The sequence below is a fragment of the Microbulbifer litoralis genome (genome assembly GCF_023634065.1).
In the GTDB taxonomy this organism is placed as follows: Bacteria; Pseudomonadota; Gammaproteobacteria; order Pseudomonadales; family Cellvibrionaceae; genus Microbulbifer; species Microbulbifer litoralis.
In genome coordinates, this window is sequence record NZ_JALKCV010000002.1 from 287019 (window position 1) to 344442 (window position 57424).

Here is a 57424-nt window from a genome sequence, read left to right on the forward strand (position 1 = left end):
GAATATGTCGGCGACGGCTACATCAACGAGGCGCAGACCATGGGTTGGCTGCAGCGCCTGTTCCTGAATATTTCGCCCTTCTGACGCGGTGAGCGCCCAAGCATGCAATTATTTTTCTCCACACGCATCCTGTTGATCGTCGCGCTGCTGCTGAGCGCGGCCGCGCGCGCCGAACCCCTGCGCGAGCTGGCGGACTTCGCCGGCGTGCGCGACAACCAGCTGGTGGGCTACGGCCTGGTGGTGGGGCTGGACGGCAGTGGTGACCAGACCATGCAGACCCCGTTTACCACCCAGAGCCTGAGCAACATGTTTTCGCAGCTCGGCATCACCATTCCCGAAGGCACCAACATGCAACTGCGCAACATTGCCGGGGTGATGGTTACCGCCGACCTGCCGCCGTTTTCGCGGCCGGGCCAGCGCATCGACGTGGTGGTTTCCTCGATCGGCAATGCCCGCAGCCTGCGCGGCGGCACCCTGTTGATGACGCCGTTGAAGGGCGCCAACGGACGCACCTACGCACTCGCCCAGGGCAACCTGCTGGTGGGCGGCGCCGGGGCCGAGGCCGGTGGTTCCAGTGTGCAGATCAACCAGCAGGCCGGCGGCCGTATCAGTGGTGGCGCGGTGGTGGAGCAGGGCGTGCCCGTGGACCTGGGAATGGGCGGCGGCACTCTGGAGCTGCAACTGCGCGAGGCGGATTTCGGTACTGCGCAGCGCGCCGTGCAGGCCATCAACGCCGAGTTTGGCCACGCGGTGGCCGCGGCGCTGGATGCGCGCTCGATCCAGTTGCAGGGACCGGCGAATGCCAACGCGCGGGTCAATTTCATGGCGCGTGTCGAACGGGTCGAGGTGACGCCGATGGAGGCGCCGGCGAAAGTGGTGATCAACGCGCGCACCGGCTCGGTGGTGCTCAACCGCCGCGTCACGCTGAAACCCGCCGCCGTGGCCCACGGCAGCCTGTCGGTGGTCATCGACACGCAATTCGGCGTCAGCCAGCCGGGTGCTTTCAGCGACGGTCGCACGGCGGTGGTGCCCGACAGCGATATCAGTATCCAGGCCCAGCAGGGTTCACTGCAGTTTGTCGAGGGCGCGGACCTGATGGAGGTTGTGGACGCACTCAATGCACTGGGGGCGACGCCACAGGACCTGATGTCGATTCTCGAAGCGTTGAAGGCCTCCGGCTCACTGCGCGCCGAACTGGAGATTCTGTAATGAGCACGAGCGCCCTCGACGGCCAGTTCGCCCTGGACCTGCGCGGCCTGGAAAAACTCAGGCAGGACGCCGCCGGCGATCCGCAAAAGCACCTGCGCGACGCGGCGGAGCAGTTCGAGGCACTGTTCCTGCAGAAAATGCTGCAGAGCATGCGCGATGCCACCCCGCACTCGGGACTGGTGGACAACTCCAGTATCCGCTTCTACGAATCCATGTTCGACCAGCAACTGTCCCAGCATATGGCGGGCGAGGGGCTGGGACTGGCGGAACAACTGGTGGCGCAGCTCTCCGACGGGACCGCAACGGACGCAAACTGATTCGACCCGTAGCCCGGATGCAGCGCAGCGGAATCCGGGAAATCCCGAAAGAATTCACCACGGGAACTCAAGCCCCGGCCCCCGCCGGCCGATAGAGACAACATCGGTATTACGGAAAAGGCGACCATGAGTATTTTTTCAATCGGCCTCAGCGGCCTGAACGCCGCGCAGAACGCGCTCAATACCACCAGCAACAATATCAGCAACGTCTACACCGACGGCTACAACCGCGAGCTGACACTGCTGGGCGAGCGCAATGCCAGCGGCGGTGTGCAGGTCGAGGATATCCAGCGCCAGTACGACTACTATGTGGCAGACCAATTGAACGCCGCCAACAGCAAGACCGCTGCGCTGGATGCCTACCAGACACAGGTTGCCCAGATCGACGACCTGCTGGCGAACAGCGAATCCGGCCTGGCGCCGCTGATGCAGGATTTCTTTTCCGCGCTCGAGGACCTGACCGGCGCCCCGGCGGATTCCGCCGCGCGCCAGGGCGTGATCGGGGCGGCGGACACCCTCAGTGCGCAGTTCCGCGCCTTCGACGGTTACCTGCAGGATATGCGCGACGGCGTCAACGGCCAGATCGGCGACGAGATTGCACAGATCAACAACAGTGCCGACCAGATAGCCAACCTCAACCGCGAGATCGCACTGGCCAAGGCCAAAACCGGCGAGGCGCCCAACAGCCTGCTGAACCAGCGCGACCAACTGGTGGCGGAACTGAGCGAGCGCATCGACGTGGAGCTGACGATCCAGGAAAGCGGTACCTACAACCTGTCTATCGGCAACGGCCAGCCGATTGTCGCCGGCACCCGCAGTTTCGGCCTGGAGGCGATCGCGTCCTCCGCCGATCCGTCGCGCACGGTAGTGGGCTACCGGGATTCCGCCGGCAACCTGGTGGAGCTCGAGGAGGAAAACCTGGGCGGCGGCTCGCTCGGCGGCCTGCTCACATTCCGCCGCGAAACCCTGGACAAAACCCAGAACCAGATCGGCCAGTTGGCGGTGTCTTTCGCCGCTGCCATCAACGAACAGCACAGTGCCGGCTTCGACCTGGATGGCAACGCCGGCGGCGACCTGTTATCCGTGGGCGAACCGCGCGCTTTCAGCAACGACGGCAACAGCGGCGGAGCCAGTATCAGCGCCGAGTTCGGCGATATCGACCAGCTCACCGCCGCCGATTACCAGCTGCGCGCAACCGATGCCGCCGCGGGCGAGTTTGAAATTACCCGGCTGGACAGCGGCGAGTCGGTGACCGCGACGCTGGATGCCAACGGCCAGCTCAGCTTCGGCGGTGTGGTGGTGACCATCGCCGACGCCGGCACCCTGGCGGATGGCGATACTTTCCAGGTGCAACCGGCGCGCGGCGCCGCCGGTGCCATGGAGAACCTGATCCGGGATACCGGCGCCATCGCCGCCGGTGCCGGCGGTGGCAGCGGCGACAATGAAAACGCCCTGGCATTGCAGGAATTGCAGGACAAGTTGCTGGTCGGGGGCAGTGCCACTTTCAGCGGCGCCTACGCCGCCATGGTCAGCGATGTGGGCAGCCGCGCGAATATCGTGCAGGTCAACCTGGAGGCACAGCAGGGGCTCAGCGAACAGTTGAGTGCGGTACAGCAGTCCGAGTCGGGGGTGAACCTGGATGAAGAGGCGGCCAACCTGATCCGCTACCAGCAGTACTACCAGGCCAATGCAAAAGTGATAGAGACCGCCGCCACCATCATGGACTCGATTCTCGGCCTGCGCTAACCGGACAGGAGAAACAGCATGCGTATCAGTACCGTCACCATTTTTGAACAGAGCATGAGCTCCATGAACCGCCAGCAGGGGGATTTTCTCAAGGTCGGCCAGCAGATTGCCAGCGGGCGCCGGGTGGTCAATCCGTCGGACGATCCCCAGGCCGCATCGCGCGCGGTGCAGGTATCCCAGTCGCTGGCGGTAACTGAACAGTACGCCGATGCCCGGGTCAGCGCGCGCAATGCCCTGTCCCAGGAAGAGAGTGTTCTGAACAGCGTGGGCGATGCCATCGCCAGTGCCAAGACCCTGATCGTCCAGGCCGCCAGCGATACCCTGAGCGATGCCGACCGCGCGTCGGTGGCCAGTGAGTTGCGCGGAATTTACGAGACCGCGATCGGCCAGGCCAACGCTACTGATGGTAACGGCCGCTATCTGTTCGGCGGCTATCGCGATGGCAGCGAGCCGTTCGTGCGCAATGCCGACGACACGGTGGGCTATGTCGGCGACGACAACAGCCGCGCGGTGCGCATCGATTCCTCCCGGCTGATGCCGGTGGCGGACAACGGCAGCGATGTCTTCCTGAGTGTCGATGCCAGCGCCGGTTATGTCGCCGAGGCGGATAGCGACAATGCCGGCAGCGTGACCTTTACCGGCCCGCGAGTAGTGGACGAGAGCGATGCCGGGTACGGCAACGCCTACAGTATCGAGTTTTCCGTTGCCGGTGGTGCAACCACCTATTCGGTCAACGGCGGCCCGGCCCAGGCCTACGAAGCGGGCCAGTCGATCAGTTTCGGCGGCCTGTCGATCACCCTCGATGGCACGCCCGCAGACGGCGACCGCATCGACATGGACAGGGCGGAAAACATGAACACCAACCTGTTCGAAACCTTCGAGAAAGCCCTGGCGGTGCTCGAGGCGCCGGCGGCAACCGATGCGGAAAAAGCGGCGCGCAGCAATACCCTGAACGGTGTCATGCGCGAGTTCGACAACAGTCTCGATAATATCCTCACCACCCGCGCATCTGTGGGCGCACGCCTGAATGAACTGGACGTGGTGGACTCGGTGGCCGACAACCGCACGCTCAACTACGAGCAGACCCTGTCGGACCTGGTGGACCTGGACTACGTGGAAGCCATCGCCGAATACAGCCTGCGCCAGGTGGGCCTGCAGGCGGCGCAGAAGGCGTTTGTGGATATCAAGGGGATGAGCCTGTTCGACCGGATGTAGTACAGTGAACCCCGGGGAAACCCGGATTCCGGCGCTCCGCGCCTGCATCCGGGCTACACACCGAATCGTGGCCCGTATAACGTAGGGAAACCTCTGGCGAACCCCGGATTTCCTACAGCGGCGCCAACGTCTCCACCAACTGCTGCAGAAAAACCAACCCCCGCCCGAACAACCCCTGCAAAAAGCGCCCGAAGTCCGTCATCAGCACCATCAACAGAAACAGTCCCAGCGTCAACGAGGTCGGGAAACCCACGGAGAAAACCGTCAACTGCGGCGCCGAGCGGTTGAGGATGCCCAGGGACAGGTTGATGATCAGCAGCGCTGCCACCAGCGGCAGCGCCAGCAACAGGCCGGAGGAAAAAATGGTGCCGCCATAGCGGACCAGCAGCTCGAAACCGCTGCGCTCGAGGCCGGTGTAGCCGATCGGCAGCAGGTGGAAGCTGCCCGCCAGGGTATCGATCACCACCAGGTGGCCGTTGACGGCCAGGAACATCAGCAGCGTGATCATGTAGAAGAGCCGCGACAGCACCATGGTGTTGGAGCCGTCCGGGGTAACGAAGGTGGCGAAGGCCAGGCCCATCTGCAGGCCGATCATTTCCCCCGCCGCCTGCACCGCGGTAAACATGACCCGCAGCGCCAGGCCCATGGCCGCGCCCACCAGCGTCTGCTCCACCATGATACCCAGCCCGGCCCAGGACCAGACGGGCGCGTCGGGCAACGCAAGTGTCGGGCCCACCAGTATACTCAGCAGCGCCGCCAGGCCGATCTTGACCCGCCTCGGCACAGCGCTGTGGCCGAGCAGCGGCGCGGCCATGAAAAACGCCGAAAAACGCGTGAACGGCCACAGGAAGGCCACCAGCCAGGCCTGCAGTTGCGCAAAGGTAATATCGATCACCGCCGCGGCCGCCGGTCAGGAAATCAGGTAGGGAATATTCTGGAACAAGGCGCGGGTGTAGTCGGTAATCAGGCTCAGCAGCCAGGGACCGGCAATCACCAGCACCGCGAATACACCCAGGATCTTCGGGATGAACGACAGCGTCATCTCGTTGATCTGGGTGGCGGCCTGGAACAGGCTGACCAGCAGGCCGATCGCCAGTGCCGTCAGCAGCATCGGGGCGCCCAGGTAGAGCGTCACCATCATCGCCCGGTAGGCGATATTCATTACGGTTTCCGGTGTCATACGAAAAAGCTCTCCGCCAGGGAACCGATGATCAGTTGCCAGCCGTCCACCAGCACAAACAGCATCAGTTTGAACGGTAGCGAGATGGTCGCCGGCGGTACCATCATCATACCCAGCGCCATCAGCACACTGGCCACCACCAGGTCGATGATCAGGAAGGGAATAAAGATCGTGAAGCCGATCTGGAAAGCGGTCTTCAGTTCGCTGGTGACAAAGGCCGGCAGCAGAACCCGCAGCGGCAGCTGCTCCGGCCCCTGTATCGGCCCGGTTTCCGCCAGCCGCGCAAAGAGCGCGATATCCGGTTCGCGGGTCTGCGCCAGCATGAATTCGCGCAGCGGTTCGCTGCCGCGGCGGGTGAATTCCTCGAAGCCGATTTCTTCATTGGCCAGCGGCTGCCAGGCATCGGTGTAGATTTTTTCCAGCACCGGCGACATCACAAAAAAAGTCAGGAACAGCGTCAGGCCCAGCAGCACCTGGTTGGGTGGTGCCGCCTGGGTGCCCATGGCGGTGCGCAGCAGGCTGAGGACGATGATGATGCGGGTAAAGCAGGTCATCATCAGCAGCACCGCGGGCAGGAAAGCCAGGCTGGTGAGCAGCAGCAATGTCTGCAGCTTGATCGACCACTGCTGGCCGCCGTCCGCGGTGGGTTGTGTCACGATCCCGGGCAGTGTCGCCTGGGCCCAGCTGGTTTCCGGCAGCCAGAAAAACAGCAACAGCAGCGCCGGGGTGAAAATACTGCGAATCACGAATGGCTTCCCGGCAGTCTGAAGTTCTGTTGCAGGGCGCGGGCAAAGCGCTCGGCGAAACCGCTGTTTTCGCCGGGCTGCACTTCCGTCTCCGCAGTGGGCGGTGGCGCGGGGCGCTCGTGCAGCTTGTCGATACGGCCGGCGCCGACGCCCAGTACCAGCCAGGTATCCTCCAGTTCCACCACCACGACCCGCTCCTTGGTGCCCACGGCCTTGCTGGCGATTACCTTGAGTGCCGGGTTGCCAGTGCCCGGCGCGCGCTCGAGGCCGAACTTTTTCAACAGCCAGGCGCACAGCAGGATGAAGGCCACCAGGGCGAACAGCACAGTAGCGGTTTTTCCCATGGCGGCCATTCCGGTTGCTCCTGCGCCGATTTCCGCTGCGCTCATGGCCGTTTGCGTCGCGCTCATCGGTTCAGCTTGTGTACGCGTTCGTAGGGGGTGACGATTTCGGTGATACGGATTCCGTATTTATCCTCGACCACGACCACTTCGCCCTGCGCAATCAGGTAGCCGTTGATCAGGATATCCATGGGTTCGCCGGCGAGGCCGTCGAGCTCGATCACCGAACCCTGGGCCAGTTCCAGCAGCTGTTTGATGGTGATACGGGTGCGCCCCAGTTCCACGCTCAGCTTGACCGGGATGTCCATGACCATTTCCAGGTCGCGCGGTACCGATGCCGCGGCGCCCTGGTCCAGGGGTTTGAACACCTCTTCGCCGGCGTTGCGGGTAGCGGTGCTGTCCCCGTCGTCCTGTTCGGCCAGCGCCTCGGCCCACAGGTTGGCGCCCTCGCCGGTTTCGTTTTCGTCGCTGGCCTGCTCGGCCATGGCCGCCGCCCAGCTGTCTTCGCCGGACTGCTGTTCTTTGTTGTCGGCATCACTCATTGGTCGGGTTCCTCACTTTGGGGGATGGCCCCCTGGACAAATTGACCCGCGCCGGTCGCGGCGCGCGACGCGGTGTGCTCGATCACCCTGGACACGCGCAGGGCGCGCTGGCCGTTGCGGCTGCCGTAATCGCATTCCAGTACCGGCACGCCGTCGACCCGCGCGGTGACGCTGTCGGGCAGGTCGATTGGCAACACATCGCCGCGCTGCAGGTCCATGACCCTGCCGATGCGGCTGGGCAGTGCGGCGAATTCCGCCACCAGTTCCACTTCCGACTGGCGGATCTCACCGGCCATGCGCCGGTTCCAGGTCTGGTCGCCGGAGTCGCGGCCGTCGGCCACCGGGTTGGTAAGCAGGTCGCGCAGCGGTTCGATCATCGAGTAGGGCATGCAGATCTGGAACTGGTCCGACAGGTTGCCCACTTCCAGCTGGAAGGTGGTATTGACGATGATTTCGTTGGGCGAGTTGGTAATGTTCGCGAAGCGCGCCTGCAGCTCCGAGCGCAGGTAACTGATATCAAGCGCATAGACGGATTTCCACGAATCCCGGTAGGCGTCGATCGCCAGGTGCAGGATGCGCTGGATAATGCGCTGTTCCGTGTTGGTGAACTCGCGCCCCTCGGATTTGGTTACGAATCGGCCGTCGCCGCCGAACAGGCTGTCCACCACCATGAAAACCATGCTCGGTGGAAACACCATCAGGCCGGTGCCGCGCAGCGGTTTCATCGAAATCAGGTTCAGGTTGGTGGGCACCGGCAGGTTGCGGGCGAAATCCCTGAAACTCTGGTAGCGCACCGAATCCACGGTAATATCCGGGCTGCGGCGGATCAGGTTGAAAAGCCCCACCCGGAAGTGCCGCGCAAAGCGCTCGTTGATGATGTCCAGGCTGTGCAGCCGCTCGCGGATTACCCGCTGCTGCGAGGCCGGGTCGTAGGGGCGCACTTTCGGTTTCGTACCGGCGCTGTTGCCACTGTCCTCGGTGTCGCCGGGGCCGTGTAGCAGCGCGTCGATTTCTTCCTGGGAGAGCAGGTCGTCCTGGGCCATGGGTGAATACTTTCCTTACTGCACGATAAACTCGGTGAAGAGCACATCGTCGATATGCAGCTCCGGCTGGCCGGTGGCCATGGGTTCCGACAGGGTGGCAACGATGGCATCGGCCAGCTGCTCCTTGCCCTCCGGTGTGGCCAGTACTTCCGGGTTCTGGGACGAGTTCAGGATCAGCAGCCGGCTGCGTACCTGTGGCATGTTTTCCTGCAGGAAATCGCGCGTATCGTCATCGCCCACCTGCAGTGACAGGCCCATGTACAACAGGCGGCTGGCATAGAGGTCGCCCCGCAGGTTGACGGTGAAAGGGTCGATATTGACGTAGATGGGCGTGGCACTTTTCTGCACCACTTCCGGTTCTTCGGTCGCCGTCTTCTCGCCGTCGTCTTTCGTCAGCAGGTAGATGTTCATCGCCACCAGCACGAGAAGCATCAGCACAACCGGGATTCCCAGCCACAACCAGCCGCGTGATTTGTTCGGAGTCTCTGCCATTGACCTGCGCCTTTACCGGGGGATTTCTTTCGAGGGTCGAGTATGCCGGCGACCGGTCCGCGGGCATGCGAAGAAAAAGATGGCCTAGAGGCGTTATCTCTGCGCTTTGTCGTTTTCGAACGGATTGTGCTCGTGCGGTAGGCGGGGTTCCCGGATTCCGCTGCGCTCCATCCGGGCTACCGGTTGCGGTTGCCGTAGCCTGGATGAAGGCGCGGAGCGCCGGAATCCGGGAGGGTGGTTTCCGGGGTTGAAGCGCGATCTATGCGTACAGGTCCACACGGCCGGAACCGATTGTCGTGTTGGTTTGTACGGTCGCGCTGGAGGTTTCGGTGTCACGGGTAGCAAGAGAGCCGCCGCCGGAGCCGTTTCCGCCGCCGGCGGAATCATCCCGCGCGGATTCCTGGCGCTGCTCGCCGACACTGGTATCGCCGAGGGAAATCCCCTGTTCCGCCAGTGCCTCGCGCAGCTGCGGTACCGCCTGTTCCACCGCGCTGCGCACACTGGCGTGGGCGGACAGGAAGTGCGCGCGCGCGCCCTGGTCGTCCAGTTGCAGGTTGACCGACAGCGGCCCCAGTTCGCGCGGGTTCAGGTGCAGTTCCACACTGCCGTCGCCGCGCTGCACCATCCCCTGTAACTGCTGGCCCAGTTCCTGTTGCCAGGCGGTGCTGGCGAGGGGGGACGGCAGGCTCGCCTGGGCGGGCGCGGCAGTGGTGGGCGCAGCCGCGGGTGCGGACGCGACAGGCGCGGCGGCGGTCGCCGGAGTCGGGGCGGATATCTCCGCGGGGCCGGCGGACAGGTTGCGGCCGGTGCTGCCGGCGGCCTCGAAAGCATTGCCGTCGTCGACCGTTGCCGCAACGGCGCTGCGGAAATTCCCGTTTGCCGGGCGCTTTGCGTCGTCGGCGATATCGGCCGCCGCTGTGGTGGCATTCGCGATGGCAGTGTCCGCTTCCGTCCGGCCCGGCGCTGCCGCCGCGGACGGCAGTGGTTGCGCGGCTGTGCTGGCCGACGCCGGCGTTTCGGTAACTGCCGGGCTGGCGGAGCGCGGGGTATCCGCGACGGCAGCGAGCAGCGGGACTGGCGCAGCGGCGTTCCCGGTTTCGGCGGCGGTATCGGTGTCGTTTTCCCCGGCCACCACTTCCGACATTTCCCCTGCTGCCATTTCCCCGGGTAAGGGATCCGCCGCCGGCGCAGTCGCCTGCAGTGGCGAAGCGGGCGATCCGCTTTCCGCAATCGACGGTGGCACCACGCCGGCCCCGAACAACGCCTCCGTCTCTGCGATCCCGGTACGGATCGATTGCGCGGCCGATGGATCCGAGGCATTGCCGGCGGCGGCGATGGCGGCCGACAGGGTGCGCTTGAAGGCCGGGCCGTCGCCGGCGCTGCGGTTGTCCGCCGGGGCGGCGTCGACTTTGGCGGTGCGGGCGAGCAGTGCTGTGATATCCATAAATTTGCTTCCTATAGTGTTCCTATAGTTCTTCTCTTTATAGCGGGTTCCGGTCTTCCGCCGGCGGGCGCCGCGCGACCAGGTTCTGGGTTGTCTCGTCGTTCAGGCGCCGCTCGCGTTGTGCCAGTCGCTGCTGTTCGCTGTGGGCGCGGCGCTGGGCCAGGGTGTCGTAGGAGGACAGCTGCCGCTGGCGCTGCTGCCAGTGCTGGCGGCTGGCATCGAGCCGTTCACCCTGTTGCGCCAGGGCTGCGCGGGCGCGGGCGATGGCGCTGTCCAGCGAATGGATAAAGCGGTTGTAATCGTTCAGTGTGTCGGCGCCGACACCGCGCTGCATCGCCTCCTGCAGTTTCTGCCGGTACTCGCCGCGGTATTGCTGCAGGGTTTCCAGCTGCGCGGCGGTCTGCGCGCGACTCTGCTGTTCCTCGGCCAGTGCGCGCCCGGCACTGTCGCGGGCCTTGCGGCTCTGGTCGATCAGGGTGTCGAGTGGGCTGGAGCGGTTCACGCCTGTCCTCCGTTGGGCACAGGGTTGCCGAGCAGTTGCGCCAGCGCGGTCTGCGCGTCGTCGATGGCGGCGCGCTCGCCGATGCCCTGCTGCAGGAAGTTTTCCATTCGCGGGTAGAGCTGTACGGCGCGGTCCAGTTGCGGGTCCTGGCCCGGGCTGTAGGCGCCCACGCTGATCAGGTCGCGGTTGCGCTGGTAGCGCGAGAACAGTTGTTTGAAGCCGCGCGCGCGATGCTGTTGTTGCTCGTCGGTGATGGCGGTCATGGCGCGGCTGATGGAGGCCTCGATATCGATGGCCGGGTAGTGGCCGGCTTCCGCCAGTGCGCGCGACAGCACCACATGGCCGTCGAGGATCGCGCGGGCGGAATCGGCGATCGGGTCCTGCTGGTCGTCGCCCTCGGTCAATACCGTGTAAAAGGCGGTGATCGAACCGCCGTTCTCGCCGTTGCCGGCGCGCTCCACCAGCACCGGCAACTTTGCAAATACCGACGGCGGATAGCCCTTGGTGGCCGGCGGCTCGCCGATGGCCAGCGCGATTTCCCGCTGCGCCATGGCGTAGCGGGTCAGGGAATCCATGATCAGCAGTACGCTCTTGCCGGCGTCGCGGAAGTGCTCGGCGATGCGGGTGGCGTAGGCGGCGCCCTGCAGCCGCTGCAGCGGCGAGGTATCCGCCGGTGCGGCCACCACGGCGGCGCGGCGGCGGCCCTCGTCGCCGAGAATATTGTCGATGAAATCCTTCACCTCGCGGCCGCGCTCGCCGATCAATCCGACCACGATCACGTCGGCACTGGTGTAGCGCGCCATCATGCCCAGCAGCACCGACTTGCCCACGCCGGAACCGGCGAACAGGCCCATGCGCTGGCCGCGGCCGACACTGAGCAGGCTGTTGATCGCGCGGATGCCGACGTCGATCTGCCGCTGGATCGGTGTACGCTGCAGCGGGTTCAGCGGCGGCGCGGCGAGGGTGCCGCAGTCGCCACCGTCCAGCGGCGGCCCGCCATCCAGCGGCCGGCCGCTGCCGTCCACGACGCGGCCGAGCAGCGAATCGCCGAGCGGAAAGCGGCGCGCGCCGGAGCCGGCCAGCGGGAAAACCCGCGCGCCCGGGCGCAGGCCGGCGATTTCCGCCAGGGGCATCAGGAAGAGTTTATCGCCGGAGAAGCCCACCACTTCGGCCTCGGCAAATTGCGCCGGCGCGGCACTGTCCGCGGCTGTCAGTTCGATGCGGCAGCCGGCGCCCAGCGGTATTTGCAGCCCCACGGCTTCCAGCACCAGGCCGGTGGCGCGCACCACGCGGCCGCTGGTGCGGTAACCCGGGCCAGCGGCAATTTTGCGCGCGGCGCCGTCGAGGGCGTCGCGCCAGCGGTTGTTGTGGATTTCCGCCGCGGCGCTCACGGCGTTGCCCCGGCGGTTTTCGCCAGTTGTTCCAGCAGTTGTTGCCAGCGGGTCGCGCGGCTGGCATCCAGTTCGCCGGCGCTGCTGGTCACACGGCAGCCGCCGCGTTCCAGTTGCGGGTCCGGGCGCAGTTCCCAGCCGGCTGCGGCCAGTTCGCCAGCCAGTTCCGCCTCTACCAGCGACCGGTCGTCCGGGTGTAGCCACAGGTGCGTGCGGCCGCTGTGCAGCGGCTCTTCGCGCAGCAGCGCGCGCACCAGTTCGCGCACCTGTTCCGGTTGCTGTTGCAGGGCTTCGCCGGCCAGCTGGCGGCCGGTGGCCAGCGCCAGCTCCACCAGATTGTCGGCGACGGTTTCGTCCACCGTCGCCAGGGCGCTGCTGAAGTTGCCGGCCAGCTCCGCCAGCGGCGCCAGCAGTTCGCGGCGCTGGCGTTCGCTTTCCGCCTCGCCGTTGCGCAGTCCTTCCTCGCGGCCACTGGCCAGCCCCTCTTCGCGGCCGGCCTCGAAGCCCGCCTGCCAGCCCTCGCGGCGGGCCTGTTCGCGCGCGGCATCAAAGGCCGCCTGCAGTTGCGCGGCGCGCTCGGTTTCGGCGCGCCGGCCGGCATCGCCGTTGAGTTCGTCCATGCGCCAGCGGCGCCAGGCGGCGTCAGACATAGGTGTCGTCCCCGCCGCTCAATACGATTTCGCCGCTGTCCGCCAGGCGGCGCACCACCTGCAGAATGGCTTTCTGTTCGCTCTCCACTTGCGAGACGCGCACCGGGCCGCTGGCTTCCATCTCCTCGCGCAGCAGGTCGCCGGCGCGGGTGGACATATTGCGCAGGAATTTTTCCAGCAGCAGGGCGTCGCAGCCCTTCAGTGCCACCACCAGGGATTTGCTGCTGATTTCCTTCAGCACCAGCTGGATGGCGTGGTCGTCCAGGTCGAGCAGGTTCTCGAACAGGAACATCTCGTCGATGATCTTCTGCGCCAGGTCTTCGTTGTGGTCGCGCACGCGGCCGATGACTTTTTCCTCGGCACTGGAATTCATCAGGTTGAGGATTTCCGCCGCAGTGCGCGCGCCGCCCATCTTGCTGCGCTTGAGGTTCTGGCCGTCGAGCATATTGCCCAGCACCTCGGTCAATTCCTGCAGCGCCGCCGGCTGCACACCGTTGAAGGTGGCGATGCGCAGCACCACGTCGTCGCGCAGTTTGTCATCGAAGTGTTCCAGCACCGCGGCGGCCTGGCGCCGCTCCAGGTGCACCAGGATGGTGGCGATGATCTGCGGGTGTTCGTCGCGGATCATTTCCGATACCACGTTCGGGTCCATCAGGTTGAGGGCGTCGATGCCGGAATCGGCGCTGCGGGTGTCGAGGATGTCCTCCAGCAGGCTGGCGGCGCGCTCGTTGCCCAGCGCCTTGGTCAGCACCGCGCGGATATGGTCGCTGGAGTAGAGGTTGAGCGCGGTAAACTCGTCGGACTCGCGGTGGAAATCGTCCAGGACCTTGCGCATGTCCTCGTGGGAGACGCCCTTGAGTGTGGCCATCTCCTGGCTGATATCCTGCACTTCGCGCGCGGACAGGTGCTTGAAGATCTCGGCCGCGCTGTCCTCGTCCAGTGCCAGCAGCAGTATGGCGCTGCGGCGGATATTGCTCAGGTCATTCTTGTCAGTCATGGCGGTTCATCCAGCTGCGCACGATCATCGCCACCAGGGACGGGTCCTCGCGCGCCATTTCCTGCAGGTCTTTGAGGTTCTGTTCATAGGGGGAGGAGCGCCGGCGGCGGCGCGGTTGTGGGGCCTCCTCCGCTTCCTCTTCGTAGGGCTCGCCGGTTTCGCTTTCCGCTGTTGCCGGCGCTGCCTGCGCTGTCGGCGCCGGCTGCGGTTGCGGCGCCGCGACCACCGGCCGGCGGGTGTAGCGGTCCACCATCGGCCGCACCACCCACAGGAACAGCAGCAGCGCGCCGATGCCGACCAGCAGGTAGCGCACCAGCGTCAGCAGGAAGTGCTGCCAGAAGGGCGATTCCCACCAGCGGGTTTCGATTTCCTGCACCGGCTCCTCGACTTCGCTGAAGGGGCTGTTGACCACTTCCAGGCCGTCACCGCGCGCCTGTGAATAACCCATGGCGCGGCGCGCCAGCTGCTCGATGCGTTCCAGTTCCTCGGTGGTGAGCGCGACCTGCTCGATCTCACCGTCGTCGGTCTCGGTTTCCCGGTAGTTCACCACCACCGCCACCGACAGCCGTTCGATACGGCCGCGGCGGTGCTGGATATGCACTATGTCGCGGTCCACTTCGTAGTTGATCAGTTCATCGGTCTGCGAGCGCCCGGTTTCCACCGGCAGTTCATCCGGGCCGGGGCCGCCTTTTTCGTCCGGGACTGTCTGGATTGGCGACGGTGCGGTACCGGGTGGGGTATTGCTGATGGCGCCGGGAATACCGGCGGCCATGTTGCCGCTGCCGTCGTAGGTGTTGTTGCGGCGCTCGCTGCGGATCGCCGCCGGGCGGTCGTCGCTGTTGGGGGTGTAGCGCTCGCTGGTTTCCTCGCGCTGGTCGAAATTCACCTGTGCCGCCACTTCGGCGCGTACATTGTCTCGGCCCAGGATCGGCACCAGGATATTTTCGATGCGTCGCTGGTAGCGGCGCTCCACTTCGTGCACATAGTCCAGCTGGGTGCCGTCCAGGTTGCCCTCGCTGCCGGGCCGCGACAGGAGGCGGCCGGCCTGGTCCACCACGGTGACATTTTCCAGCGCCAGTTCCGGCACGCTGCTGGAGACCAGGTGCGCGATGGCGTCCACCTGGCCCTCGCCCAGGGCGCGGCCCGCTTGCAGGGTCACCACGACCGAGGCCTTGGCCGGTTCGCGGTCGCGGATAAATACCGAGGGTTTTGCCATCGCCAGGTGTACGCGCGCCTGCGCCACCGGGCCCAGGGATTCGATCGATTTTGCCAGCTCGCCCTGCAGGCCGCGCTGGAAGTTCACCTGCTCGGCAAACTGGCTGATGCCGAACTCCTGCTGGTCCATGATCTCGAAACCGCTGTTGCCGGCTTCCGGCAGACCCTGCTCGGCCAGTTGCAGGCGCAGCTTGTGCACCTGGTCGCCGGGCACCAGCAGCGCGCCGCCGCCCTGGCTGAACTCGTAGGGAATGGCGAGACTGTCGAGTTCCGCAATAATGCGGCCGCCGTCGGCCTCGCTGAGGTTGCTGTAGAGCACGCGGTAGTCGGGCTTGCCGGCCCACATCAGCAGCACCGCCACAATGGCAATGGCGGCGGCACCGGCCACCAGCAGCGGCACCAGCGGATTGGCCAGCAGGCGCGCCGGAAGCTGGCCGAGTGGGGCCGATGCGGCGCTCTGGGTCGATCGGGAGGCGCTGCTCATACCGCGGTTCCCCCCGGGCGGTTTTGCGGATTGAATCGTGTACAAAAAGGCATTACTGCTCTGCTTGTGCTGTGCCGCCCGCAGGCGGGTCTGGAGTCAGCATGGGATTATGGGCGGGCCCGGAACAGATAAAGGAAAGAAAAGCCCGCATTTTTTTCGCTATTTGCGCGCATGGCTGCGGTGCCGGGGCTGGTACTGTTGCGTCGTAATCGGAAAAAGGCAGTAACCATGAGTACAACCCAGATCGAAGGCGTCCTGGCACAGATGCAAGCGGTTGCCGGTGCGGCCGGGGGCAGTGAGGGCGCGGCGCCGATCGCAGACGCCGGTGACGAAAGCGCTTTTGCCGGGGTGCTGAAAAACAGCCTGGAGCGCATCAACGCGCTGCAGAACCTGAGCGGTGAACAGAAGCGCGCTTTCCAGGCCGGTGAAGCGGGCGTGGAGCTGCACGAGGTCATGATCGCCGGACAGAAGGCGAGCATCGCATTTGAAATGGGCGTGCAGGTGCGCAACCGGCTGGTGAATGCCTATAAAGATGTGATGAATATGCAGGTGTAAGGGCCTGTCCCGGCCCTGTTGCAATACCCGGCCCACCTCCCCGTCGTCATACCGGACTCGATCCGGTATCCAGTGCGGAGGGCCGAAAGCCCGGTAGTCATGCGCAACTCACGAGTGCCTGGATTCCGGCCTTCGCCGGAATGACGATTAGGCTTCCAGCTGCAACAACCTGCCTTTGACTTCCTCCAGGCGCTGGGCCGCGTTCAGCGCCTCCTCCGGCGGGATTTGCCGGATCAGTTCACCGTTTTCGCGATCCACCAGGCGGATGATGGTGCGGCCGGAATCCTCGCTGATTTCAAACTGCACACCGTAGTTGCGCAGCACTTCGTTGACCTGCTGCACCGGGCGCACCAGCTCCTCGTCGGCAATGGCGCGGCTGGTGGAGGCGGTGTTGTCGTTTTCGCCACTGGCCGCCAGTTGTTGCAGCACTTTCTCCACCCGCTGGCGCGCGGAGAGGTAGGAGAATTGCGAGGGCAGGGAGGAGACGCTGTTGTTGTCCACAGGCGTGGTCATGGGGGATCCTTTTCGCTGCATGCCATGGTGGCTTTTATCGGCGGAGGCGGTCGAATCTTTAGTCGGGAGCCCATTCGGATCCCCGGATTCCGCTGCGCTCCATCCGGGCTGCGGGCCCGGGGCAAATTCCGCACAGTGCATAGCGGAATCCGGGGGCAGAAGCCCCCACTTCCTGATCACGCCGCCGCTTCCCTGCCGAACCGCGCCAGTACCTCGCGGTGGACAAACCCCGAATCCAGGGCCTGTTCGACAAACAGCGGATCGAGGAAGCCGATGCGGTCGAGTAGCTCCGCTTCTTCGCCGGAAAATGCCAGGCGTTCGCTGCCGTCGCGCCTGCGTCGGTTGGGGTTGTGGTGGGCGGCGATGATTTCGCGGTGTTGTCGTTGCGCCGCCTGCGGGTCCGAGATGCCGAGCCCGAAGCGCCGGCCGGTGGCCAGGGTAAAGTCGAAATCGTGAAAATCGTTCGCGGTGGCCCAGATGAAATTGTCGCGGCCCTCGCTGCGGTAGATGGCGGCGGCCTGCAACTGACGGGCGTAGGCATCCAGCACGCCCCAGTAGCACAGCTGGTAGTCGCTGAGGCTGTCCGGCGCGTGGACCGGCAGGCTGCCGGGCACGCGCGGATCGGCGGAGAAGTGGCGGCCCCGGTCGGTGCGCATGGGGGTGCTGCCGCGCTCGAACAGGCTGGTGGCCGTCTGGCGGAAATCCCGGTTGAGGAAAACCAGTCCGGGTGCCACACCCAGGCGCAGCAGCGGGATCAGGAACCCTTTGCCGAAGACGTTGCTGGTTTCCACATAGTTTTTTTCCGCTGCGGCGGTGATAAACGCGAGCTTTTCCCGCAGGAAGGCGACGGCGTGGCGCGGGTCCGCCTTCACCTGTGGCAGCACATCGGCGTAGTTGGGATCCGGTTCGTGCAGGGACAGGGTATCGTCGAAAATCCCGAACACCCGGGTGAGGAAGGTCGTGCCGGTGCGGCCGTGGGTAACGGTGAAAACCGGGTTCTTGTCGCCGATCATGTCTGAGCATCCCCGATGGTTTTTACCGGCACCGCGGGGCAGCCGGCGACGATGGTGTTGGCGGGCACGTCGCCGCGCACCTGGCTGCCGGCCGCCACCACGGCATTTTCGCCGATGATCGCGGGGCCCAGTACCGTGACGCCGGACCCCATCCAGACGCCGCGCTGGACATGAATATCGCGACCGCTGTCCGGCACCGCCCTGAGTCTTTCCATACCCTGTTTGCGGTAGTCGTGGGTACCGGTCAGCAGCATGCAGCGGTGGCCGAAGAAGCAATCCTCGTCGATGGTGACATGGCCGGAGCGGGTGTTGATCAGCAGGTCGTTGACGGACATGGTGGCCCGGTCGAGGTGGACGCGGCGCCTGTCGCCCCAGATGCGCAGCTGCCGCAGTTCATGCTCGGCGATGGATGGCATCAGCAGCCTGGCCAGCACGTCCAGGTCGCGGTGGCTGGCGGTGCGCAGCAGTTGCAGGAAGCGGCTCTCGCCGTCCGCGTCTGTCGCCGGCGGATATTCGCTTTCCACTGCGTTTTCTGCGGTGTTTTTTCCGGGGGTCGTATCCAGTATCGGTATCATCACTTTCCCTTTCTTTTATTGTGGCGCGGCGGTGATGCCCAGCAGGCGGTCGATTTCATCGCTGACGGTGTTGTCGGCGGCTGCGGCGCGCGGCGCCCGGGTTCCGGTTGGCCACAGGGGAGGGCCGCCGCGTTCCGCCTCGCGCAGGTAGTCGGTGGCGCGCTGCAGTGAATCCCGGCCCAGCAGGTCGCAGGCCAGGTCGCGGAAACCGAATACGCTGTGCAGCAGGAAGGCCAGTTTTTCCCGCCGGTCGGCGCCGAGACTGTCGAGGCGTTGTTCATCGGGAATAAACACCAGGTCGATGGCCCGCAGTTGCGAGGCCTGCGTTTGCCCGCCGGTATTTTCCGGCAGGCGGGTGCAGTATTCCGCGCGGTCGATCCGGTAGAGCTGGAAACCCAGCGCCCGGGCGCGGCCGCTGATATCGCCGATATCGGGCTGCTCGCGATAGAGGGGCGCAATCGCCAGCCGCACCTGTAGCAACAATGTGGTGGCCAGCGTTTGTTGGCCGGCGTCGAGAATGGCGGGGAGATCGCCGCGTTGATCCAGCAGCAGCCAGTCCAGCCCGGGCAGCCCTTCGATACTGTCGAGCGCCACCGTCGGCAGCGGCAATTTGGCCAGCACTTGTGCGTCCGCTGCCACCGGTTGCAGCAGGGCGCTGGCCTCCGGGTCCAGGCAGGCGTGCAGTGTCGCCGGGCGACCGTCGCCGAGGCCGGTACCGGGGAAGTACTGGCATTCATCGCGCGCCTGCTGACCGGCGTCCTGGTGCCGGCTGGCCGGGTCGAACACCAGCAGTTCGAATGTGCCCAGTTGTCCCAGGGGCTCGTGCAGTTTCTCCTCGAGCAGGCGAGCGCCATTATCGAGCGTGACGACTTTGCCGCTGAAGCGGAACTGAAAACCGCTCTCCTCCGACCGGCAGGCCTGCGCCAGGGCCGGGCCCGCAAATGGCTGCGAATCGATGGTTGCCGGGCTGCCCTCGAAGCGGGCCGCCCCGTTTTTTTCAAACGTGAGCGCGGCGGGGGGCAGGCCTTCGCAGTGGCGTTGCCAGACGGCGCGCAGTGCCGTGGCCAGGTGGCGGCCAAAACGCGGCGCGTCGCACACCGGCGACTGCTTCAGGATTTCGCGCAGGTGGCGGCGGATGGTGGCCAGGCTGTTCAGGTCGGCCGCCAGTTCACTCGCGCGGGATCGGTAGGCATCCCAGTTGTTCACCACCAGTTCCGGCAGGCCGGCGTTGACCAGGTGGGTGGCGGCGTGACGGCCGGCAAAAGTGGGGCCGGGCAGGGTGATGACCGGCACACCCATCAGTAGCGCCTCGCAGGTGGTGAGCCCGCCGGAGTAGGGCCAGGGATCCAGTGCGATATCGATGCGGTTGTAGGTGGCCAGGAATGCGCTGTGGCTGTCCGGTCCTTCCAGTAGCACGCGGCTGCGTTCGATGCCTTCCTGCTCGAAGCGGTACCAGAGGCTCTCGCAGTAATCCGCGTCGTTGTACTGGCCGCCTTTCAGCAGCAGGCGGCTGTTCGACTGCTCCAGTAACAGCCGCGCCCACTGGCGTATGACCTGAGGGTTTACTTTCACCGGATTGTTCAGGCAGCCGAAAGTGATGATGCCGCCGTTGGCCAGTGCCGGCAGTTCGCCCACCGGTGGCGCCTGCTCCGGTGGCAGGTAACAGATGTAGTCGTCCGGCAGCCGGATCAGTTTTTCGTAGTAGTCGCCGTCGCAGCCCGGCGGTGTCTCCACACTGTCGCTGATCAGGTAGTCGATGGCGTCCAGGCCATTGGTGTTCACCAGGCCGCCCACCCATTTGACGATCAGCGGTGCCGGTTCGCGGGACAACAGCCGCAGCCGGTTGCCCTCGGTGTGGCCGCTCATATCGATCAGGATGTCCACGCCGTCTTCGCGGATCAGCGCCTCCAGTGCCGAATCGGAGTCGCCGGCCACCCGGTGCCAGCGGTGACACAGGCGGCGGATACGGTCGCTGAGGGGATCCTCGCGATCGCTGTTGCTGTAAGCCACCAGTTGAAACTGCCCGGCGGGCAGCTGCTCCAGTGCGGCGGTAATCATCTGTCCCACCGGGTGGGCGCGCAGCCCCGGCGACACCAGGCCGAGTGTGATTCGGCCGTGCGGATCCCGGTGGGTTTCGGGCCGGGGAGGGCGCTCGCGCGGCGAGAAGGCGGCGCGCCAGCGCGCGATCAGTCGACGGATATCGGCGGCGCCGAGCGCCGGGTCGTAGTGGGCGTTGAAAACCCGGTTGGAGAGGGCCTCGAGGTAGTCCGGCTTCAGTTCCAGCGCTTTTTCCAGGTAGCCCGCGCCATCGGCAAAGTGGCCCATTTCAAAATGCCTGACCGCGGCCAGGTTGTGGAAGCTGGCATTGCCGGGCTCCAGTTCGAGGAGCCGGCGCGAATCCCTCAACACGGTTTCCATACGCCGCGCGGCGGAATGGATATGGATCGAATGCATCAGCACGATCGAATTGTCCGGTGCCAGTTCGCGCGCGCGGGTAATACTTTCCAGTGCCTGTTGCAGCCGGTTGCCGCTCTGGAAGGCGCGCGCCAGTTGCGTATGGGCCAGCGCGTGTTCGGGAGCCAGGCGCAGGCAGCGGGCCAGGCTGTCGGCGGCCGCCTGCCACTGCCTGTCTCCCAGTTGTGCCAGCCCTTTCAGGTACAGCGCCTCGCTGTCGGATTCGTCCTGTTGCAGCGCCCGTTCCGCAGCGCGCAGTGCGGCTTCGGAATTTCCGTCGTCCAGCGCCACCATCGCCTGCGCCCGCCAGGCGGCGGCGTGTCTGGGGAAGGCCCGGGCCAGTTCGCCGGCAATTTTTCCGGCGGCCTTGCCGTCGCGCTTTTTCCGCGCCGCGGTGAAGCGGTTCCAGAGCTTTGTGAAGTCTTTGGCGCTGTTGTTGGCGGACATTGGCGTTCCCTGAAAACAGTATTCTGATTGCCAGTCTAAAGAGCGCCGCGGGAATCAAAGGGGGGATTAAGTGGGGCAAAGGGGGTTTATTCCGCTGCTGGCGGAAGGGGGAAACGCCGTTTCCGTGTTGGCATCCGTAATTGCGGTGCCGGGCGCACCCTGTCCCGGATTCCGCTGTGCTCCATCCGGGCTACGTAAAAGCGGGCATTAAAAAGGGCCCCCGCAGGGGCCCGGAAAATGGGACACAGAGATTGTCCCTCAGCGCGGGGGTGCTGATTAGCCCAGCAGGGACAGGACGCCCTGCGGAACCTGGTTGGCCTGGGCCAGAACCGAGGTGCCCGCCTGCTGCAGGATCTGCGCGCGGGTCATGTTGGAAACCTCTACCGCGTAGTCGGCGTCCTCGATGCGGGAGCGGGCGGCGGACAGGTTGGTCTCGGTGGTGCTCAGGTTGTTGATGGCGGATTCGAAGCGGTTCTGGATGGCACCAAGGTCGGAGCGCAGGGAGTCCACGTCGCTCAGGGCGGAGTCCAGGCCGGCCAGCGGGCTGGTGGACTTGGCACCCAGGGCCGCGTCGGCATCCACGGTCACGGTGATGGCCGCGTCGTCGGCAGTGCCGTCGCCGTCGCTGTCGCTGACCGCTTCCAGGTTGGTTACCGCGTAAACGTTGCCGGAGGCAGTCTCGGTGACGAACTGGTTGCCGTCGGCGTCGGTCTGCAGGGTGCCGGTGATGGCATTGCCGTCGGCGTCTTCGATGGTCATGGCGGTAGCCACGGTGCCGCTGGCGGTGCCGCCGGTGTCGTAGGTGATGGTGTCGCCGCTGTCGGACGCGGTCACGGTGAAGCCGCCGGTGGCGTCTACATCGGTCACGCTGCCGGCGTAGCCGTTGACGTTGAAGGTATCCAGCTGCAGGGATTCCGCATTGATTTCCTTCAGGTTCATGGTGATCTGCTCACCGTCGTTGGCGCCAACCTGGATGGTGAAGCCCTGGTCTTCGGCCAGTACTTTCACGCCGTTGAAGTTGGTTTCCTCGGAGATGCGGTCGATCTCGGACAGGCGCTGGTTGATTTCGTCCTGGATGGAGTTCAGGTCGCTCTGAGAGTTGGTGTCGTTCTGGGCCTGAACGGTCAGCTCGCGGATGCGCTGCAGGTTGTCGTTCACCTGGTTCAGGGCGCCTTCGGCGGTCTGGGCGACAGAGATGCCGTCGTTGGCATTGCGCTGCGCCTGGGAGAGGCCGGTGATCTGGGAGCTCATGCGGTTGGCGATGGCCTGGCCGGCGGCGTCGTCGGCAGCGCTGTTGATGCGCAGACCGGAGGACAGGCGCTCCATGGAAGTCTGCAAGGCATTCTGGGAGTTGCTCAGGTTCTGCTGGCCGATCATGGCCGTGATGTTGGTATTGATTACTGACATATCGATGTCCCTCGGTTTTCACCGTGAAAATTGCTATTCATCCGGCAGAACGTATCGCCGGTCGGATATGACAACGGCGCAGGCCGTTACCCAGTCTTTCGGCGGTTTCGGCCACCGCTTTAGGCCCCCGGTAAAATTCTTTGCGGAAATATCGCCGGCAGTCAGATGTCGGGACCGGGCTAAAGACCCCTGCGAGCGGGCCGATGTATTTCCACGTTCGTAGGGTGGGCAAAGCGAAGTGTGCCCATCAAGGCGTCGGAAGATGGGCATGTCGCTGCGCTCCTTTGTCCATCCTGCAGGGGCGCTGGCTTAACTTGGCGCTGTTCAACTCTGAAGCTTGAGCTGTAAAGAACTCAAGTTTCGGAGTTGGAGACGGCACAAGCCGGAACGAGGTACGCCCTTCTGGGACTGTCTGCGAGAGGGACCTCGCGGACAAGCCTACAGGGATGTATTCACGGCGTGTCCCAGAAGGGCGTACCTCGTTCCGGCTCCCTGAGCTGAACACCGAAACTTGAGCTGTAAAGAATGATGTGAGGAGAGCGTGGCCTCGGATAAAGAAGTATTTACCCGGATCGACGATGACGATGAGATTGCGGCACTGGTACAGGCGCTGGCGGAGCCGGGCGCGGCGTCGCTGTCGCTGGAAAACGCGAGCGGGAGCGTGCGCGGACGCGCGCTGCCGGTGACGGTGCGGGTCGAGGAGCTCGGCCGCACGCTGTCACTGGCGGTGAGCGCACCGGCAGATGAGGAGCGGGCGTTGCGACGCGGCGCCGGTTTTCGGTTGCTGGCGCGGGTGCGTCGCGGCGAGCTGCGCACGCCGGTGCTGTCTGCCGGGCGGTTTTCCTACCGGGACGGGCGCCTGCTGTGCCGCTGTGCCTACCCGGCGGAGATGGAGCTGCGCCAGCGCCGCGACACTTTTCGTGCAGCACTGGCGTCGGGCATGGCGGTGACGGCGCGGCTTTATCGCACCGGCAGCATCGGCAGCAGGCGGAGCGCGCACGCGTCCGGCGCATTGTGCGACCTGTCGCTGGAGGGTTGCCAATTGACCCTGCCGATGAAAGCGGCCGTCGATGGCGATCTCTACGAGGTCGAGCTGTGTTTTCCCGACGGTACTGTCTTTGCCGTGCGCGGCCGGCCCCGCCACCGGCGGCCGGATCCTCTGCACGGTCGTCTGCAGGTGGGCTTTGCTTTCGTCGGCCTGGATCGCACACAGTTGCGGCGGCTGGGTTTTTACGTGCGCGAAATCGAGCGCGAGGCGGCGCGCACCGCCGACGGCGAGCGCGCCAATTTACAGCCCTCTCCGTTGTTCCGCAGTCGCTAAAGTCCGGCGCCACCGGGCCGATAGTCAGAAAAAGCGGGTATAGCCGGGCTTTATCGGTGCCTTCCCCCTGTGGCGACCGTTCAAAATGGTCGGCAATCATTCATCCCTATTTTGAGGACATTACATGGCCAGTATTTCATCCCTGGGTATCGGATCCGGCCTGGACCTGAACAGTCTCCTCGACCAGCTGGAATCGTCGGAGCGCCAGCAACTGACGCCCATCGTTGCACAGCAGAACAGTTACGAAGCCAGGATCTCCGCCTTCGGCACCCTGGAAAGCGCACTGTCCAAATTCCGCGATGCCGCGGCCGAGCTCGCCGATGCCGATACCTTCAGGGCGGTAAAAACCGAACTCTCCGGGGAATCCCTGTCGGTCAGTGCCGACGAGGAGGCCGTGGTGGGCAGCTACGATATCGAGGTGACGCAGAAGGCGCGCAGCTACAGCGTCGCCACTGGCGGCGTGGCGGACAAGACCGAAAACCTCGGCGGCGGCAGCGTATCCTTCACGCTCGGCAACGGCGATAACTTCAGTGTGGATATCGGCGGCGACGACAGCTCGCTGGAGGATATCCGCGATGCCATCAACGACGCCGACGCCGGCGTCACCGCCTCGATCATCGACGACGGCAGCGACCAGCCCTACCGGCTGGTGCTGTCATCCACCGATACCGGCACCGATGCCGCCATCGAGTCGGTGGACTTCGGCGCGCTGTCCGGCAGCGTCAGTCTCGATACCGGGACCGAAGTCGCCGCCCGCAACGCCGAGTTGACCGTCAACGGTATCGCCATCGAGAGCCAGGGCAACCGCGTGGAGGACGCCATCCAGGGTGTGACCCTGAATGTTTCCGAGACCGGCAGTGCCAACCTGGATATCACCCGCGACAGCGGCTCGGTGGAGGGCGATATCGAGAACTTTGTCTCCGCCTACAACGACCTGCAGGAGACGATGTCCAGCCTGACTGACTACAACAGCGAATCCGGCAGCGCCGGCACCCTGCTCGGCAACGCCACCGTGCGCGGCGTGCAGACCCAGCTGCGCAACCTGATGGGCGACGCGGTGGACGGAGGCGAGTTCAGCACCCTGACGGACCTGGGCATCACCCTGCAACTGGACGGCACCCTGGAGCTGGACGAAGAGACCCTGGCCGAGGCGGTGGACAACCAGCTCGGCGATCTGGCCGATTTCTTTGCCGGCGCCTCCGACGAGGCGAGCGGTTTTGCCGGCCGCATGGACACCGCCCTGGGCGCGGTGCTGGAGGAGGGCGGTACCCTGGAAAGTGCCACCGACGGCCTCGAGACCCGCATCGAGGGATTGGAGCAGACCTACGATCGCACCGAATCCCGCATAGAGGACACCATCGAGCGCTACCGCTCGCAGTTTGCCGAACTGGATAGCCTGATCGCGCAGATGAATTCCACCAGCAGCTATCTCACCGAACAGTTCGATGCGCTCAGTGCGCAACTGGGACAATAACGCAAGGAGAATGCAGCGATGAAAACAATGAGAGCCGCGGGCGGCGCCGCCGCCTATTCCCGGGTGGGGGTGGAGAGCGATGTCCTGTCCGCCAGCCCGCACCGGCTGATTACGCTGCTGTTTGACGGCGCCGACAGCGCCATCCGCCGGGCCGCGGTATACCTGCAGGACGGCAATGTGGCCGAGCGCGGCAAATCCATTTCCAAGGCACTGGATATCGTCAACAACGGCCTGCTGGCATCGCTCGATCGCGAGCGCGGCGGCGAACTGGCCGGCAATATGGCCGCGCTGTACGATTACATCGCGCGGCTGCTGCTGCGCGCCAACCTGCGCGGCGACGCCGCGGCACTGGACGAGGCCGGCCGCCTGCTGCGGGAGCTGGCCTCCGCCTGGCGCGAAATCGACCCACAGGGGGCGCCATGACAAAGCCCGTTATCGAGGGCGCGCCGATGTCCGCGGACCGGCTGCTGGCCGCCTACGCCAACCTGCTGGCACGCTCCAGCCGCATGCTCGCCTGCATGCACGAACGGGACTGGTTCTCGCTGGTGGAGGAGCAGTCCAGTTACGTAATCGAGGTGGAATCCCTGTCCAAGGCCGAGGGCAATCTGGAACTCAGTACCGAACAGCGCGAGCGCAAGGCGGAACTGCTGGAGCGGATTCTCGAACAGGATATGGAGATCCGCCGCGGCCTGCTGGAACGCCGCGAGGAACTGCAGAAACTGATCGGCGTGTCCCAGCGCAAGCGCGACCTGGCCCGCTCCTACGGCGTGCGGCCGCTGTTCGACAAAGGGCCGCCGTGAGCGGTATCACCCCGATTCTCGATACCCTGCTGCACCAGGTGCTGGGCAAGCGGGTGGATGTGCCACTGGTGCGGGACTTTCCCGAACCGGTGCGGCCCACCTCGCCCGGAGAGGCGGTGCAGCCGGCGCGCAGCGACTCGCGCCTGGATCCCCGCGCGCCACTGCCACAGGCCGCGGCAGCGCAGGGCGGCGGGGCCCGCGCAGGTACCCCCCCGGCTGCCGCTCCGCCGGTGCCGGCCGAAAACACCTCCACCCTGACCCATTTCAGCGGCGCCGCCCGCACCATCGCCGATCTTTTGCAGCGCTATCCCGCGCCACCGTCCGCCGTCCGCCCACCGGCACCGCTGCTGCCGGTGCCGGCGCGGGATGGCGCGCAACTGGCGCAGCGGTTGCAGGGCAGTATTGAAAACAGCGGCCTCTTCTACGAATCCCACCTGCGCAACCGCCTGTCTGGCGGTGGCAACCTGCAGTCGCTGGCGCGCGAACCGCAGATGCGGCTGACGCAGGCGCCGCCGGCCGCGGAAGTGCCAGTGAATATGCCGGAGAAAGTGTCGGCGGAAGAACCGGCCGGGTCCTCCCAGCCGCGGCGCCTGCCGCTGGACAGCGGCGCGGCCGACGCGTTGCAGGGCCTGCTGCGACACCAGCTGGAACTGCTGGCCACCCCGGTGCTGCGCTGGGAGGGAGAAATCTGGTCCGGGATTTTTGCGGCGCTGGTGCTGCAACCGCCGGAGCAACGGCCCGCACGCGACAGGGATGCGCCCGATGGCGACGGCGAGCGGGCGGATGCGGAGGAACGCTGGCAGACGCAACTGCAGTTGCAGCTTCCCGGGCTGGGCGACATTCACGCGCAGTTGGGCCTGTACGGCGAGCGGTTGGCGCTGACGCTGTCTGCACCGGAGGCGGCTGCGGTGCGGCTGGAGGCCGCCGCCGGCACGCTGCGTGAACGGTTGCGCGATCGCGGCCTGGGTGAGTTGTCACTGACTGTGGAGCCGCTGGCATGACGGAAGACCGGGATAACCGCGAACGCCGCCGCGCCGTGGCACTGGCCTACCGGGACGGCGACACGGCGCCGCAGGTGGTGGCGCGCGGCTACGGAGAGGTGGCGGAGCGCATCGTCGCCGAGGCGAGGCGCGAGGGGGTGTTCGTACACGACGCGCCGGAACTGGTGGCACTGCTGATGCAACTGGACCTGGACGAGCGGATTCCGCCACGTCTCTACCAGGTGATTGCGGAACTGCTGGTCTGGGTGCGCGAAGTCGCGGAAAACACGCACACGGAGGCCCCGCATCCACCGGCGCGGCCCGAATAAGCCGGGGGGATGGGAAGGCAGGGATTATTCGCCAAACCGGTTTTTCATGACCGGGCTTTGCAGCAAAGTTTTGTCATTTGGCTTTTTCTGTGATCTACGTCACAAAAATTGACATATGGTATTTTGTAAGACAAAAATGACAGAAAAGTTCTCATTGTTGTGGTACTTTTTGCCAAAAAAGAGAACTGAATCACTGTTTAAGTGAGATCAGAGTCTCATTTAGGTGACTTTTTTCCGGTGAAAGAGGCGTGCAGGATATTTCTGTTCTCATGGATCTATCCGCAAAAAACAAGTTGATGGTCTTGGGGCCGGCGGTTTCGCAAGAACCGATCGGGACAACCACAACAACGATAATGCCTGTTCGGGCCAACCCGTGGGGGGTGGTTGACGAGAGCGGACAGATTGTTTCCCCGGGGGAGACACCGCGACAAACAACAGGAAACTTTCGTGGCAGCGGAGGTTTCCAGAGACGCATCCGGCTACCAGGAAAGGTGGCGGTGCAGTGGGCACAGGAGTGATTGCTGTCCCGGCGCAGCTGCGCCGGTGGCGCTGGGGTTTTGCGTGGTTCCTTGGGTGCAGTCGCCCGCGGTTCCGTCTATCGGGGCCGAACAGGCTGGGGGATCGGGGTTCGCCCCGTATCTGGTGACCAAAGGAGACAACCAGCAATGAAGTTGGACACCAATATTGACGAAATCCAGGATATTAACCTGACTTACCTGCTGCTCGCCCAGCGCCTTTTGAAGGAAGATTACAACACCGCCATGTTCCGCCTGAAAATCGAGCCGTCGATGGCGGATGTACTGGTCTCGCTGACGGCCAGGCAACTGACCAAACTGGCGCGTACCAACCAACTGTTGTTCCGCCTGCATATCGACGATGCGGATCAACTCTCCAAGCTGACCGGCAACAGCCGGGTCCAGGATCTCAGCCAGATGCACACGGCACTCCTGATGTCTTCCTGTTCAGCTTGAGGGGCGGCCTATGTCGGGGAAAAGTCTTGTCGGCGAGATGCAGCAGGTGCAGCTCGCCATCGAACTGATCGAACTGAATGCGCGGCTCCAGGTACTGGAATCGGAAACCGACCTGAGCCGCGGTCGCCTGATCCGGTTGTACAAGGAAGTGCGCGGCATGTCGCCACCCAAGGGCATGCTGCCGTTTTCCACGGACTGGTTTATCACCTGGATGCCGAACATCCACTCCTCGCTATTCTATGGCATCTACCGCCGCATGACCGAGGAGCAGGGCTGTGAACGTATGGAGGGCTTTGTCAAAGCCTACCGGTTGTACCTGGAGCAAGTGGATTTGGACGGCGGCGAACCGGTACTCGGGCTGACCCGCGCCTGGACCCTGGTGCGCTTTTTCGAAAGCGGCATGTTCGAGCTGTCTGTGTGTAACAGCTGCCGCGGGCATTTCGTCAACCACGCCCATACGCCCAGCCAGGATTTTGTCTGTGGTATCTGCCAGCCGCCATCGCGGGCGGGCAAAACCCGCAAGCGCCGCAAAGCCGATGCGGTGGCGGTCGCAGAAGAGGACGAGGCTTTGGCGGTCGACGCCTGAGCGCTTTCATCTTCCGCGGGTTGCCCGCGGACAGGGAAGGCAGGGATTGCCTTTGAGACCCGCTTTCCTCCACCGCCCGGACAGGCCGCCGGTACAGCCGGCGTATTCCTGTTGCCGCCTCCATTTCCAGCCCCGCCCCCATTTTCAATCCCATCTCCGCGCCCAACCCTCAAGAGCGGCGCCCGGCCGCCGATATCACTGTTGAGTGGCGCAGGGTACTGTGATCGCTCGCAAACCGCCGGCGGTGGAGGTTCCCCGCATCAGTTGTCCGCCGACCGCGGCAATCGGAAGCAGGGGAAGCTTTCGGTGCCAATTGTGCCCGCCTGTCGGTATACCGGACCCGCCGTGCCCAGTGGCCGAATACACTGAAAACAATGGCTGAACTCCTGGGCCGGCCCGGGCAAAGTGGAAGTGGAGCCTGTGCGTATGAAGTGTCGGAAGATAGCGATCGGCGCCCTGCTGTGGGGCGGTGTTGTGCTGCCCGCCTCCAATGGCGGTGCCGAGACCAGCGGCAGCGACTCCGCCTCGGCGCGCATTACCCTGAATATCCCCTCCCAGGCCCACTTCCGCCGGGTCTCCGGCCAGCGCGACAGCCACCAGCTCTGTCTCAGCCATATCCCCGCCGACAACTACTACCTGTCTATCCGGACTATCGATGATGGCGTGGCCGCCGAGAAACGCGTGGCCGGGCGCCGCGGACGCTTCTGCGTGCCCGTGTCGGCGTCGCAGCAGGGCAAGATGGTCGTAATCGTGGCGGAATAGCGGTTTTTCCCGCCCGGCGGCCCGGATAGAATGCAGGTTTTCGCTGCCATCTTTCGCATACGCCATGAAACCACTCGCCGCATTTCTGTTGCTGTTGCTCGCCTCTCCCGCGTGGGCCGGCATGTCGCTGGACAAGATCATCGTCTACCTGGACGACGTACCCAATGCCCGCGACGATATCGTCGTCAGCAACCCGGACGACGAAACCCTCTACCTGCAAACGGAAATCTACCGCGTGGACAATGCCGGCCTGCCGGACGAAAAGCGTGTGCGGGTAGTGAACCCGAAGGAATTCAAGCTGCTGGTGAGCCCGGCCAAGGCGGTACTGACCAGCGGCGAGCAGCGCCGCTTCCGGCTGATGTCCCTGGAGCACAACCTGGACGAGGAAAAGGTATACCGGGTGACCTTCAAGCCGGTGGTCGGCGATATCAAGACCGATCGCACGGCCCTGAAAATCCTGGTGGCCTACCAGGCGCTGGTGTTCGTGCAGCCCGGGGACGGTGATTACCAGTTGGAGCTCGAGCGGCAGGACGGCGGTTGGGCGCTGAAAAATACCGGCAATATCAACGTGGAGATCAGCGGGGTTCAGCACTGCCTGAGCGAGGCCGGCTGCGAACCGCTGGAACTGAAAGGTCGCCTCTATGCCGGTGCATCGCTGCCGATCGACAAGCCGCTGGTCGGCGGAAAACTGAAACTGTTGGCGCGCAGCAACAAGCAGTCCGGCGAGGAAGAGCTGCCCCTGCCCCCCGCCGGATAGAGTCCCATCCCGGATTCCGATACAACAGAACCGCCCCCGCCATTGCGTAGCCCGGATGCAGCGCAGCGGAATCCGGGGCTGCCAGGGCCTATTCGATTTCCACGGTCAATGTCAGCGTATCCGTATAGCTGCGATCCTGCGGATCGCGAAGCTCGCCGGACGGAACGCGGATAGTCAGCTGCATATTCTCGTCGCCGCCCCCGAGGCAATCCCTCTGGCTGTGCCCCTGCCAGCGGTTGCCCGAGAACTCGCCCTCCCCGAGCCACACGCGCCGGCGCGGTGGCTGCAATCCCTGGACCCGTACGCGGTAACCGACGGTATCGCCGGCGGAAGTGCCCTCCAGCAGGAATTCCCCACTGCCGTTGCGACTGTCGCCGCGCAGGCGAAAATCCGCACCGCCGCTGGTGTAGACGCAGAAGGTCTGCTGCGCCTCGGCGGTGCCGCCGCCGCTGGCGTCGATAACCATATCCTGCAGGCCGCTGATGCGGATCTGCGGTTCCACCAGCAGCCGTATCTGGAACGGAATCGGCGGCCGCAGTTCCGCCCGGCCCTCAGAAACCGCGCCCCGGCAGTCACTGTCCTGCCAATCGCCCTGGCACTGGTAGAGGTAAAAATCAAACCAGTTGCTGTAGACGCCCGCCGCCAGGTTGGCGGATTCCGGCACGGTAACCTCGAAGGAAACCGGCGTCTGGGCGCCATCCGGTGCGCCCGGAAGCAGGGCGCTCTGCTGCGACGGTGCCAGTGCGCGCGGCCCACCCGCAGCCGGATGGGAGATGGCGATTTCCACCGGGATATCGCCGCCGGGGCCGGACAGCACGAAAGCGCCGGCGCCGCCGGTGGGGCCGCTGAGCTCGACGGTATAGTCGCGCTTTTCACTGCAGTAGGCGGTACTCCACTGATTGCCCTCCCACCAGGCCCAGCAACTGCGGATCTGGAAGGGAATGCTCCCACTGCCCTGCGGGGACAGGGTATGACTGGCCTCCAGGTTACAGACACCGATGGCCTTTTCCCCCAGTTCATCCGCCGCCACCACCTCGGAGCCATCGCTGCAGGGGAAGCGGTTGCTGGAGTATTGGGACTGCGCCACCGCTGCGCTGCAGCAAAAGAGCACGGCAATAAGCAGGGCGCACAGCGCCCCGCCGCGGGTTGGGAATAATCTGTCGGGATTCACTTCAGGTTTGTCTTTTCCGCCGCCAAAAACAACTGGTGCCTGGGTCTTTCAAGGCACTTTTAAACAGTTCAGGTCTCGGAGTTCTGTAGCCTGGATGGAGGCGCGCAGCGCCGGAATCCAGGATTGTAGTGCAGGGCCGCACCCTGTTCCCGGATTCCGCTGCGCTCCATCCGGGCTACGCCTGTCGATCTGCAATCTCGAACTCCGAAACTTGTGTTAATCGGGAATTGTTACTGGGGAGTGACTGTAACAGTCAGTGTATCGGTATATGTGGATTCATTTGCGCTGTCCCAATCCGATACGGCTACGATGACCCGCGCATTGTCCACAATGCAGCTTTCGGTGCCGTTCCGGGGAAAGGATTGATCGATGTTGCCGAGCGGTGTGGGGGCGATGCCGCTGGTACTTGAGGTGTTGTCGATAAACTCGACATCGTAGGGCAGGCTCTCACTCAGGCCATTGAGTTGATAGGGGTAAATTCCTGCACCACTACTAGTGGAACCGTTTTGGCTCTCGAGCCTGACGTTGTAGTTTGCGAAACCGATACCGCCTACGCAGATGTCCTCAAAGCCTTGAATGGGTTGTCCCGGGGAAACACCCGTGGAGGTCAAGTCCATGTCGTTCAGGTTTTCTACGACAGCGCGGGTTGGAACTGCCAAGCTGATTGTAAATTCGACTTCCAGTGGGGCCGTACATAGATTCCAGAAAATATAATTACAGTTTTGTTGTTCAATGCGCAGTCTGAAGGTGCCGGAGTAGCTGTTGCCACTGAGCGATTCGGGGTTGATCAGGCTGATTGGTAGCGATACGGGATGCAGTTGTCTTCGTTCACTGAAATCCCCACTCTGGTGGCCGGGAGTCAGTGATTCCGTTTTGACACCGTCTGAGAAGCTCAAAGAAAAATCCGCACTGTCTACACCCGAGGCGGAATCAAGTGTGTAATTGAGGTCATCAATGGAGCTGATCGTGACCCGGTAGGGAAGTTCATGATTGCCATCTTGAGGGCTGTGACTGCGAATAAAGAAATTAATATTTTTGGGCGCTGTGGCCGGGTCGTAGCCAATAGAATTGAAATCGGGCAAGCAGACTTCAATGACGCTGGTGCCCAGGAAAATAATATTTCGCGTCGATTGCTGGCAGTTGGTTTGGGCTGGCAGTTGTAGTGACCAAAGGCTTCCCAATAGCAACAACCCCAATGTTATAGCGGGGGAAACTTTACCGCGGACCAGATGCATAGTGCTCCTCCACCGCTTCACACTCCGCATTCCCCAACTCGATATCCCCAAGGTTCAGCCAATGCTCCCCACTATCCTGCCCGGGAATATCCACCTGGCACTGTTTCCAGCGCACCGCGGGCATGGTCAGCTGTTGTGGGTCGCGGTACATCTCCATCTGGAAGACACCGTAGTCGTCGGCCACTGCCGAGTATTCGCCGATTGAAATCTTCGCCCCGGGCACCGGCTTGCCGTCGCGCACGATGCGGCCGAGTACCAGGATCAGGGGCTTGATCTCGTACTCCGTGGAGGTCACATTGCCCGGATAGAGCGTCACGGTGTCCTGCCGCTCGCGGTAATCGTAAAAACCTTCCGCCAGCGGGCGCAACTGCACATCGTAGCTCTGGAAAGCGGGCAGGTTGATTACCGAGCGGCCGCTGCCGCGGGCGTAGCCGCGGCGCACGCCGTCCACCAGCACCTCGAATTCCTGGTCCGGGCTGCCGGCGATATCCACCATGACCGCGCTGGAAGAGGTCCGCTCCCCACCCCAGGCGAAGGCGTTACCGTTGCTCATGAAATTGGTGCTGAAGCTGCCCAGGTAGTTGAGGGAATCCTGTCCGTAGAGGCCGTTGTCGCGGTATTCCAGTGTGGAGCTGAGGTGGCCGCGGCGGCCGGAGATTCCGGTGCGGCTGCCGACGAAATACTCGTCGCCGGACATCTCGCCGGAAAACTGCTGGTCGACTTCCGCTGCCCAGCGGTCGCCGTCGCGCCAACCGGCGTTGAAACCGGCCCGGGAATCCTCGCCGTCAGTGTTGCCGCTGTCGCCGCGCAGGCGCGCACTGTGGTACCAGTGGTCGCCGCGATAGCGGAACTCGAAGGTGGCCGTGGTCAGCTGCTCGCCATCCGCATCGCTGTGGGCCAGGCTGAAGTTGCCGTTCCAGTGCCGGCCGCGGAAGAAATCCCGCCGGTATTCCAGCGTCGTCAGCCGGTCGGACGCGGCAAAGGTATCGTCCAGGGCGAATTCCGGCGAGCCGAAATACAGGCTGCGGTCCTGCTCCGTATAGCGCAGCGACAGGCGGCCGCCGAGCAGGCCGCTGGTCAGGGCCAGGTTGCGGTAGTGGTAGCCGCGCCCCAGCAGCGAATAGTTGTCCACCGTCGCCTGTTGCCCGTCGGACAGGCGGGTTTCCGATGCGCTCAGGTTGAGGATTGGCAGTTTCAGCAGCGCGTGAAACCGGTGTCCACTGCGTCCGCTATCGGTGTAGACGGCGCTCGGCGAAAGCTCCAGGTACTCGCCGATCCAGCGGCCGCCCAGTTCGTACAACTGTTCGTTGCCGGTGGCGGCAATATTGAAAAAGGCCCCGGCGTTGTCGAGCAGTCGCCGGGAGAGCCCGCCCTGGATAAATTCGTCGTCGAGTTTTTCCGGCAGCAACTGTGCTTCATCGATACGGGCGGGGCGCCCGGCCTGGAAGGTCCAACGCCATTCGCCCGGGGCGGGCAATAGGGAGTCCTTGGCAAAAAATTGCTGGAACTGCCGCAGCGGCCGGCCGCTCTCGTCATAGGTGCGGATTTCCAGCTGGTAGGCGCCGCTGGGCAGGCCGGAGGTGTCCAGCAACTGGTTGCCGGCTTCCAGCAGCTCGCTGTGTACCAGGCGGTTGTCCCGGTAGATTTCCACCCGGCCGCGCACCGGCATATTCACTTCCAGGGGCGCGCCCTGGCTGTAGCGGTTGTCGGCGCGGCTGTTGTTGGAGCTGCGGTATTCCAGCCCGTACAGGTAGGGGGTGGCGGCAAAGCTGCTGAGCCCGCCTTCCGGCTGCAGCAGCCCCACGGAGTAGGCGCGGCCGCGGAAATCGCGCGTCCACTGCATCTGGTATATCTGGCTGCCGCCGCTGTCGCTGGCCGCCCACTGGCTGTGCAGGCCGCTCTCTCCAAAACTGAGGATGGACTGGCCGAACAGCGAGGCGCTGCGGGAATCGGTACCGCCGCTGCTGTCGACACCGGACCAGGTGCCGGTCAGGCTCTGGATAAACGAGACATCGCTGCTGGATTCCGGCAGGTAGGGATCGTCGATGGCCGGCTGTTGCGGCAGCAGCCCGGCGGAGACAAAGACGTCGACGCGAAAACGCCGCTCGTCGTAGATCAGGCCGATGGTCTCCGGGGTCAGGAAGCCGCAGTCCCGCTGCCGCTCGGTGTGGCAGACGCGTCGGGAGTTGCGGGGCAGGGGGCCGGACAGCGCCCGCAGCAGCAATTCGGGATCGAGGGTTTCCGGCAGCAGTGCGCGCACGGCCGCCGGGTTTTCAAACCGCAGCGTGTGCAGGTCCACGCTCACACGGGCGGCACCCAGCGGCCGGCTGCCGTAATAGATATCCACCACCAGCTGCTGGGCTTCGGTAAACTCAGCGAAGCCGCTCGGTGCTGCGGTATCCAGCCTGAATGCCGCGCTGGCCGCCGCCGCGGCCGGGTTGGCCAGGGCGCAGGAAGCCAGCGACAGCAGTACCCCCGCTATCGCGCGTTTCATAGGTTGCGTTGGAGCGGCCCGCCCCAGGGAGGCGGCGGGCGAGACCCGATCAGATCGCGCTTACGGTAACCGTCAGCGTATCGTTGAAGGTAGCGTCGTCGGTGTCCTGCCAGTCGTCGGAGTCCACAGAGACAAAGATCCGGGCATTCTCGGCACCGTTGTCGATGCAGTCCGCGGCGGTCCCCTGGCGGGTGAAGCGGCTGCTCATGGTGCCGTCGGTGCTCGGGTCGCCGTCGGTGTCAGTGGTGTTGTTGGCAAAGGCCACACCGTAGGGGACCACGTTGCCGAAAGCGTCACCCACCAGTTCGAACGCAGCCGTGCCGGCACCGCCGGTGGAGCCGTTGGCACTCTCGAAAGTGATGCTGTAGTCGTCGAAGCCGTAGCCGCCGACACAGATATCCTGGGACTGGGAGATATCGCCGTTGGCGGTGGCGTTCAGGGTCATGTCCTCAAAGCTGTTCACGATGATGAACGGCGTCAGCTCCAGGGTGATCAGGAAATCGCCCTGCGAACTGTTGGCGGTGGCCGCAGACGGATTGGTCGCGGCGGCAGTATTGAGGGAAAGTGCAGCTGCACCCACAGCGGCGAGCGCGCGGAGTGTTTTTTTCATGTTCAGTACCCCCCGAGGGTCCTTTGGTCTTGATAGTTGCACCGGTTGCCGGTGCGTTTCCTTGAGCGGAGGGTGCACAAGTTGAATCCTGCGTCAATAATCGATTCCCTCGCTGTGGCCGCAATACTACGCATTTCGTGACTCAAGTCACGTTGATGGTGTTAAGTATTTCTCTTTTTTCGGCGTTATATTGTGCATTATGTTCGGTTGTACAGGTTGAGCGCTGCCGCTGGGCCCGGAACCGCAGCGGCGATATAATGCCGCGCCTGAATTTGCACACTTTTTCATCACAGCCAGGTTGACCATGACCGTAAGAACCCGAATTGCCCCTTCCCCCACCGGCGATCCGCACGTCGGCACCGCCTATATCGCCCTGTTCAACCAGTGTTTCGCCCGTGCCCAGGGCGGCCAGTTCGTGCTGCGCATCGAGGATACCGACCAGCAGCGCAGCACCCCGGAATCGGAGAAGGCCATCCTGGACAGCCTGCGCTGGCTGGGGCTGGACTGGCAGGAAGGGCCGGATGTGGGCGGCGCCCACGGCCCCTATCGCCAGAGCGAGCGCGGCGACCTCTATAAAAAGCACTGCGACGAGCTGGTGGAAAAGGGCCACGCGTTCCACTGCTACCGCACCGCCGAAGAGCTGGAACAGCTGCGGGAGCAACTGCGCGAGGCCGGCCGCACGGCGCTGAAGCCCAGCGACCTGGCGCTGCCGGACGCCGAAGTGGAGAAACGCAAGGCCGCCGGCGAGCCCTACGTGGTGCGCATGAACGTGCCGGAGAGCGGCACCTGCGTGGTCGAAGACCTGCTGCGCGGCGCCATCGAGATCGACTGGGGTCAAGTAGACGCGCAGATCCTGCTCAAGTCCGACGGCATGCCCACCTACCACCTGGCCAATGTGGTGGACGACCACCTGATGGAGATCACCCACGTGCTGCGCGGCGAGGAGTGGATCAACTCCGCGCCCAAGCACAAGCTGCTGTACGAATACTTCGGCTGGGAGATGCCGGTGCTGTGCCACCTGCCGCTGCTGCGCAACCCGGACAAGACCAAACTGTCCAAGCGCAAGAACCCCACTTCCATCCTCTATTACCAGCGCGCCGGCTTTATGCCCGAGGCGGTGCTGAACTACCTGGGCCGCATGGGCTGGTCCATGCCGGACGAGCGCGAGAAGTTCTCCCTGGAAGAGATGCTCGAGCACTTCGATATCCACCGCGTCTCCCTCGGCGGGCCGGTGTTCGACGTGGAGAAGCTGTCCTGGCTGAACGGCCTGTGGATCCGCGAGCTGGAAGACGAACAACTGGCGGACCGGCTGCAGGCGTGGCTGCTGAACCGCGACAACCTGCTCAAGGTGCTGCCCCACGCCAAGGGCCGCATGGAGACCTTCGGCGATTTCGCCCCGCTGGTCAGCTTCCTGGCCGCCGGCCAGCTGCCGCTCACCGGCGACAGCTTCAGCGACAACAAGCTGGAAACCGATGAACAGAAGAAGCTGCTGCAGTTCGCCCTCTGGCGCCTGGAGGCCCTGCGCACCTGGGAGAGGGACGACATCTTCCAGGCCATGAAGGCCCTGGCCACCGCCATGGACATCAAACTCAAGGACTTCAACGCGCCCCTGTTCGTGGCCATTAGCGGCACCACCGCTTCCTTCTCCGTAATGGACGCCATGGTCCTCCTGGGCCCCGACCTCAGCCGCGCCCGCCTGCGCCACGCCATCGAGGTACTCGGCGGCGCCGGCAAGAAGGTCCTGAAGCGCTGGGAAAAGGAATACGCCGCGCTGTAGACACCAAACCCGGAAAAACGGCGTAGCCCGGATGAAGCGCAGCGGAATCCGGGAGCCTGCGGGCTGTAGCGGACTCCACCCGGATTCCGCTTCGCTCCATCCGCCCGACCAACCACCAAGGAGGGAAAATGGTCACCTACCGCCGCAACCGTCTCCCCGGTGGCACCTACTTTTTCACCGTCACTCTGAGGAACCGCGATGCCACCACCCTCACTGATCATATCGACGCCCTCCGCCAAGCCTTCCGCTCCACCAGAAACAAATACCCCTTCACCCTCGACGCCGTAGTCATCCTCCCTGACCACCTCCACACCATCTGGACCCTGCCACTCAAAGACGATGACTACCCGACCCGATGGCGATCCCTGAAAAGTCTGTTCGTCCGGGCATTGAAGAAGCGCGGGATCCCGCTGTCTCGCGACGCAAAGGGAGAGTATGCCCTCTGGCAGAGACGCTACTGGGAACACACCATCCGCGACAGCGAAGACCTGAGCCGCCATATGGATTACATCCACTACAACCCGGTAAAGCACGGCCTGGTCAAACGGGCACGGGACTGGCCACATTCGTCGTTTCATCGATGGGTAGAGAGTGGGGTATACGATCTGGACTGGGGAGGCCCGGAGCCGTTGGAAGAAGAAGGCTATGGCGAGTAGTGAGCCCCTCCGGAACCCGGCAACACGTAGCCCGGATGAAGCGCAGCGCAATCCGGGAGCCCAGGGGCAGTAGCGCACTCCCCCCCCGGATTCCGCTTCGCTCCATCCAGGCTACACCCGAAAACGGCAACTCCGCATCCGTAGCCCGGATGAAGCGCAGCGCAATCCGGGAGCCCAGAGGCAGTAGCGCACTCCGCCCCGGATTCCGCTTCGCTCCATCCAGGCTACACCCGAAAACGGCCCCCATCGCAACGGCGTAGCCCGGATGAAGCGCAGCGTAATCCGGGAACCCAGGGGCGGTAGCGCACTCCGCCCCGGATTCCGCTTCGCTCCATCCAGGCTACACCCGAAAATGGCCCCCCACCGCAACGGCGTAGCCCGGATGAAGCGCAGCGTAATCCGGGAGCCCGGGGGCAGTAGCGCACTCCACCCGGATTCCGCTTCGCTCCATCCAGGCTACACCCGAAAACGGCAACCCCGTATCCGTAGCCCGGATGAAGCGCAGCGGAATCCGGGAGCCCCTATCTCCCGGGCCCTGACCGGCAGTTCAACCGGGCGCTGGCCTGCCCCGGCTAACTGATTGATTAAAAAGTTGTTTTTCTTGTTGACAGGGGCCGGGGCGCTGTTAAAATGCGCCCCGCTTTCGACGGAAAGCAAACAATTTGGGGCTATAGCTCAGCTGGGAGAGCGCAACACTGGCAGTGTTGAGGTCAGCGGTTCGATCCCGCTTAGCTCCACCAAATTTGGAAGGCCGCATCCGAAAGGGTGCGGCCTTCTTTTTTTGTCCCAGAGTCGGGGAAAGCCAGCAACTTCTGTAGGAACCTGCCCCGCAGGCGAACGGGGCGAACAGAAACAAGCCCACCACCGAAAAACGATACCGCTCCTAAAAGAGATCACCTCAAACAGGTTGGCCGCGTCGTGAGCCCCGAAAAAGGCAACAGCTTTGCCGCAAAGAGCGCAAAAGAAAAATGCAGTAACAATCTGCCCGAAGCACGGCTAACGCATGGAAGCCAGACACACCTAACTCGTCTGGAACTAAAGTGCGTCAGGGGCAGTCACTGAGATCACTGTTTTGCGCAATCCGGACGTGGCGTAGAAAGCTTTTTCGAACTGGTGGGATTAGCGGCTGCTGGCGCAAAAGGGCAATACCGCCGGGTGTAATGCTATGTAATAGTACTTGGCTGACCGGCAGGCAGCGGCAGGGTAGAATTGCCCGCTTGAGGAGAAAAGGCCGGTTAGTACAAGGTTATCGACCCGCGCCCGAAAATATTGAGATGGAGTTTGCAAAACAGACGACTAAACGGGGTGGGGACCCCACGGGGGCGATCGCTTTTCGGCGCGGCAGAAAAATGAAGAGGCTGCGCCGACCGCCTGATGTATCCACTGGTGCGATTGTAAAAAAACAAGACGTCTTGGCATGAACTCTATTTCACGAACACCCTGGCAGATCCAGCGCGATGTGATGCACGCATTGCTGGTGCGCGAGATGAAGACGCGCTTCGGCAAGTGGCGCCTGGGCTATGCCTGGGTTTTGCTGGAGCCGGCCATGCATATGTTGGTGCTGGTTGCGGTCTTCAGCTTTCTCGGTCGGGAATTTTATCCGGGAATCCCCACCGCGCTGTTTATGCTCGGCGGTATCGCGCCCTTTCTTTTCTTCGGCCAGTGCTTCACTAAATCCCTGGCAGCGGTGGCATCCAACCGCGGGCTGTTCAGCTATCGACAGTTGCGCCCTTTTGATGCGGTGGTGACCCGAGTCCTGCTCGAGTTCTGCATATACCTCTTTAGCCTGGTGGCACTGTTGGGGATTCTTGCGTGGTTCGGTGTGGCAGCCACGTTCAACGATTTCCTGTTGCTGGTGGCCGTCAATATCCTGTTTCTGGGGTTCTGCCTGGGCCTCAGCCTGGCGCTGTGTGTGTTCGGCGAACGCTTTCCCGAGGCCGCCAAGTTTGGCCCGATGATTCAGCGGCCGCTGTACTTCATGTCCGGGGTATTTTTCTCGCTCGAGCATATTCCCGAGGAGTACCACCCCTACCTGTCCTGGAATCCCCTGCTGCATGTGATCGAGCTGACACGCGAAGGACTTTTTGCCAGCTACCACGGCATGTTCGCCGATATGCAGTACCTGGTGATGAGTTCTGTCGGCATGTTGGCGTTCGGGCTGCTGGTATACCGGGCCAACTGGCGCGACCTGGTACGCAGCCAATGATCGAGTTACGCAATCTCACCAAGTCCTTCCGCACGCCGCATGGGCGCAAGGTGCTGTTCCGGGATGTCAATGCGGTATTTCCCGAGGGCAAGAATATCGGCATCCTCGGTCGCAATGGCGCCGGCAAGTCCACCCTGCTGAGAATCATGGGGGGCATTGATTACCCGGACACCGGCCGTGTGGTAACCGACCAGCGGATCTCCTGGCCGATGGGGCTGTCCGGGGGCTTCCAGGGCAGTATGACGGGGCGCGAGAACGCGGCCTTTGTGTGCGGTCTGCACGGTATCTGGGGCCGGGAAAAGCGCAAGGTGCTGGGCCGGGTGCAGGAGTTTGCCGAGATCGGCAACTACTTCGATGCACCGGTAAAGACCTACTCCTCCGGGATGCGTTCGCGGCTGGCCTTTGGTCTCAGTATTTCTGTGGACTTTGACTGCTACCTGGTGGACGAGGTGATGTCCGTCGGGGATGCGCACTTCAAGCACAAGTGCCAGCAGGTGATCGCCGAGAAGCGCAAGACATCCAATTTCATTATTGTCGCGCACGGAATGGAGCAGCTTAAGAAAAATTGCGATGTCGGGATCTACCTGGGGCCCGAAGGGCTGGCAATCTACGACACCGTCGAGGCCGCCATCGCCGAGTACCAGAAGGGCCTGCCGCAGGCGCAGAAGAAAAAAACGGCCGCCGGGAATCCGGGCCGATTGGTTAACAGTTAAGAGTCTTGATGGAACACAAAGAACCGATACAAGATGCGCGCAAGCTGGACTCCGGTGCCAAGCGTATCCGTTTGCAAAAGCTTGTCGGCGCGGCCCGGGATCTGTTTGGAGGCCCAGCTGAAGAGGGCGCGCCGCCGGTAACCGGCGTTCGCCGCTGGGCCGGCCTGGCGGTCTGCGTGCTGTTGCCGCTGTTGCTGGTCAGCGTGTACTACCTGGTTTGGGTCTCCGACCGCTATGTCAGCAGCACCCAACTGATCGTGAAAGAGAATGGCTCGAACCAGAACATGGCCTCGCCCCTGGGGTTCCTGGTGCCGGGTGTCGGCGGTGAGAGCCAGGATGCCTTCCTGGTGGTGAACTATATCCAGTCCCTGGATATGGCCCTGTACCTGGATGAAAAACTGGACCTGGCCGACTACTACAAGAGCGATCGCTACGATGTATTCTCACGGCTGGCGGAAGATGCCTCCCAGGAAGATTACCTGGAGTACTACCGCAGCCATATCGGTGTGGGGCACGACGAACAGACCGGCATCATCTCCATTGAAATGCAGGCTTATGAGCCCGATTTCGCACGCAAGCTGGTACAGACGGTAACCCTGAAGTCTGAAGACTTCGTCAACGCCATCAGTAACCAGCTGGCTGAAAAACAGGTGGCGTTCGTACGCAAGGAACTGGATTTTGCCCAGGCCAAACTGCGTACCTCCAAACGCGAGATCCTGGATTTCCAGAACCGCAATAAAGTCGTCAGCCCGGAAGACCTCACCAAGGGTATCAGCGGCATTATCCAGGAGCTGGAAGCGCAGCGGGCCACACAGCGGGCCAAGCTGACGGCGGCAAAAACCTACCTGAATCCGGGCTCTTCACAGATTGTCTCCCTGGAAGCTGAGATAGACGCGCTCGAACAGCAGATCGAGGCGGAAAAGGTTCGCCTGGTCGGTGTCGCCGATGAAGAGGGCGAAGAGCGCCTGAACAGCCTCAGCGCGGAGTTCCAGAACCTGAAGCTGGAACTGCAATTCGCCATGGATGCCTACCAGGCCGGCCTTACCGCACTGGAAACCGCAAGAATGGAAGCTTCCAGCCGCCTGAAACATTTGATGGTCGTCAGTGAACCTTCACTGGCAGAAGAGGCCGAATACCCGAGAAAAATATACAACCTGACCAGCCTGGCAGTCATTTTGCTACTGATTTACGGCATCGTAAAAATGCTGGTAGCCAGCATCCGCGACCACCGGATGTAAAAATGGCCGCTATAGGATGGGCAAAGCGCAGCGTGCCCATCATGCAGGAGCCTGCCCGCAGGCGAAAAGAACAAGGCACCGCAGCTATTCGCCTGCAGGATAGGCAAAAAAATGCAGTGACGTAGCCGCCCAGCAGAATAGCCGGAAACAACAAACACGAACTAACAGACCAACACAGATGTTCGCAAAAAAATTGAAAACCATCGGGGGATGGATGGCGCTCCTGGCAGCACTGGCGCTACCAACAGCCCAGGCCCTGGAAACCCAGCAACTGGACGAAGAGAATGCCGCTGCAACCCAGATGCAGCAGAACAGCGGCGTGCCCGTGTTCGGTGCCTCCCTGTTCCGCGGCGCCTTCCGCGACCAGCCCTATACCGGCTTCAACCCCACCTACCGGATCACGGTCGGCGACCAGATCAACCTGCAACTCTGGGGGGCTTACAGCTTCAGTGCCACCCTGCCGGTGGACCCCCAGGGCAATATCTTTATTCCCGAAGTGGGGCCCGTGCATGTGGCTGGCGTCGAGAACGGCGAGCTGAATAAATACGTTCTGCGCCATGTAAAGCAGGTGTTCAAGAACAACGTCCACGCCTACGCCAATCTCGAGGCCAGCCAGCCGGTCAAGGTGTTCGTCACCGGTTACGTCAACAAGCCGGGGCTCTACAACGGCTACTCGTCGGATTCCATTCTCTACTACCTGGACAGTGCCGGCGGCATCTCCCGCGAAAGCGGCAGCTTTATCGATGTCCGCGTCCAGCGCGGCGGTGACCTGCTGAAAAGAGTCAACCTTTACAATTTCCTGGTGGAAGGGGTCATGCCGCCACTGCAGCTGCGCAATGGGGATGTGATTGTTGTCGGCCCGCGCCACGGCGCTGTCACCGTGGAAGGCGCAGTGCAGCAGTCGGCCCAGATTGAATTTACCGGCCCCTACACCCAGCTGGGTGAAATGCTGCTGGTGGCCAAGCCCGATCCGCAGGCCAACTTTGCCCGCATCACCCAGGTCATTGACGATCACCAACAGGCCTCCTACCTGCCACTGGACCAGGCCCTGACGGCACAACTGTATCCGGGCGCCCGGGTCGAACTGGTCCGCGACAACGATATCAAATCCATCTCCGTGAAAGTGAGCGGGGAGCTGGACGGCCCGGCGAGCTATGTAATGCCCTACGGCGCCACGCTCGAGGATCTGGTAACGCAGCTACAGTTCCGCCCCAATGCAGACCGCTCCGCGGTACAGCTCTACCGGGATAGCGTTGCCGAACGGCAACGGGAGGCACTGAATCGCTCGCTGGATGCCCTGCAGATGGAAGTGCTGACCCGCCAGCCCAACACAGACCTGGAGAAAACCGCCCAGAAAGACAATGCGGCAATGATCCAGAGCTTTATCGCCAAGGCCAGGCAGGCCCAGCCCCGCGGGCAGGTGGTGCTTGCCAACACCGGCAATGCCGGCGAGATGCTGCTGGAAGATGGCGACGAACTGGTGGTGCCGGTGAAAGCCTCCACCATCTCCATTGTGGGCGAAGTGGTATTCCCGACCTCACTGGTCTTCAACCGCAATCGCACGCTGGAAGATTACATCGAGCTGGCCGGCGGCTTCGCCAACAACGCCAATGAAGACGAGCTGGTTGTACTGCACCTGGACGGCACCATCAGCCGTATCGAAGACAACGACTTCGATAACCGCCTGGGCGACAGGCTGCGCCCCGGCGATGAAATCATGGTGATGCCCAAGATCAAATCCAGCGAACTGCAGATCACCAAAGATGCAACAGAGATTCTGTATCGTATCGCCGTAGGGACAGCAGCGGTGCTGTCTTTCTAAACCTCTTCAACGGGGGAGTTCCCTCTCCCTTCTCGGGAGAGGAACACAGGGGAAGAATAAAACAGGCAAGACACCAGCAAGCAACGAAGCAAACACAGGGGAAGTTGGCGAACACCGCCACTTGGGGAATACGGACGGATCTCCAGCAACGAACAGACCGCTATGGGGGCGGTTTGCAGGGGAACCTACGCCGTAAAAAAGAAAATCAGGGGGGAAATAGTAATGGAACCGGGAGATGTAATGAAAAAAGGACGTTCAAACCGCAAGGGAATTATTCTGGCCGGTGGCTCCGGCACTCGCCTGTACCCGCTCACCAGGGGCGTCAGCAAACAGTTGATGCCGGTGTACGACAAACCGATGATCTACTACCCGCTTACCACACTGATGCTGGCGGGTATCAGCGATATCCTGATCATCACCACACCGCAGGAGCAGCAGCTGTTCCAGAGCCTGCTGGGCGATGGCGCCCAGTGGGGCATCAACCTCAGTTACGCGATACAGCCTTCCCCGGATGGCCTTGCGCAGGCGTTCATTATCGGGCGTGAACACGTTGGCAATAACCCTAGTGCGCTGGTCCTCGGGGATAATATCTACTATGCCGAACATTTCAGTGAAGTGCTTCACAACGCCGATGCCCGTGAACAGGGTGCTACTGTATTTGGCTACCACGTGGCGGATCCGCGGGCCTATGGCGTCGCTGAGTTTGATGAAACCGGCAAGGTCATCAGCCTGGAAGAAAAGCCCGAGCAACCCAAATCCAACTACGCCGTTACCGGCCTCTATTTCTACGACAACCAGGTCTGTGACCTGGCGCGGGAAATCAAGCCCAGTGCCCGCGGAGAGCTGGAAATCACCGACCTCAACCGAATCTATCTCGAGAATGCGCAACTCAATGTCGAAGTCATGGGCCGCGGCGCCGCCTGGCTGGATACCGGCACCCACGACAACCTGCTTGAAGCCGCGCACTTCGTACAGACCATCGAACGCCGCCAGGGCCTGAAAATCGCCTGCCCGGAAGAAGTGGCTTTCCGCAAGGGCTTTATCACCGTCGAGCAACTGACCGAACAGGCACAGCCCCTGATGAAAAGCGGCTACGGCGGCTACCTGCTGGAGGTAATCCGGGAGTCAAAACAGAACCACCGTTTCGCCCGCTAGGAACCAGAGTCAGTAGCCCGGATGAAGCGAAGCGTAATCCGGGGAACCGGCCCGATCAAAGACCAAACAACCCAGATCACACCATGAACGTAATAGAAACAGACATCCCGGACGTAAAAATCATAGAGCCCAAAATCTTCGGCGACGAACGCGGCTTCTTCTACGAATCCTTCCGCCAGGACACGTTCAACCGCGAATGCGCCGAGCGTGTATTCGTGCAGGACAATCACAGCAAATCCCGCCAGGGCATCCTGCGCGGCCTGCACTACCAGACCGAGAACACCCAGGGCAAGCTGGTGCGTGTCACCGCCGGTGAAGTCTACGACGTAGCCGTCGACCTTCGCCGCAGCTCGCCCACCTTCGGCAAATGGGTAGGCGTACTGTTGTCCGCTGAAAACAAACGCCAGCTCTGGGTTCCGGAAGGCTTCGCCCACGGCTTCTACGTCACCAGCGAATCCGCCGAGTTCGTGTACAAATGCACCGACTGGTACAACCCGGAACACGAACACTCCATCCGCTGGGACGACCCGGACCTCAATATCGAATGGCCCCTGGTAAACGGTGAAGCCCCCCAGCTCTCTGCCAAAGACGCCGAAGGCCAACGCCTGAAAGAGGCCCCAACCTTCGCCTGACCAACGGAGCAAGCGTCCGAACACAAGTAGCCTGGATGCAGCGAAGCGGAATCCAGGGGAAGGCACCCGGCACCACGAAATGCCAATGCCGCAAAAGCCGCCCCTGAGCGCGCCGAGCTCCAGCTCGGCAACGGGCCAAAGGCCCAAACAAAACAACCTCTCCCCTATCGAGAGGCCGAACGACACCAGACAACCAAAAAGACCATGAAAATCCTGATCACCGGCAAAAACGGCCAATTGGGCCAGGAACTGCAGAACAGAGCCCCGAAAGGCACCGAGCTGATAGCCCTGGACCGCACCCAACTGGATATCTCCAACGCCGAAGCCGTTATGAATACTATCGGCCAATACCAGCCAGACTTTATAGTGAATGCGGCCGCCTACACCGCAGTAGACAAAGCCGAACAGGAAGTCGAACAGGCCTACGCCATCAACGCCACCGGTGCGGAAAACCTGGCCCTCGCCGGCAGGGAACACGGCACAAGGCTGATCCATGTCTCCACCGACTTCGTCTTCGATGGCGAACACTCCAGTCCCTATGGCGTGGAAGACTCAGTAAGGCCCATCGGCGTATACGGCGAAAGCAAGGCCGCCGGCGAGGCCGCCGTGCGCGCAGTACTGCCGGAAGCCATCATCGTCCGTACCGCCTGGGTCTACGCCCGCCACGGCAGCAACTTCGTCAACACCATGCTCCGCCTGATGGCAGAGCGGGACCAACTGGGCGTGGTCGCCGACCAGATCGGCACACCCACCTGGACCGGCACCCTGGCAGATGCCATCTATACCCTGGCCAGCAACCGCGAAGCCAGGGGCATCTACCACTGCACCGACGCCGGCGCCGCCAGCTGGTACGACTTCGCCGTCGCCATCTTCGAAGAAGGCAAGGCCGCCGGCTTGCTGCCGCAGGAAAGGCAAGTCCAGATCAACCCGATCACCACCGCCGACTTTCCAACCCCAGCCAGCCGCCCGGCCTACAGCGTCCTGGACAAAAGCCGCCTGACCCAAGAACTGAACTTCGAATTAACCCACTGGCGCCAGTCCCTGAGACAAGCCCTCACAACCTGAACACGCGTCATCCCGGACAAGGTCCAGGATCCAGTGCGGGCCACGAAAACAAAGTAGCCTGGATGCAGCGAAGCGGAATCCAGGAAAAGAAACCACAAAAGTGCACCCCGCCAACACGGGGTAAAGAAACCACGGACCCAAGAAAGAAATGAGCAACCTACTGGTAACCGGCGGCGCCGGCTTTATAGGCGCCAACTTCGTCCACTACTGGATGAAGACCTACCCGCAAGACAAGGTCGTCGTACTGGATGCGCTCACCTACGCCGGCAACAAAGCCAACCTGAATCCGGTAGCAGAGAATCCCAACTTCGTCTTCTATCACGGCGATATCTGCGATACCGCCCTGGTGGAAACCCTGTTGAAAGAGCACCACATAGACACCCTGGTGCACTTTGCCGCAGAGAGCCACGTAGACCGCTCCATCACCGGCCCGGATGCCTTTATAGAAACCAATATCATCGGCACCCACAGCCTGCTGAAAGCGGCCAAGAAAATCTGGCTGGACGAAGGCCTGAACAAAGAAAACCACCGCTTCCACCACGTATCCACGGACGAGGTGTACGGCACGTTGGGCCCGGAAGACCCCGCCTTTAGTGAGACCACGCCCTACGCGCCCAACAGCCCTTACTCCGCGAGCAAGGCCGCCTCAGATCATCTGGTAAGAGCCTATCATCACACCTATGGGCTCAAGGTCACTACCAGCAATTGCTCCAACAATTACGGGCCTTACCATTTCCCGGAGAAACTGATTCCATTAGTCATCACGAATATCCTGCACGACAAGCCGTTGCCCATTTATGGTGATGGTCAGCAGATCCGGGATTGGCTGTATGTGGAAGACCATGCGCGTGGTATCGACCTGGTGATAAAAAAGGGACAGCTGGGCGAATGCTACAACATCGGCGGTATCAACGAGTGGGCTAATATCGATATCGTTAAACTAATTTGCGAATTGATGAACAATGAATTCAGAGAGAACCCAGAATGGGCGAAAAAATATCCACATGCAGATAAAGTCCGGAATGGGCTGGCGCAGGAATTGATCACTTTTGTCACCGATCGTGCCGGACATGATCGCCGCTATGCTATCGATCCGAAGAAATCGAACGAAGAACTCGAATATCAGCCGACCGAAAGCTTCGAAACAGGAATTCGGAAGACAGTGCGTTGGTACCTGAGTAATGATAGCTGGTGGCAATCAGTTATTTCTGGTGATTACCAGGTTTAGTATTTAAATCGTAGTCAAATCAAGTTCTAAATAGTTTTAAGTGTACGGAAAAATGAAAGATTTATTCAAACTGGGACGTAAAGGAAAGGCTTCATCTGACTCCGAGAATATCCATTTGATCCATGAGTCTGGGTTGTTCAATGAAGAGTGGTATAAAGAGAGTAATCCGGACGTAGCGGAAAGTGGTGAAAGCCCTCTGGTTCATTTCTACTATCACGGATTCCGGGAAGGCAGAAATCCCTCCTATCTATTTGATGTGAACTGGTATCTGCAGGCTTATCCTGACGTGAGCGAAGCGGGTTTTCATCCGCTGATTCACTATATTCGACATGGCGAGCAGGAGGGGCGCAATCCCTCTCCTTGCATTGATATTGCATACGTGCGGCGGCAGATCAAAGAATCAATTGATGGACTGGTTTTAAATTACTTCTATAAGAAAGTTTCTGAAGAGCAATTAAATCCCATACCAGAATTCAATACAGCTTATTATTTGAGCGTAAGCCCTGATGTTGAGGAATGCGGTATGGATCCGTACTTCCATTTCCTTCTCCAAGGCATTAAAGAAGAGCGCAATCCATCTCAACTATTTGATGTTTCTAAGTATAGGGCGGAGAATAATCTGGCAGATAATCCGTTTTGGCATTACCTGACTATTGGTAAGGCGAAAGGCTTGCCTATAAGGTCCGTACAGGACTCCACTGGATCGCCAAAAGCAGAAAATCTGGACTTCCTGGCTGAAGTCACACGCTACAGGGGACCCGGAGAGGGCTACGAGGACTTCCAGTACAAAGGAAGGTCCAGCAATACAGCAAAAGTGAAAGCTCTGGCCTTCTATCTACCGCAGTTTCATCCGTTCAAGGAAAACAGTGAGTGGTGGGGCGAAGGGTTTACCGAGTGGACCAATGTAACCCGTGGTCTGCCCAGGTTTAAGGGGCACTATCAACCACACCTGCCCCGGGATCTGGGATACTACGACCTGCGTCTGAAAGACACGCTCAAAGCACAGGTAGAAATGGCAAAAGCCGCAGGTCTGCACGGTTTCTGTTTTTACCACTATTGGTTTAACGGCAAGCGCCTGATGGACAGCCCCGTCAATATGTTGATGGACAGCCCGGAAATTGAGCTTCCGTTCTGTATTCTGTGGGCCAACGAAAACTGGACCAGAACCTGGGACGGCCTTGAGAACAACATACTGATTGCCCAAGACTATCGGGATGAAGACGACGTTGCCTTCATCAAAGATCTCGGTCGGCATTTTTCCGATTCCCGTTATATCCGGGTAGAAGGCCGTCCGCTGTTCTTTATGTACCGCCCTGGTATTGTTCCGGACGCTGCTAATAGAATCAAAAAATGGCGCAAATTGTGTGAAGAGCTACTCGGCGAAACTCCATTGTTCTTTATGGCGCAAGCTTTTGGAGACAATGATCCCGAGGTGTTCGGGATGGATGGGGCTGTGGAGTTCCCTCCCCACAAACTCGCCCAAGACCTGGACTCCAAGGCACAAGACCAAGGTCTGGTAGATCCCGGATTCACTGGTCATTACCCGCTGTACGATGACCTGGTTGATCGTAGTCTTGAAGTACAGAAACCAGACTTTGATCTGATCCGTGCTGTCACCCCGAGCTGGGACAATGAGGCCCGAAAACCGGGCCGGGGTATGGGCTTTATTGACTCGTCTCCCGAGAAGTATGAGCGCTGGCTCGCAAGTATGGTGAAGTATGCTGAAGCAAACCCGATTACTGGCGACGAATCTTTCGTTGTGATCAACGCCTGGAACGAATGGGCAGAAGGTGCGCATCTGGAGCCTGATGTCTATTGGGGAAGCGCATATTTGAATGCGACATACAGAGCGGTGCACGGATTCACTCGGCAGGAAGGTAAAACAAAGCTGGTTTTGGTGGGGCACGACGCCTACAAGCATGGTGCACAATTACTGACCCTCAACATCTTCAAAACACTGGTTCAGGATTTCGGCATCGATGTAGAACTCGTCCTACTTGATGGCGGCCCCTTGGTTGATGAGTACCAGAAGATCGGCCAGACCCACGTGGCGCACGGCGACATCGCGGTATTCCGGGATATCATTAACGAAATTTCAGGCCGCAGTACTGTCGCGCATGCTATCTGTAACACAACTGTTACTGGCCAGTGTACCGATGTGTTGGCCGAGAACGACTTAAAAGTGATCTCTCTGGTCCACGAACTGGAAACTTTGATTAAAGAGTATGCACTTGAGGACAGGGCGAAAGCGATAGCCAGAAATGCAGACTCGGTGGTATTTGCATCATCCTTTGTAAGGGAATCGTTTGAACGCGTTGTCGGATCCATTGGCGATAAAGCTGTGGTCAAACCCCAGGGGATTTATCAGAGGCTCCGGCCCAATAGTAATAGTCGAAAGATGTTGCGCAAGAAAATGGGCCTTCCCAGCAGTGCAAAAATCGTGGTCAATGCCGGGTTCGCTGACTTGAGAAAGGGGTTTGATCTCTTTGTCAGTGCTGCCCGCATCGCAATGGAAAAGAGCTCTGACTACCACTTTGTCTGGTTGGGGAATGTGGAGCCGGGCTTGGAGAACTGGATACTCCGGGATATAGAAGGCAGTGAACTGCAGTCTCATCTCCACATCGTACCTTTTAGCAATGAGATATCCTTGTACTTGCAAGGGGCGGATGTCTTTGCCATGACATCCCGGGAGGATCCATTCCCATCTGTAGTGCTGGAGTCCCTCGCCCTCGGTACGCCAGTGGTCGGTTTCCGGAAGGGAGGTGGCTTTGTGGAGCTGCTGTGCGACGATTCTAATGGTACCCTTGTACCCATGGGTGACGTAAATGAGATGGTAGAGGCGATCGATCGGGAAATCGCCAATGACAGCGAGGTCCGCCGTTCAGCGCGTAGTGTCTCGGCGCTGGGCAGGTTTGATTGGAAAGACTATGTCTTCAGTCTGGTTGAGCTGCTTATGCCGGAAATACGTCGTGTTTCGGTTGTGGTTCCCAACTACAACTATGAAGACCATATCGGTGCCCGTTTGGAGACAATATTTGCACAGCATTATCCAGTTTATGAGGTCATCGTTTTGGACGACAAGTCAAGCGATGACAGTGTTTCAGTAATTGAGGCTACGGCGGAACTGTACCAGAGAAATATTGAGCTGCTGGTCAACGAGAAGAATTCCGGTTCCGTGTTTCGCCAATGGGACAAGGGGGCGAGGCTGGCCAAAGGCGAGTTGCTGTGGATTGCCGAGGCGGACGACCTGGCTGCGCCCGATTTTATCAGCGAGCTGGTGGCGGGGGATGACTTCGATCTAGCCTACTGCGATTCCATCCAGGTGGATCAGGATGGGAAGTTGCTGGCCGAGAGCTACAGCTACTACTTCACGGAGTTTGGTGAAGGAGCCTTTACGAACGGATTCCACATGGCTGGAAGGGAGTTTCTTGCCGAGTACCTGGCTGTCAAGAATGTTATCTTGAATGTCAGTGGTGTGATATTCAAGACAGATAGTTTGTGTGATGCCTTGGACAGAACTGGTGACGATCTTTATGGATACTCGGTGGCGGGTGATTGGTTTCTCTACTCCGACCTTCTGGCAGCAGAAGAATCTACGGTTAAATATAGCGAGAGAAGTTTGAATATACATCGACGTCATCAAGGTAGTGTGACTCATTCACTTAAAGCAGAGAAGCATTTAGCAGAAATTTTTGCTGTTCAACAGGATGTAAAATCCAAGGTGAAGATAGATGCCAATATCTCAGAGAAAGCTAATTTGCACTTTAATGATGTAAAGGCTCATCTGCAGTAGATTTGGTTTAAGTGACGGATAGTTGAGTATGAAACACTTTGGTTTAGTTTTTCGGGGGGGGGAATGAATAAGCGAATAGGTGTAGTTGGCATTAATTTAGAGGGGCTTGCAACACGCCATGGGGCTGATGCGTTGAAGGCAAGTGGAAACAACTTTGGGAATATGTTGTTTACAAATGCAGTGTATAAACAAATTGAAGGATGTAGGCATTTGGGTTTCTCTTTTGATCCACTTATGACTAAGGAGAATTTAGACTCAATTATAATTCCTGGAGCGAACTGGATTAATTTGTCGCAAGATTGGCAAGTCTTAGCAGACTTGTTGGAATCTACACTTCTTCCCTGCACTGCAGTCGGACTTGGAGCTCAATTGTCGTCCCTTAAAGAGGTTAGGTCTATCCCTAAAGGAACCAAAAAACTTCTGAAAGTTATAAGTGAGCGCTGTCATAGCTTTGGGGTTCGTGGAGAGTTTACAGCTGAGGTTGTACGAAAGCTTGGCATCGATAACGTAGAGGTCTTAGGCTGCCCGTCAATTTTTTATTATGGGAAAGTGGCGGATCTTAGAGATATCGATTACTCCAGAGGCATCTCTAACATTGGCATCGGACCGACTAGATATGTGCTCCCAGGTTTAAAGGTGGAGCGCTCGATAGATAAACAACGTCAGCTTTATCAATTCGCTATCCGTGAAGCCTCGTCGATCTACTACCAATCTGAAGCTTTTGAAATATCAATTCTTGCAAGGGAAGAGCCTGAGCAGAGTCGAAATTTAGCATGTGAATACTACGGTATGAAAAATTTTCATGAACTTAGGAAAAGTTTACTCTCAAAAGGGAAATATCATAAAGATTTAGAGCATTGGATTACTGATTCAAGGAAAGATGATGTTTACCTTGGGACAAGGATTCATGGCGCCATAGCAGCAACTCTGGCAGGGACCCCAGCTGTATTAATAGCTCATGATAGGAGAACTGCTGAGTTGGCGGATGAAATGTGTATGCCATGCATATCAATTGAAGATTTTGATATTTCTATGCTTTATGATATCGATGGTTTAGTTAAGAGTTTTGATTTTGTAAAATTTCAGAGGCGAAGTGCTCTTAATTTGAAACGGATCTTTAAGTTTTATTCGGCCAATGGTTTGAAATCTAATATATCTTTATCGTAGGGTGGCTGTCTATTGATCTCTTGAGGTGTAATTGTTTTATTTTTTTGATTTAATTTTTTAGATTTTTAGGGTCTCCGATTTTATATGATATATGGTGATAAATTTGTTTGGCTGCATTTTCCTAAAAATGCCGGAACGAAAGTGGAAGATATTTTCAATAAGTACTTTTCGGATAGAAAAGATATTGTTCAAGATTCTATTGATGGAAATGATTCTAACTCTTTTTGGCATGATGGAATATCGGACAGGGAAAGAAGAGATCCTAGTTTCTCTGTTGGCGATAGGGAGGTGGTTATATGTGTTCGCAGGCTAAGATCTTGGCTGGTCAGTAGGTTTAATTACGAGAAAAAACGCTCTCCAAGTATACCCCATGATTATAGTTACCTTCTTGAAGGGCGTTTTTACGAATCAAGTGGGTATTTGAATCATGCCGACTATTATGTCGAGAAATATTTTTCTGACGTTAGACACAAAGCAAAAAATATAAGGTTTTTACGAGTCGAAAATTTTTCTGATGATTTTAGGGAAATATTTGGAGCGCATGTAGATGTTGATTTGATAAAAAATGATATTTTGTCTTCTAAAAATAATAAATCACACAATTCAATTCCGGATAGCTTCTTGGCAGAGATGAAGCTTGGTTTGTCTGACTTATACGAACGTTGTCCAAGATGGAAAGAGTTAGAAACTTTGGCTTATGGCGGCCTAGAGAGTTTTTAACATGTATCCATTATATTCTCTTCAGTGCTGGCCAAGTTGTATTGTTGGACGATACCTTATTAAGAATTAAGGTTGTTGTGGTGTTGAAGCCTTATATTTTTGTACATATTCCCAAAACCGCAGGTACCAGTTTTCGGCTCGCCGCAGATCGCTACTTTGGCAATAGTAGAGTATGTCGGGACTACGGTCCCAAATCCCCGGAAACCAGCGAGATTGTCAAGCACTGGATAACCGGGGCTCAGGATAAGTGGAATTTCAAGAAGGCGTTTGAAAAAAGCGGTTACCAATTCCTGACCGGCCATTTCCATGCGGCAGCCTACGCGCCCCTGTTTGGTACCTGCCGGATGGTTACCTTCGTGCGCGAACCGCTGCAGCGCCTTGTTTCCGAATACAACCATATGGTGAGGAACTACGGATACAAAAAGTCGTTCGAGGAATTCTACCGTTCACCTCACAATATCAACCGGCAGCAGCGTATACTGGGCCAGCTGCCTTGGGCCGCAATTGGTTTTATCGGTTTGACTGAGAGATATGAGCAGTCCCTGTCCCTATTGAATCAAAAATACGGCCTGGATATTCCCAACTGCAGGGAAAATCTGGGCCGGGACGGTCTCGGGGAGCTCTACGAGATCCCGGCTGATCATGAAGACGAACTGTGCCGCCTGAACGCCGACGATATCGCGCTGTATAAGGCCATCGGCACCCTGTTTGACTGGCGGCTAAGGTTGGCCGAAACGCGGCAGGACTTTGTTGCCGGCACCCTGATGCACGCGGACAAAGGCCGGCTATTCGGATGGGCCTTGGCAGAAAATGGAGATGAGCCCGTTGTGATCCAGGCTTGGGTCAACGGCGAGATTATAGGTGAAACTACCGCGATTGGGCATCGCCCCGGGCTGTGCGGGATGGGCATTGGACGCTGTGGATATGTGGGTTTCTCTTTCGATATATCGAAACTGAAGGCCGGCGACAGGGTTGAGTGCGTGGTGGCGGCCACCGGGCAGCCGCTGGTGCGCTCCCCCTGGAAAGTTCTGGAACAGGCGTGACCCCGCTGATAATAATAATTCCATTAGAAGGGTACTGTGGTTAACCTTATCAAATCCCTGTTTCGCGTGGATCTCGTTTCCCGCCTCGAGCCTGTGGCCGATATTGAACCGGCGGAGGCTGCTGCAGAAGGCTACTGCTGGCGCTCACTCAGTGAGAACCCGCTGTTTGCGGTTTGCCGGCGCGGGTTTCTGCCCGGCTGGTATATGCTGGAGCTCCAGTTGACTTACGACAACGCCGGCGCAGACGCCTCGCTTGTTGTCGATACCGGTGACGGCTTTAACGGTGCGGAGAGAATCTCCCTGCCGCTCCGCACCGGGCGGGTCGTCAAGCGCCTGCTGTATTTCCCCCAGCGGGTAAGCGCCCTGGGCCTCGCGCCGATGGAGGCATCCGGCCCCTTTTCCGTGGATCATTTCCGCCTGGTGCGCCTCGTCCCCTGGTTTGCGCGGGATCGACTGGCCCGGCGCCTGTCCAGTATGCATCCCGGGTTTCGGGGCTTGGGCAAGCCGGAGGTACTCGACCGCCTCAAGCGCGAGGCAAAAGACCGCGGACAGGGCTGGCACCGGTTCGCGTTGGACCGCTATGGCGAGACCTTCGTCCGCAGGAAGCACGACCGGGATTATCGACTCTGGATTGACAAGGTGGAGCGTCGCCGCCTGGCTTCGGCATCCGGGACGGAAGGGAATTCCCGGGAGAGAGCGCCGCTGATCTCCATACTTCTGCCCACACACAATTCCGATATTGCACAGCTGCGGGCCTGCATCGATTCCGTCCTGGCCCAGGATTATGGGCACTGGCAGCTCTGTGTCGCTGACGATGCTTCGACTGATCCGGAGGTGCGCGATTGCCTGCATTCCTACCAGGCCCGGGACCCGCGTATTCGGATGCTATTGCGCGAAGAGAACGGACATATCGCAGTAGCGAGCAACAGTGCCCTGGAGCTGGCGCAGGGAGAGTTCGTTACCTTCCTGGATCACGACGATACTCTGGCGCCCTATGCACTGGACAGGGTTTGCGATGCAATCGCCGGGAATCCGCAGGCACTGTTGATCTACAGCGACGAGGACAAGATCGATGAGGCGGGAGAGCGCTTCGATCCCCATTTCAAGCCGGGCTGGAATCCCGATTTGTTGTTGTCGCAGAACTATATCTGTCACTTGGCCGTCCTGAGTACGGCGCTGGTCAGGGAGGTCGGCACCTTCCGGCCGGGTACCGAGGGCAGCCAGGATCACGATCTGCTGCTGCGCTGCCTGCCGTATCTGGAGGCCGGCAATGTGGTGCACATTCCCGAAATCCTGTATCACTGGCGGGCGACCTGTGGCTCCACTGCGCAGGACGGCACCAACAAGAATTATGCGGCGGAGGCCGGCTTGCGCGCACTGGGGGACCATTTACAGCGGAGTTGGATGGATGCCACGGCGGAGCCGGGCCTCGCTCCTAACTCATACCGCGTGCGCTGGGCCCTTCCGAGCTCCGAGCCGCTGGTGAGCTTGCTGGTACCCACCCGCGACGGTTACGATATTCTCAAGCCCTGTGTGGATGCAATCCTGTCGAAGACCGATTACCCGAATTTTGAGCTGTTGATCCTGGACAACCAGAGCCGTTGCACCAGAACCCTGCACTATCTCCAGGAAATAAGTGCGGATTCGCGGGTTAGCGTGCACCGCTGGGACCATCCCTTCAATTACTCTTCGATCAATAACTTCGGTGCGAAATTGGCGAGAGGGGAGATTCTCGGGCTGATCAATAACGATATCGAACCGATCAATAGCGACTGGCTGAGGGAAATGGCCGGCCAGGCCTGCCGGCCGGAAATCGGTTGTGTAGGCGCGAAACTTTACTATCCGAATGACACCACCCAGCACGGCGGCGTGATTCTGGGCATCGGCGGTGTGGCAGGGCACGCACACAAGTATTTCCATCGTAGCGAATACGGCTACTTCTGCCGTTTGCATCTGGTACAGAACCTGTCGGCGGTAACCGGTGCCTGTTTGCTGTTGCGAAAGGAGGTATTCGATGCGGTGGGCGGCTTGGACGAAGAAAACCTGGCCGTAGCCTTCAACGATGTGGACCTGTGCCTAAAGGTGCGCGAGGCTGGATACCGCAACCTGTGGACACCCTATGCGGAACTCTACCACCACGAGTCGGTCTCCCGGGGCGCCGACAATACCATGGCCAAACGTAAGCGCGCCCAGCGCGAGGCAGAATATATGCGCCGGCGCTGGGGAGACCTGCTGGACAAT

The 57424-nt window shown here is 61.0% G+C and carries 53 protein-coding genes and 1 tRNA gene (2 of these 54 only partly in view); 32 read left to right on the plus strand and 22 right to left on the minus strand.

Annotation, left to right across the window (positions count from 1 at the left end; translation table 11 throughout):
• From MWN76_RS04625 to flgL, 5 genes are all read left to right on the plus strand, one after another.
• Positions 1-84, plus strand: the 3' portion of a protein-coding gene (locus MWN76_RS04625) for a flagellar basal body L-ring protein FlgH (protein ID WP_250459716.1). It extends 489 nt beyond the left edge of the window; the window shows 84 of its 573 coding nt (coding positions 490-573); its start codon lies beyond the left edge, outside the window; it ends in the stop codon at positions 82-84.
• 18 nt (positions 85-102) lie between these two features.
• Positions 103-1209, plus strand: a complete 1107-nt coding sequence (locus MWN76_RS04630; RefSeq protein ID WP_250459718.1) for a flagellar basal body P-ring protein FlgI — start codon at positions 103-105, stop codon at positions 1207-1209.
• The gene (locus tag MWN76_RS04635; protein ID WP_250459720.1) at positions 1209-1526 is read left to right on the plus strand and encodes a rod-binding protein; all 318 of its coding nucleotides are present in this window, start codon (positions 1209-1211) and stop codon (positions 1524-1526) included. Before MWN76_RS04630 ends, MWN76_RS04635 begins: the two co-directional genes overlap by 1 nt.
• A gap of 126 nt (positions 1527-1652) precedes the next feature.
• The gene (gene flgK / locus MWN76_RS04640; protein ID WP_250459721.1) at positions 1653-3272 is read left to right on the plus strand and encodes a flagellar hook-associated protein FlgK; all 1620 of its coding nucleotides are present in this window, start codon (positions 1653-1655) and stop codon (positions 3270-3272) included.
• 18 nt (positions 3273-3290) lie between these two features.
• The gene (flgL, locus tag MWN76_RS04645) at positions 3291-4487 is read left to right on the plus strand and encodes a flagellar hook-associated protein FlgL (RefSeq protein ID WP_250459723.1); all 1197 of its coding nucleotides are present in this window, start codon (positions 3291-3293) and stop codon (positions 4485-4487) included.
• A gap of 112 nt (positions 4488-4599) precedes the next feature.
• Here flgL and fliR read toward each other — a convergent pair whose 3' ends face one another.
• The 13 genes from fliR to fliF all read right to left on the minus strand — a co-directional run bounded on the left by fliR (position 4600) and on the right by fliF (position 15514).
• Positions 4600-5382 (minus strand): flagellar biosynthetic protein FliR, encoded by a 783-nt coding sequence (gene fliR, locus MWN76_RS04650; RefSeq protein WP_250459725.1) that lies wholly within the window; start codon positions 5380-5382, stop codon positions 4600-4602.
• Positions 5383-5397: 15 nt separating this feature from the next.
• Positions 5398-5667 (minus strand): flagellar biosynthesis protein FliQ, encoded by a 270-nt coding sequence (gene fliQ / locus MWN76_RS04655; protein ID WP_250459727.1) that lies wholly within the window; start codon positions 5665-5667, stop codon positions 5398-5400.
• Complete coding sequence (gene fliP, locus MWN76_RS04660) at positions 5664-6410, minus strand: flagellar type III secretion system pore protein FliP (protein WP_425606597.1); 747 nt, start codon at positions 6408-6410, stop codon at positions 5664-5666. The genes fliQ and fliP overlap by 4 nt, the downstream gene beginning before the upstream one ends.
• Positions 6410-6802 (minus strand): flagellar biosynthetic protein FliO, encoded by a 393-nt coding sequence (fliO, locus tag MWN76_RS04665; RefSeq protein WP_250459729.1) that lies wholly within the window; start codon positions 6800-6802, stop codon positions 6410-6412. Before fliO ends, fliP begins: the two co-directional genes overlap by 1 nt.
• A 17-nt stretch (positions 6803-6819) precedes the next feature.
• Entirely contained in the window at positions 6820-7296 is a 477-nt protein-coding gene (fliN, locus tag MWN76_RS04670) for a flagellar motor switch protein FliN (protein WP_345780049.1), read from the minus strand.
• Positions 7293-8339, minus strand: a complete 1047-nt coding sequence (gene fliM / locus MWN76_RS04675) for a flagellar motor switch protein FliM (RefSeq protein WP_250459731.1) — start codon at positions 8337-8339, stop codon at positions 7293-7295. The genes fliN and fliM overlap by 4 nt, the downstream gene beginning before the upstream one ends.
• Positions 8340-8354: 15 nt before the next feature.
• Positions 8355-8831: a flagellar basal body-associated protein FliL gene (gene fliL / locus MWN76_RS04680; RefSeq protein WP_284500096.1), complete on the minus strand. Its 477-nt coding sequence runs from the start codon at positions 8829-8831 to the stop codon at positions 8355-8357.
• A 259-nt stretch (positions 8832-9090) separates the two neighbouring features.
• Entirely contained in the window at positions 9091-10275 is a 1185-nt protein-coding gene (locus MWN76_RS04685) for a flagellar hook-length control protein FliK (RefSeq protein ID WP_250459733.1), read from the minus strand.
• A 37-nt stretch (positions 10276-10312) separates the two neighbouring features.
• Positions 10313-10777, minus strand: coding sequence for a flagellar export protein FliJ (gene fliJ, locus MWN76_RS04690; RefSeq protein ID WP_250459735.1), 465 nt, complete (start codon positions 10775-10777; stop codon positions 10313-10315).
• Positions 10774-12168 carry a flagellar protein export ATPase FliI gene (gene fliI, locus MWN76_RS04695; RefSeq protein WP_345780050.1) on the minus strand — a complete coding sequence of 465 codons (1395 nt, stop codon included), beginning with the start codon at positions 12166-12168 and terminating at the stop codon, positions 10774-10776. The genes fliJ and fliI overlap by 4 nt, the downstream gene beginning before the upstream one ends.
• A complete protein-coding gene (locus MWN76_RS04700; protein WP_250459736.1) occupies positions 12165-12818 on the minus strand; it encodes a flagellar assembly protein FliH in 654 nt (217 codons plus the stop codon). Before MWN76_RS04700 ends, fliI begins: the two co-directional genes overlap by 4 nt.
• On the minus strand, positions 12811-13815 hold the full coding sequence (gene fliG / locus MWN76_RS04705; RefSeq protein ID WP_250459737.1) for a flagellar motor switch protein FliG: 1005 nt from the start codon (positions 13813-13815) through the stop codon (positions 12811-12813). The genes MWN76_RS04700 and fliG overlap by 8 nt, the downstream gene beginning before the upstream one ends.
• Positions 13808-15514, minus strand: coding sequence for a flagellar basal-body MS-ring/collar protein FliF (fliF, locus tag MWN76_RS04710; protein WP_250459738.1), 1707 nt, complete (start codon positions 15512-15514; stop codon positions 13808-13810). Before fliF ends, fliG begins: the two co-directional genes overlap by 8 nt.
• 228 nt (positions 15515-15742) lie before the next feature.
• Here fliF and fliE point away from each other — a divergent pair, with 228 nt between their 5' ends.
• A complete protein-coding gene (gene fliE, locus MWN76_RS04715; protein ID WP_250459739.1) occupies positions 15743-16069 on the plus strand; it encodes a flagellar hook-basal body complex protein FliE in 327 nt (108 codons plus the stop codon).
• A gap of 147 nt (positions 16070-16216) precedes the next feature.
• Here fliE and MWN76_RS04720 read toward each other — a convergent pair whose 3' ends face one another.
• From MWN76_RS04720 to MWN76_RS04740, 5 genes are all read right to left on the minus strand, one after another.
• A complete protein-coding gene (locus tag MWN76_RS04720) occupies positions 16217-16582 on the minus strand; it encodes a flagellar protein FlaG (protein ID WP_250459740.1) in 366 nt (121 codons plus the stop codon).
• A 176-nt stretch (positions 16583-16758) separates the two neighbouring features.
• The gene (locus MWN76_RS04725; protein WP_250459741.1) at positions 16759-17595 is read right to left on the minus strand and encodes a hypothetical protein; all 837 of its coding nucleotides are present in this window, start codon (positions 17593-17595) and stop codon (positions 16759-16761) included.
• Positions 17592-18119 (minus strand): acyltransferase, encoded by a 528-nt coding sequence (locus tag MWN76_RS21125; protein WP_250459742.1) that lies wholly within the window; start codon positions 18117-18119, stop codon positions 17592-17594. Before MWN76_RS21125 ends, MWN76_RS04725 begins: the two co-directional genes overlap by 4 nt.
• 66 nt (positions 18120-18185) lie before the next feature.
• Complete coding sequence (locus MWN76_RS04735; RefSeq protein ID WP_250459743.1) at positions 18186-21071, minus strand: O-linked N-acetylglucosamine transferase, SPINDLY family protein; 2886 nt, start codon at positions 21069-21071, stop codon at positions 18186-18188.
• A gap of 276 nt (positions 21072-21347) precedes the next feature.
• The gene (locus tag MWN76_RS04740; RefSeq protein ID WP_250459745.1) at positions 21348-22478 is read right to left on the minus strand and encodes a FliC/FljB family flagellin; all 1131 of its coding nucleotides are present in this window, start codon (positions 22476-22478) and stop codon (positions 21348-21350) included.
• 541 nt (positions 22479-23019) lie between these two features.
• Here MWN76_RS04740 and MWN76_RS21130 point away from each other — a divergent pair.
• The 10 genes from MWN76_RS21130 (at position 23020) to MWN76_RS04790 (ending at position 30458) form a co-directional block, all read left to right on the plus strand.
• The gene (locus MWN76_RS21130; protein ID WP_250459747.1) at positions 23020-23799 is read left to right on the plus strand and encodes a flagellar brake protein; all 780 of its coding nucleotides are present in this window, start codon (positions 23020-23022) and stop codon (positions 23797-23799) included.
• 124 nt (positions 23800-23923) lie between these two features.
• Positions 23924-25273 carry a flagellar filament capping protein FliD gene (fliD, locus tag MWN76_RS04750; protein WP_250459749.1) on the plus strand — a complete coding sequence of 450 codons (1350 nt, stop codon included), beginning with the start codon at positions 23924-23926 and terminating at the stop codon, positions 25271-25273.
• 18 nt (positions 25274-25291) lie between these two features.
• Positions 25292-25696 (plus strand): flagellar export chaperone FliS, encoded by a 405-nt coding sequence (gene fliS, locus MWN76_RS04755; protein WP_250459750.1) that lies wholly within the window; start codon positions 25292-25294, stop codon positions 25694-25696.
• Positions 25693-26073, plus strand: coding sequence for a flagellar protein FliT (locus MWN76_RS04760; RefSeq protein ID WP_250459751.1), 381 nt, complete (start codon positions 25693-25695; stop codon positions 26071-26073). Before fliS ends, MWN76_RS04760 begins: the two co-directional genes overlap by 4 nt.
• Positions 26070-27074 carry a flagellar hook-length control protein FliK gene (locus MWN76_RS21135; protein ID WP_250459752.1) on the plus strand — a complete coding sequence of 335 codons (1005 nt, stop codon included), beginning with the start codon at positions 26070-26072 and terminating at the stop codon, positions 27072-27074. Before MWN76_RS04760 ends, MWN76_RS21135 begins: the two co-directional genes overlap by 4 nt.
• A complete protein-coding gene (locus tag MWN76_RS04770) occupies positions 27071-27382 on the plus strand; it encodes an EscU/YscU/HrcU family type III secretion system export apparatus switch protein (protein ID WP_250459753.1) in 312 nt (103 codons plus the stop codon). Before MWN76_RS21135 ends, MWN76_RS04770 begins: the two co-directional genes overlap by 4 nt.
• A 665-nt stretch (positions 27383-28047) precedes the next feature.
• Positions 28048-28353 carry a flagellar transcriptional regulator FlhD gene (gene flhD, locus MWN76_RS04775; RefSeq protein ID WP_250459754.1) on the plus strand — a complete coding sequence of 102 codons (306 nt, stop codon included), beginning with the start codon at positions 28048-28050 and terminating at the stop codon, positions 28351-28353.
• Positions 28354-28363: 10 nt separating this feature from the next.
• Positions 28364-28939 (plus strand): flagellar transcriptional regulator FlhC, encoded by a 576-nt coding sequence (gene flhC, locus MWN76_RS04780; RefSeq protein WP_250459755.1) that lies wholly within the window; start codon positions 28364-28366, stop codon positions 28937-28939.
• Positions 28940-29365: 426 nt separating this feature from the next.
• Entirely contained in the window at positions 29366-29701 is a 336-nt protein-coding gene (locus MWN76_RS04785) for a hypothetical protein (protein WP_250459756.1), read from the plus strand.
• 64 nt (positions 29702-29765) lie between these two features.
• The gene (locus MWN76_RS04790; RefSeq protein ID WP_250459758.1) at positions 29766-30458 is read left to right on the plus strand and encodes a fimbria/pilus periplasmic chaperone; all 693 of its coding nucleotides are present in this window, start codon (positions 29766-29768) and stop codon (positions 30456-30458) included.
• 88 nt (positions 30459-30546) lie between these two features.
• On the opposite strand, the gene MWN76_RS04795 is transcribed toward MWN76_RS04790, so the two are convergent.
• From MWN76_RS04795 to MWN76_RS04810, 4 genes are all read right to left on the minus strand, one after another.
• Positions 30547-31545, minus strand: a complete 999-nt coding sequence (locus tag MWN76_RS04795) for a hypothetical protein (RefSeq protein ID WP_250459760.1) — start codon at positions 31543-31545, stop codon at positions 30547-30549.
• A 314-nt stretch (positions 31546-31859) separates the two neighbouring features.
• Positions 31860-32864: a hypothetical protein gene (locus tag MWN76_RS04800; protein ID WP_250459762.1), complete on the minus strand. Its 1005-nt coding sequence runs from the start codon at positions 32862-32864 to the stop codon at positions 31860-31862.
• The gene (locus tag MWN76_RS04805; protein ID WP_250459763.1) at positions 32845-35358 is read right to left on the minus strand and encodes a TcfC E-set like domain-containing protein; all 2514 of its coding nucleotides are present in this window, start codon (positions 35356-35358) and stop codon (positions 32845-32847) included. The genes MWN76_RS04800 and MWN76_RS04805 overlap by 20 nt, the downstream gene beginning before the upstream one ends.
• A 49-nt stretch (positions 35359-35407) precedes the next feature.
• On the minus strand, positions 35408-35968 hold the full coding sequence (locus MWN76_RS04810; protein WP_250459764.1) for a hypothetical protein: 561 nt from the start codon (positions 35966-35968) through the stop codon (positions 35408-35410).
• A gap of 304 nt (positions 35969-36272) precedes the next feature.
• On the opposite strand from MWN76_RS04810, the gene gltX reads away from it, so the two are divergent.
• From gltX to MWN76_RS04890, 16 genes are all read left to right on the plus strand, one after another.
• Entirely contained in the window at positions 36273-37745 is a 1473-nt protein-coding gene (gene gltX, locus MWN76_RS04815) for a glutamate--tRNA ligase (RefSeq protein WP_250459765.1), read from the plus strand.
• A gap of 128 nt (positions 37746-37873) precedes the next feature.
• Positions 37874-38401, plus strand: a complete 528-nt coding sequence (locus tag MWN76_RS04820) for an REP-associated tyrosine transposase (RefSeq protein ID WP_250459766.1) — start codon at positions 37874-37876, stop codon at positions 38399-38401.
• Between the two features lie 664 nt (positions 38402-39065).
• Positions 39066-39141, plus strand: a tRNA-Ala gene (locus MWN76_RS04825).
• Positions 39142-39818: 677 nt separating this feature from the next.
• On the plus strand, positions 39819-40607 hold the full coding sequence (locus MWN76_RS04830) for an ABC transporter permease (protein WP_250459767.1): 789 nt from the start codon (positions 39819-39821) through the stop codon (positions 40605-40607).
• Positions 40604-41320 (plus strand): ABC transporter ATP-binding protein, encoded by a 717-nt coding sequence (locus tag MWN76_RS04835; protein WP_250459768.1) that lies wholly within the window; start codon positions 40604-40606, stop codon positions 41318-41320. The genes MWN76_RS04830 and MWN76_RS04835 overlap by 4 nt, the downstream gene beginning before the upstream one ends.
• Positions 41321-41328: 8 nt before the next feature.
• Entirely contained in the window at positions 41329-42558 is a 1230-nt protein-coding gene (locus MWN76_RS04840) for a KpsE/RkpR family capsule polysaccharide export protein (protein WP_250459769.1), read from the plus strand.
• 214 nt (positions 42559-42772) lie between these two features.
• Positions 42773-44380 carry a polysaccharide biosynthesis/export family protein gene (locus tag MWN76_RS04845; RefSeq protein ID WP_250459770.1) on the plus strand — a complete coding sequence of 536 codons (1608 nt, stop codon included), beginning with the start codon at positions 42773-42775 and terminating at the stop codon, positions 44378-44380.
• Positions 44381-44620: 240 nt separating this feature from the next.
• Positions 44621-45535, plus strand: coding sequence for a glucose-1-phosphate thymidylyltransferase RfbA (gene rfbA, locus MWN76_RS04850; RefSeq protein WP_250459772.1), 915 nt, complete (start codon positions 44621-44623; stop codon positions 45533-45535).
• Between the two features lie 83 nt (positions 45536-45618).
• Positions 45619-46167 carry a dTDP-4-dehydrorhamnose 3,5-epimerase gene (gene rfbC, locus MWN76_RS04855; protein WP_250459773.1) on the plus strand — a complete coding sequence of 183 codons (549 nt, stop codon included), beginning with the start codon at positions 45619-45621 and terminating at the stop codon, positions 46165-46167.
• A gap of 204 nt (positions 46168-46371) precedes the next feature.
• Positions 46372-47232: a dTDP-4-dehydrorhamnose reductase gene (gene rfbD, locus MWN76_RS04860; RefSeq protein ID WP_250459775.1), complete on the plus strand. Its 861-nt coding sequence runs from the start codon at positions 46372-46374 to the stop codon at positions 47230-47232.
• Positions 47233-47380: 148 nt separating this feature from the next.
• Entirely contained in the window at positions 47381-48460 is a 1080-nt protein-coding gene (rfbB, locus tag MWN76_RS04865; RefSeq protein ID WP_250459777.1) for a dTDP-glucose 4,6-dehydratase, read from the plus strand.
• 52 nt (positions 48461-48512) lie between these two features.
• On the plus strand, positions 48513-52253 hold the full coding sequence (locus MWN76_RS04870) for a glycoside hydrolase family 99-like domain-containing protein (protein ID WP_250459780.1): 3741 nt from the start codon (positions 48513-48515) through the stop codon (positions 52251-52253).
• Between the two features lie 63 nt (positions 52254-52316).
• On the plus strand, positions 52317-53420 hold the full coding sequence (locus tag MWN76_RS04875) for a polysaccharide pyruvyl transferase family protein (RefSeq protein WP_250459782.1): 1104 nt from the start codon (positions 52317-52319) through the stop codon (positions 53418-53420).
• Positions 53421-53561: 141 nt separating this feature from the next.
• Entirely contained in the window at positions 53562-54140 is a 579-nt protein-coding gene (locus tag MWN76_RS04880) for a hypothetical protein (protein ID WP_250459785.1), read from the plus strand.
• A gap of 44 nt (positions 54141-54184) precedes the next feature.
• Positions 54185-55183, plus strand: coding sequence for a sulfotransferase family 2 domain-containing protein (locus MWN76_RS04885; protein WP_250459787.1), 999 nt, complete (start codon positions 54185-54187; stop codon positions 55181-55183).
• A 36-nt stretch (positions 55184-55219) separates the two neighbouring features.
• On the plus strand, positions 55220-57424 hold the 5' portion of the coding sequence (locus MWN76_RS04890; RefSeq protein ID WP_250459789.1) for a glycosyltransferase family 2 protein. 57 nt of this gene lie beyond the right edge of the window; only the first 2205 of its 2262 coding nucleotides appear in the window; the start codon lies at positions 55220-55222; the stop codon falls past the right edge of the window.

What these genes read in the sequence shown, in the direction of transcription:
- MWN76_RS04630 (WP_250459718.1), top strand. Translation starts at nt 103, where the DNA reads ATGCAATTATTTTTCTCCACACGCATCCTGTTGATCGTCGCGCTGCTG.
- MWN76_RS04635 (WP_250459720.1), top strand. Translation starts at nt 1,209, where the DNA reads ATGAGCACGAGCGCCCTCGACGGCCAGTTCGCCCTGGACCTGCGCGGC.
- flgK (WP_250459721.1), top strand. Translation starts at nt 1,653, where the DNA reads ATGAGTATTTTTTCAATCGGCCTCAGCGGCCTGAACGCCGCGCAGAAC.
- flgL (WP_250459723.1), top strand. Translation starts at nt 3,291, where the DNA reads ATGCGTATCAGTACCGTCACCATTTTTGAACAGAGCATGAGCTCCATG.
- fliQ (WP_250459727.1), bottom strand. Translation starts at nt 5,667, where the DNA reads ATGACACCGGAAACCGTAATGAATATCGCCTACCGGGCGATGATGGTG.
- fliO (WP_250459729.1), bottom strand. Translation starts at nt 6,802, where the DNA reads ATGAGCGCAGCGGAAATCGGCGCAGGAGCAACCGGAATGGCCGCCATG.
- fliN (WP_345780049.1), bottom strand. Translation starts at nt 7,296, where the DNA reads ATGAGTGATGCCGACAACAAAGAACAGCAGTCCGGCGAAGACAGCTGG.
- fliM (WP_250459731.1), bottom strand. Translation starts at nt 8,339, where the DNA reads ATGGCCCAGGACGACCTGCTCTCCCAGGAAGAAATCGACGCGCTGCTA.
- fliL (WP_284500096.1), bottom strand. Translation starts at nt 8,831, where the DNA reads ATGGCAGAGACTCCGAACAAATCACGCGGCTGGTTGTGGCTGGGAATC.
- MWN76_RS04685 (WP_250459733.1), bottom strand. Translation starts at nt 10,275, where the DNA reads ATGGATATCACAGCACTGCTCGCCCGCACCGCCAAAGTCGACGCCGCC.
- MWN76_RS04700 (WP_250459736.1), bottom strand. Translation starts at nt 12,818, where the DNA reads ATGTCTGACGCCGCCTGGCGCCGCTGGCGCATGGACGAACTCAACGGC.
- fliG (WP_250459737.1), bottom strand. Translation starts at nt 13,815, where the DNA reads ATGACTGACAAGAATGACCTGAGCAATATCCGCCGCAGCGCCATACTG.
- fliF (WP_250459738.1), bottom strand. Translation starts at nt 15,514, where the DNA reads ATGAGCAGCGCCTCCCGATCGACCCAGAGCGCCGCATCGGCCCCACTC.
- fliE (WP_250459739.1), top strand. Translation starts at nt 15,743, where the DNA reads ATGAGTACAACCCAGATCGAAGGCGTCCTGGCACAGATGCAAGCGGTT.
- MWN76_RS04720 (WP_250459740.1), bottom strand. Translation starts at nt 16,582, where the DNA reads ATGACCACGCCTGTGGACAACAACAGCGTCTCCTCCCTGCCCTCGCAA.
- MWN76_RS04725 (WP_250459741.1), bottom strand. Translation starts at nt 17,595, where the DNA reads ATGATCGGCGACAAGAACCCGGTTTTCACCGTTACCCACGGCCGCACC.
- MWN76_RS04735 (WP_250459743.1), bottom strand. Translation starts at nt 21,071, where the DNA reads ATGTCCGCCAACAACAGCGCCAAAGACTTCACAAAGCTCTGGAACCGC.
- MWN76_RS04740 (WP_250459745.1), bottom strand. Translation starts at nt 22,478, where the DNA reads ATGTCAGTAATCAATACCAACATCACGGCCATGATCGGCCAGCAGAAC.
- fliD (WP_250459749.1), top strand. Translation starts at nt 23,924, where the DNA reads ATGGCCAGTATTTCATCCCTGGGTATCGGATCCGGCCTGGACCTGAAC.
- fliS (WP_250459750.1), top strand. Translation starts at nt 25,292, where the DNA reads ATGAAAACAATGAGAGCCGCGGGCGGCGCCGCCGCCTATTCCCGGGTG.
- MWN76_RS04760 (WP_250459751.1), top strand. Translation starts at nt 25,693, where the DNA reads ATGACAAAGCCCGTTATCGAGGGCGCGCCGATGTCCGCGGACCGGCTG.
- MWN76_RS04770 (WP_250459753.1), top strand. Translation starts at nt 27,071, where the DNA reads ATGACGGAAGACCGGGATAACCGCGAACGCCGCCGCGCCGTGGCACTG.
- flhD (WP_250459754.1), top strand. Translation starts at nt 28,048, where the DNA reads ATGAAGTTGGACACCAATATTGACGAAATCCAGGATATTAACCTGACT.
- flhC (WP_250459755.1), top strand. Translation starts at nt 28,364, where the DNA reads ATGTCGGGGAAAAGTCTTGTCGGCGAGATGCAGCAGGTGCAGCTCGCC.
- MWN76_RS04785 (WP_250459756.1), top strand. Translation starts at nt 29,366, where the DNA reads ATGAAGTGTCGGAAGATAGCGATCGGCGCCCTGCTGTGGGGCGGTGTT.
- MWN76_RS04790 (WP_250459758.1), top strand. Translation starts at nt 29,766, where the DNA reads ATGAAACCACTCGCCGCATTTCTGTTGCTGTTGCTCGCCTCTCCCGCG.
- MWN76_RS04800 (WP_250459762.1), bottom strand. Translation starts at nt 32,864, where the DNA reads ATGCATCTGGTCCGCGGTAAAGTTTCCCCCGCTATAACATTGGGGTTG.
- MWN76_RS04805 (WP_250459763.1), bottom strand. Translation starts at nt 35,358, where the DNA reads ATGAAACGCGCGATAGCGGGGGTACTGCTGTCGCTGGCTTCCTGCGCC.
- MWN76_RS04810 (WP_250459764.1), bottom strand. Translation starts at nt 35,968, where the DNA reads ATGAAAAAAACACTCCGCGCGCTCGCCGCTGTGGGTGCAGCTGCACTT.
- gltX (WP_250459765.1), top strand. Translation starts at nt 36,273, where the DNA reads ATGACCGTAAGAACCCGAATTGCCCCTTCCCCCACCGGCGATCCGCAC.
- MWN76_RS04820 (WP_250459766.1), top strand. Translation starts at nt 37,874, where the DNA reads ATGGTCACCTACCGCCGCAACCGTCTCCCCGGTGGCACCTACTTTTTC.
- MWN76_RS04830 (WP_250459767.1), top strand. Translation starts at nt 39,819, where the DNA reads ATGAACTCTATTTCACGAACACCCTGGCAGATCCAGCGCGATGTGATG.
- MWN76_RS04835 (WP_250459768.1), top strand. Translation starts at nt 40,604, where the DNA reads ATGATCGAGTTACGCAATCTCACCAAGTCCTTCCGCACGCCGCATGGG.
- MWN76_RS04840 (WP_250459769.1), top strand. Translation starts at nt 41,329, where the DNA reads ATGGAACACAAAGAACCGATACAAGATGCGCGCAAGCTGGACTCCGGT.
- MWN76_RS04845 (WP_250459770.1), top strand. Translation starts at nt 42,773, where the DNA reads ATGGCGCTCCTGGCAGCACTGGCGCTACCAACAGCCCAGGCCCTGGAA.
- rfbA (WP_250459772.1), top strand. Translation starts at nt 44,621, where the DNA reads ATGAAAAAAGGACGTTCAAACCGCAAGGGAATTATTCTGGCCGGTGGC.
- rfbC (WP_250459773.1), top strand. Translation starts at nt 45,619, where the DNA reads ATGAACGTAATAGAAACAGACATCCCGGACGTAAAAATCATAGAGCCC.
- rfbD (WP_250459775.1), top strand. Translation starts at nt 46,372, where the DNA reads ATGAAAATCCTGATCACCGGCAAAAACGGCCAATTGGGCCAGGAACTG.
- rfbB (WP_250459777.1), top strand. Translation starts at nt 47,381, where the DNA reads ATGAGCAACCTACTGGTAACCGGCGGCGCCGGCTTTATAGGCGCCAAC.
- MWN76_RS04870 (WP_250459780.1), top strand. Translation starts at nt 48,513, where the DNA reads ATGAAAGATTTATTCAAACTGGGACGTAAAGGAAAGGCTTCATCTGAC.
- MWN76_RS04875 (WP_250459782.1), top strand. Translation starts at nt 52,317, where the DNA reads ATGAATAAGCGAATAGGTGTAGTTGGCATTAATTTAGAGGGGCTTGCA.